Source organism: Pseudomonas gorinensis (assembly GCF_042015035.1).
Classification (GTDB): Bacteria; Pseudomonadota; Gammaproteobacteria; order Pseudomonadales; family Pseudomonadaceae; genus Aquipseudomonas; species Aquipseudomonas gorinensis.
Window position 1 is genome coordinate 5,153,404 of the sequence record NZ_CP167125.1, and the last position, 57,671, is coordinate 5,211,074.

The window sequence follows — 57,671 nt, forward strand, 5'->3', positions numbered from 1 at the left end:
CGCGCAGGCCGCCAGGTTGGCCGCAGAAGTTGATTGCACCAGTATCCACACGACGGCGGGCAGGACCGGGATGAAAGCAAACCAGCGAAAACGCGGATGACCGGTAGGGGAAATGCGGCTGGCTTGACGCTGGGTCATGAGTTCGATCCTTGAACGTTGTTGCGGATATAAACGACATAGGGTTTATCTGCCCAGTACAGAACAACTTTAGACACCTTATGTGCCTTCCGTCTGATTTATGACCAACGGATGAACGTCCACGGTGTTCAGTCCCGCTGAAGCCGCGCCTTTCGAATCGCTGCCGTTAACGTCCGCTCATGACGTTGAGAAGCCTCGGGGGCTGGCTACGCCGCGCTCTTGCGCCATTGCCCCCCAACCGGCGGTGATAGAGGACCGCCCTTGACCGTCTTCACCCAAGCCTCAAGGTTTGAACCCCCTCATCAATTTGAACAGATGTCCGGGCCAGATCCATCGTGCGGTGGGCTGGTCGCGGGTGTCTGCGAGGGCGTCGAAGGCATTGCGATTGGGCGCCGTATCCACAGGGGCATTCAGGGTAGAGGGCGGCGACGCTTGATCGTCAGGGGCTTTGGCTGGCTTGCTCATCAGGCCGGTGACCGGGTCGATGCTATAGCCAGCCGCCTTGCCTTTTTCGGTCAGGCCCCATACGCCATTAACGATACCCGAGAGTGCTTCGGAGGGCGGCAGCCTTATGGACTTGTCCGTGGTGCGAACAATGTGATCCTCGATCCGGACTCGCGTGTAGGTGGCGAACTCGCTGCCCAGCGGCGGTTGCTGATCGCCCTCGCTGGAGAACTTGTTCACCATCTTCTCCAGGAACGGTATCCCCCCGATGTTCATGAACGCTCCATGGTCTGGATGCAGGATGTATCGCAAAAAACCCTGGTCGATACGGGTACTGTTGATCGCCGAACCATTGAGGACGCGTGAGGCGATTGCAGCATCTTCCGGCTTGAAATCGAAAGTCACTCGATACCGCTCCGCGTCATAGCCGGTGTTGCCCCCCAAGAGCTGGCGGCCATCGCTGAAGTGACGATAAATACCGAATGTCATGGCCAATGCATCGACATAAACCAGATCCACTCCCTGCTCCTGCGCATAAGCATACATATCCGCGAACAAGGCACGATCCTCGCGGTTAAGGAAAAGGTTAGAGTTCAGGGTGCCATTGAGGTAGGTAAACGGTGGCTTGGCGACCGGTGGCTCGGTGTTGCTACCAAACAAGCGCGAAATCATGAGGTCACGGTGGGAATTGGACTTGGCCGGCGCCGGAGGCTCCATCGATCGCAGCTCTTCCCATGCGGCACGTCGCTCATTGAGGGTGAAAGGCCCGCCGTCGTCGTGGGCAATCAGCTGGAGTTGATCGCGTGTGAGGCCCTTGAACGGGTTGGTATCAGAACCGTTGACGAAGCCGGTCGCTTGTCGAGCCCGTGCCAGGAGATCCGGGTTATCGGTAGAGGGGACCTGCGCGTCGTGCTGCGCTTGGTTGACGAGGTACTGATCGCCGGTAATCGAGTCGAGCAGGCTGGTATCGTTTTGGCCGATGCGGGTTTCGGCACGCGTTGCGGCTTCACTCAATTGCTGAGCCAGGATTGAGACTGAGCTGAAGGTGCCACTATCGGTTGCTGAACCATAGGTATCGGGTTTGACTTCATCGCCTGGCGACACCGAAGAGCGAGGCGTGGCGTTGACTGAGCTGTTTGCCACGGGGTTGTAAGCCGACGATGCGGCAGGATTGATAATGACCATGAGCATTCACCTTGGCTTGGGAAAACAGCAACGGTGCGATGAAAAGTCTATTGTCAAAACTGGAAAGCAACCCGCAGCCAAATAGGCTGCGAGTACTTTTTGTTTTATTAATATCGATATCGGAATGTCACTGAGTCGGTGCCGGCAGGATTTACATAACGTGGTGTACCGCCAAATACACGATGGTAGATGACGACTCGTGAGCCATGACCGAAAGCCTGAGCATTAAAGTCTGACAATGTCCCGGATGAATTTGGATAGATTTCCCTACAGTCCTCTTGAGAGCTGAACGGCCGGGAGTAACACAGCTGTACCACTTCTCTAATGCCCTGAGGATAATAAGTTGTATTCCATTGAATCTCTAACAACTGTTTGGGATCAATGAGTGTACCTTGGGGAATATCCGCAGCCAAAACATTGAAACTCGCAAGCCCGACGCCTGGCTGGGTGTCAGAGTTAGATAAAACAAGAACGGGGTTGGGCGCTGCTGTTTTAGTAATAGCGTTTTCTGCCGCAAAAGCAGTCCCATGAGTAGACGTTACAAAAACCGCTAACAAAGCGAGCAACGTTCGTCTTTGAGTAATACCGCGCGCCCATACAATCGTGCCTTTCATAATCATCACCCTAGAGTCAGTTATTAACATGTCAGGTTCAAATCAATCCAGCTGTAAGCATCACGCCCCTACCATTGCACGATTTAATAACCGTAGAAAGCCAAGCACTTCCTAAAAACACGAAGGACAGCACTGTCATACATGAAAGTAGGAATTCGTAAGTAACTTCCTAGTCCCGCCAGCATTACCGCTCGGAAGCCCCTTAACCCATCTTCCAGCGAATGGCCGTTCAAATCACCTGAATGATGAACCGGTTATTTCTTGTCTTTCTGACTGACAAACCCAAAGAGGGAGTGCCCTGCGCTCATTCGTCGCATCTTTGCGTCCTCCCCTCCAGCCCTCACCGAACCCGCCGATAACCCTACTAACCGCATGCCTATGACCTGCGCCCCTCCACCCGTTCGAGCCAGCCCTATGAACCCACTTTCCCTTCTAAAAAAAGCCCGGGCCGATCGTCAAGGCACCGCCACCCTCACCTGCACCGCCAATGAATTGGAGTCTTCATTGGCCACCCTGCGCATCACACCCACCCTGATCACCGGTTTCATCTCCCCCCACCTGGACATCGACCAGGTCGCCGCCAAGCTCAAGCGTCGCTTTCCGCAAACCGCCATCAGCCTGTGCACCACCTCCGGTGAGTTGTGCAACGCCGCCGATTCGCTGTATTGCGCGACCGGCGAGCGCTGGGACCGGATGGTGTTGCAGCTGTTTGATGACAGTGTGATTGCCTCTGCCGAGGTGGTGATGGTGCCGTTGGAGTGTGAGGACATTCGCAGCGGCGGCAAGCGCTTGGGGATGCAGGAGCGGATCGCCAAGTTGGTGGCCAATATCAAGCGGGTGCAGGTGCACACCTCGATCGATCACCGCGACACCTTGGCCTACGTGGTGTTCGATGGGTTGTCGGCGTCGGAATCGTTTTTCATGGAGGCGCTGTATGAGTCCGGGCGTTTTCCATGCTTGTTCGTAGGCGGGTCGGCTGGGGGTAAGTCGGATTTCCAGAAAACGCTGATCCACGATGGCCAGCGCAGTTATCAGAACCATGCACAGATTGTGTTCCTCAAGACCGCGGCCCATGTGCGCTTTGGCGTGTTTAAAAGCCAAAACTTCAAGGCCGCGGATTTGACCTTCAGTGTGCTGACCGCCTCGGTGGAAGACCGCACGATTGACCAGGTGATCGACAGCAGCGGCAATATCAAGAGCATGGTGCAGGCGCTGTGTGACGCGTTCAATTGCGCCCCCCAGGCACTGGAGTCGAAGCTGGCGGATTACTCGTTCGCGATTCGGGTGGGCAGTGAGTTGTTTGTGCGCTCCATCGCACGCATCGACTATGAACAGCAGATCGTGCAGCTGTTTTGCGACGTGGCGCCGGGCGAAGAGCTGGTGATGGTGCGGCGTACGCCATTGCGTGAGGCCACACGCCTGGACTACGAGCAGTTTTTGCGTGGCAAGGGCGGCCAGCCGGTGGCGGGGATTTTGAATGACTGCATTTTGCGCCGACTGAATAACGGCGCCGAGCTGGGCAGCATGGCCGGCATTTTTGGGGATGTGCCGTTGGCGGGGTTTTCGACCTTCGGGGAGATTCTGGGCTTGAACCTGAATCAGACGCTGACGGCGATTTTCTTCTTTCGGGTGGCCAAGGGTGCGAGTTTCAGTGATGAGTACGTGGACAATTTCATCGCCCATTACGGCGAGTTCAAGGCATTTTTCCTGCGGCGTCAGGTGAAGAAGCTGGCGGGGTTGAACCATGTGGTGGTCAAGCAGATTGCGGCGTTCAAGAACAATGATTTCACCGACACCCTGAATACCCGAGGCCTGGACCGCAATATCCTGCCAGTCTTCGAAGGCCTGGCCGACTTGGGCCTGGTGTTGGCCCAGGCCGAGCGCCAGCAGGAGGACATCGCTTCGCAGCTCAAGCACTACTCCGGTGAGTTACACGCCTCGATGGATGAACTGGTGGGCACGATTGGCCAGCAGAACACGGTGTCTGCCCAGGCCGGGGCCACGGTGGAGGGCCTGTCCAGCCAGGCGGATGTCGCGGTGCAGGGCGCGCGCACGCTGGCGGGGTCGAGTTTGCGTATCCAGTCGATTGTGCAGGTGATCCAGCAGATCGCCGGGCAGACCAACCTGCTGGCGCTCAACGCCGCGATTGAAGCGGCGCGCGCGGGCGACCTGGGCCGGGGCTTTGCGGTGGTGGCGGACGAGGTGCGCAAGCTGGCGGAAATCACGCGTAAGAATGCAGCGGAAATCGGTGTGGATATTGACCTGTTGTCGAGTGAGATCCAGCGCGTGGCCCAGCAGATTGAAGACCAGTCCACCGGGGTGGGCGCGTTGCGGGAGATGCTGGATGTGCTGGAGGCGTCGAGCCGTGCGACGGAGGGTACGGCGCAACGGACCAAGACCATTGCGGATACGTTGACGGGGCTGACCCATGCCTAGGGTATAGGGCGACGACCGCCGCATCAGGGGTTGATAGCTCTCATCACCGTGAACAGATAACCGGGTCCGGTCACCCCCATAGGCGCCCGATTGCGGCTGGTGGCGAGGGCCTCCAGGAGGGTGCGATGGGGGGCTTTGTCGACGGGGACAGGCGAGGTGGAGCCGTGTGGCGCTGGATTGTCTGCAGCGGCAGTCGCCCGTTGCAACTTGCCGGTGGCCTTGTCTAACGTGTAGCCGGCGGCTTTGCCTTCTTCGGTGAGGCTCCAGGTACCGTTGACGCTAGCGGCGAGTACCTTGGAGGGCGGTAGTTTTATGTTCTTATTCGTGGTGATCACAATATTGTCGTTGATCTTGACGGTTTTTAAAGTGGCGAACTCATTGCCCAGCGAGGGCAGTGAAGCCCCTTCGCCAGAGAATTTGATGACCATCTGTTCAAGGAACGGCATACCACCTGTATTTGAGAGTGCTCCGTAATCCGGATTCAGGATATGCCGCAAATAGCCTGGGTCGAGGCGGGTGCTGTTGATCGCCGAACCTTTCAGGATACGTGAGGCAATTGCAGCATCTTCTTCCTTGAAGTTGTAAGTCACTCGATACCCGTCCGAATCGTAGCCATTGTTGCCGCTCAAGAGCTGGCGCCCATCGCTCAAATGACGGTAGTGGCCAAGTGACCAAGCCAGGCGATCGACATAGCCCAGATCCGCACCTTCCGCCTGCGCATAAGCATACATATCCGAGATCAAGGCACGATCATCGCGATTGAGGAATTCAAAAGCGCTTTGAGTGGTGTTCTCAAAGGTCGCCGGAGGCTGGGCAACCGACGGCTCACGGTGGCCGAACAAGCGGGAGATCATCAGGTCACGGCCATTGATGCCTGCCGACCTGGGGCTACTCGCCACTGGGGGAGCGACAGTTTGCATCTCCTGCAACGCGGCACGTCGCTCATGGGTGGTAAAGGCGCCGCCCTCGTCGTGGGCGATCAAGCTCAATTGATCGCGCGCAAGGCCTTTGAAGGGGTTGCTGTCGACCCCATTGACGAAGGCGGTTGCTTGACGGGCGCGAGCCAGCAATTCTGGGGTGGCGGTCTTTGGAAGCTCTGCGTCGTGCTGCGTTTTGTTGGCGAGGTAGGTGTCGCCCGTAATCGAGTCGAGTGGGTGGGGGGTGTTTTGACCGCGACGGGCTTCAGCGCGCGTGGCGGCTTCGCTTAATTGATGGGCGAGCGTCGATACGGTGCTGTTGGTAACGCGACTGCTTGTAGCCAAGGATGCATCAGTCTTGTGTTGCGTTGGCGGGCTAACAACATTCACCGGACTGCCTGTCAGGCGACCATGAGCTATCGAAGCATAAGAAGTCAGGTTAATCATAAAATCTCACCCCGTAGAGGCGGCTGTAACTTGCCTACATTCAAAATGTTCAATTGTCAGCACAGAAGGCCGCAGTAAAAGTGCCCCCTGAGCGGGCTCCTGACTAGTCTCTATATCGAAAGGTCACTGAATCAACGCCGGCAGGACGAGCATAGGGAGGGACTCCTCCTAGTACCGTATGACCGATGGTGACACGCGAACCATGGTTGAACGCCTCACCATTAAAGTCTGATAGTGTTCCGGAAGAGTTCGGGTTAATAGCAACACAGTTCTTTTCAGAACTGTAGGGGCGGTAGTAGCACAACTCGACCGACTCGCTAATACTCTGAGGATAGTAGGTCGTCTTCCAGTCGACCCCTAATAATTGTTTAGGATAGGGTAGCGTACCATTGGGGAAATCTGAGGTAGCCAAGTTAAAAAATGCTAATCCGACACCCGCATTATTCGATATCACAAGAACGGGGTCCGGCGTTTGGGTTTTAGTAATAGATCGATCTATCGCGTAGGCTGCGTTATCTAAAACCAGTACGCAAACAGCCAACACAGCAAGCAGGGCTCGTCTTGCATTCATGCAAGACGCCAACAACAAAAACACCGTTGAGCGTTTCATAGTGATCACCATAGCGTCAGGAATTACTCTCTCGGCTTGCTAACAAGCCAGCAGTAGGAACGACGCCCCTAACATGCACGATTTATTATCCCGGGTAAGCCAGCCGCTTCCTAAAAACACTAAGGACCGCTCCGTCATACTTAACAGTAGGATGACGTCAGCCACGTCCTAATCCCGCGTGCACACTATTCAAACCAAGTGGTTAAAGTCATGATGCGCGCCTCACTTCAAGGACGATAAAAACAGTGAAAACCACCTTCGCCGCCCTGCTCCTGACCTGCCTGGCCACACCCGCATTCGCTGACGCCCCCCTCATCGGCTTCAAGAGCACCACCCTGCCCGACGCCCACCACGCTCGCCCATTGGAACTGGCGGTCTGGTACCCCGCCAACACCACCGCCACGCCAACGCTGATCGCCGACTCCGTCGTCTTCATCGGCGCCCTCGCCGTGCCCGACGCACCACCGGCCAGCGGCGAACATCCCCTGGTTGTGCTCTCCCATGGTTACGGCGGTAATTGGGGTAAACAGGTGTGGCTGGCCAGTGCTTTGGCGCACCAGGGTTATATCGTGGCGGCGGTCAACCATCCCGGCACTACCAGCAAAGACCGCAGCCCCCAGGCCGCCGCAGCGTTATGGCAGCGCCCGGCCGACCTGAGCCGTGCCATCGACGCAGTCCTGGCGCAACCGAAGCAATTTGGCGCGGTGGCGAAAAACCAGATTGCCGCGGCAGGCCACTCCCTCGGCGGCTGGACCGTACTGGAGATCGCCGGCGCGCGTTTCGACCCCGACCTGTTCAGCCGCGACTGCGGCGCCCACCCCAAGCTGGGCGGTTGCATCGGCTACCAGGAGATGAACCCCGCCGGGACACCTGACGGGAAGGCGCGACTGGCCGCTGACTTGAGCGATAAACGCGTCACCGCCATAGTGTCATTGGACCTGGGCCTGTCACGCGGCATGACCGACGCGAGCCTGGCGGCGCTGCGGGTGCCGGTTTTGGTGATTGCAGGCGGGGTACCGTCGGAGGATATGCCTGCCGAACTGGAGTCTGCCGACCTGGCCAAGCGCCTGCCAACCGCCTCGACGCGCTACGTGGCGATCAGCGACGCCAACCATTTCAGCTTTATGTCGATCTGCAAGCCGGGGGCGGTCGCATTGATCGAAGAGCGTTCGCCAGGCGACGGCATGATTTGTCGAGATGGTGAGGGCGCACGACCACGGGCGCAGATTCAAAAACAGGTGACAGCGCTGATCAGCGACTTTCTGGCGCAGACGTTTCAGCGTTAAACAAATCCCCCCTGGACAGACGGCGGCCAGCCAATCAGTCAGGCTACATGGGCGGACCTGGGCAATCCCGCTCAACAGCCTCGCATCGATAACACTGATGATTACTATCGAACCGCTCGCCTATGGGGTGGCCAAACCCGATTCCTATAATCGCCTCCCAATTCTTCCCCTTCGCCTGGCCTCAGGCGACATCCCCCTTGGAACCCAGCATCATGCCAAGCGCCCTCCAGGCCCCCAGCGGCCGTCCCGAACATAATCAACAAAGCGTCAAACAGCAGTGGCTGGCGATTCTCTCGGTCGCGGTGGGCGCCTTCGCCCTGGTGACCAGTGAGTTCCTGCCGGTGGGCGTACTCAACGACGTCGCCGCCGACCTCGGTATCAGTGCCGGCCACGCCGGGCTGATGGTGACCCTGCCGGGCATCATGGCCGCCCTCGCCGCGCCGTTTCTGTCGGTGAGCATTGGCGCGATGGACCGTCGCTACCTGCTGATCGGCCTGACGTTGATCATGATCATCGCCAACTCGGTCGTGGCCTTTGCCAGTGACTTCAACCTGCTGCTGTTCGGCCGTGTCTTGCTGGGCATCAGCATCGGCGGGTTCTGGGCCACGGCCATTGCCCTCAGTGGGCGCCTGGCGCCCAAGGGTGTGGATGTCGCGAAGGCCACCTCGATCATCATGATGGGCGTGACCCTGGCCACCGTGCTCGGCGTGCCCGTCGGCACCTGGCTCAGCGGCCTGATGGGCTGGCGCATGACGTTCCTGGTCACCGCGCTGCTGGGTGTGCCGGTGCTGCTGGCGCAGGTGTTCCTGCTGCCTCGGCTCACCCCGGAGAAGGCCATTCGCATCAGCGACCTGCCGGCGTTGTTTATCAACCCACAGGCGCGGGTCGGGTTGATCGCGGTGCTGTTGATCGGCTTGGCGCACTTTGCGGCCTACACCTATGTCGCGCCGTTCTTCAAATACAGCTCCGGCTTCGACGGGCCGACGATCGGCTCGCTGTTGCTGCTCTTCGGCGTGGCCGGGGTGTTCGGTAATATCTTTGCCGGTTTCGCCGCCAACCGCAGCGTGCGTCACACCCTGTTGCTGGTCGCGCTGATGATCGGCACCAGCACCGCCCTGTTCCCTCACTTCGCCATCGGGATGACCGGCGCAGCGATGCTGATCGGGCTGTGGGGCTTCGCCTTCGGCGCCTTCCCGGCCTGTGCCAGTATCTGGATGTTTGTGGTGGCGCCCAAGGATGTCGAACGCGGCATGCCGCTGTTCGTCGCCTTGTTCCAGGTAATCATTGCCTTGGGCTCGTTCTTTGGCGGACGGATCGTCGACCAACTGGGCAGCTCGGTGCTGTTGAGCCTGGCCACGGCCCTGGTGGGCTGCGGTTTTGTGACGGTGCTGGTGCTGGGGCGTAATGTCAGCAATAGCTTGGCGGCGCAGCCTGGCTAGGCCTGCCCTGCAACCCGAGACCTTCGCAATAAATGCCCGCCATCGCGCCAACCGCGACGCCGGTTGCTCCCACGCCGCCACGTGCCTGTCAGCCGGCATGTCGCGCCCATGCACGATAGTGCAGGTTTTTTCGGCATGGGAGCGCGGCGACGTTGGCCTTGACGGCAGCCAGTCACGTGGCCGGTATGGCGAGGGTATAGGGCTTGATCGTGGGCATCTGCGTTAAGTTTCCGTATTCCATCGCCTTGCGTGATACTGGACCGGCCCCACATCCGAAGTCTTCCCGTAATCGCAGGTCGAGCGGCTCAAAGGATCATGGATAAACCTAAAGACGCCTCTTTTGCCTATCAGTCGGTGTACCGCTACCTCGTCGAATGGATCGAAGCCAGCCCTTCCCAAGGCGAACGCAAACTGCCGTCCCTGCGCCATTTGGCCCAACGCCTGGGCGTGTCGGTGTCGACAACCAAGTACGCTTACTCGCTGCTTGAGGATCAAGAACGGATCTACGCCAAACCCAAGTCCGGTTACTTCACCCGGTGGATACCGGCGCCTTTATCGACTGAACACTCGCCCAACCTGCTCGACCAGGTGTTCGCCAACGCGCGCCAGCCCGGCATGTTGGCCCTGAGCAGCGACGCCCCGGCGATGCTGCTGTCGCTGGAAAACCCTTTACTGATGATAGAGCGCGAAATAGCCCGCCAGTACCCGCGCTCACTCACGCCGCTGTACCTGCCATTCGGCGAGCCCGAGTTGCGCACGGCGTTGGCCGAGCGTTACACCTGCTCCACAGCCCCTTACTGGCAGGCCGAACAGGTGTATATCGGTTCAGACCTGCACACTGTGCTGGACGTGTCACTCAGCGCCCTCGAACTGCGAGGTACGGTGGCGCTGGTGGAGTCGCCGTGTTCGTGGGCGATCCTGCGCCAGTTGCAGGCGGCGAATATCCGCGTGATCGAAGTGCCCCTCGGAGCAGACGGGCGCTTCAACATGCCGGCCTTCCATGAATTGCTCAAACAGGAGCCGATTCGCCTGGCAGTGCTGTCATCGACGGTCAACATACCCCAGGGTGGCGTGGTACCGGCGCAAGACAAGCAGCAGGTCTGCCGCTGGCTGGCAGAGCGGGATATCTGGTTGTTCGAGAATGACACCTACGGCGACCTGTATTTCGAACCTCGGCCCGCGCGCTATCGCGACTATGCCGACCCGCAAAGACTGGTGGTGTTTTCAACCTTCGACAAGGTGATCGGCTCGGAAGCGCCCTACGGTTATGTACTGTGTCGCGGGCAGGCGCCGCACTTGCAGCGGCTGTTTATGGAGCGCGGGTTTCGCCTCTCGCCGATCCGCCAGAAGGCGATCGCCAAACTGCTTACCTCCAAGCGTCTCGACCAGCACTTGGTGATGCTGCGGGCGGCGTTGCTGGAGCGCATGACGCGCATGAAAGCCCTGCTGGAAGCGCTCGGCGAATGGCAAGTGGTCGAGCCGAGTGGGGGTGCGAGTTTCTGGTTGCAGACCCGTCGCACGGTCGACATGCGCTGGGTATTCGAGCACCTGCTGGCCCAGCGCATCGTCATCGCTCCTGGAGAACTATTCAGCCAGCAAGGTACCTGGAAGCAGTCTCTGCGCCTGAGCTACACCCTCGACTGGAGCAAGGATATCGCCCAGGCTGTGAGGCAGCTGGCCCAGGCAATTCGTCAAAGCCCGTAACAGTGCCGAGCTTCTGGGAAGCGACCGTGGCGCACGTCTTCGGCAAACCGCTCGCACGCATCACGAATCACCGCGCTGACATCCGCATACTGTTTGACAAAACGCGGCAGGTGCTCGCCGCCCAGTCCCAGCACGTCTTCGGTGACCAGTACCTGGCCGTCGCAGGCGGGCGAAGCGCCGATGCCAATGGTGGGCATGGCCGAGTCCAAGGTGATCTGGCGTGCCACGCCTTCGGCCACCCCTTCCAGCAACAGGCTGAAGGCGCCCGCCTGCAGGCTGGCACGGGCATCGTTGCTGACCACTGCTGCGGTCTGGGCCGTGAGGCCCTGGGCCTTGAACCCACCCATCACGTTGACGAACTGTGGCATCAGCCCCACGTGGGCCATCACCGGAATACCGCGTGCCACCAAGAACTCAACCGTGCCTGCCAGCGCTTGGTTGGCCTCCAGCTTCACAGCATCGCAGCCGGTACGCGCCAGTACCTGGGCGCAATTGCGAAAGGCCTGTTCGTTGGATTCCTGATAACTGCCAAATGGCATATCGGCGATGACACACGCCAACCGCGTGCTGTCGACCACGGCGCGGGTGTGGCCGATGATTTCTTCGAGCTGCATGCTCAAGGTCGAAGCCCGGCCATAGCCGACCATGGCCGTGGAGTCACCGACCAGGATGAAATCCACGAGCGGGTCGATCAGCTTGGCGATGGAACTGGTGTACGCCGTGAGGGAGACGATTTTCTGCCGGCCTTTCATGGCGACCAGTTGGGGCACGGTCAATCGTTTGGTACGGGTGTGGAGGCTCATCTTTTCTTCCCTATGCCGTTCAATACTCGGGGGATTGCAGGGCCCGATTATTGGCGAAAGGAAAGGCGATTCAATGCACAGATCGGCGTGAAAAAGCGACCCAGGGAACGGCCGCGGTTTTTAAGCTGGTATCATCCCGAGCCTGTACCAACCGGGTAAGACGACATGAACCGCCAGAAAAAACTGCAGCAGCTATTCAAGGCCAAGGCGAAAAAGGCCAGTGCCAAATTGGCGCCGAAAAGCAAAGACAGATACATCAGCAAAGCAGAGCGGGAAAAGCTGGCGGCTGAAGCCGCTCAGGCGCCAGACATTTCCCCTGAACGTTGACTCAGCAACCGCTCAACGCCACCTGCGGCCGCTCACCGGCAAAGAAAAACGGCCGCAAGCGCACACCCACGCTATTGCCGATAAACGCCGCCACCAGCCAAACCCAGCCATGCAGGCTGCCCGAGGCGATACCGCTGAAGTACGCGCCGATATTGCAGCCGTAGGCCAGGCGTGAGCCGTAGCCGAGCAACAGGCCACCGATCACCGCCGCTACCAGTGAGCGTGCCGGGATGTTCAGGCTGGGAGCGAAACGCCCGGCCAGGCCGGCCGCCAGCAGCGCACCGAGGACGATGCCGATGTCCATGACGCTGGTGATGTCTTCCCACACTGGCGCGGCCAGGGCCTTGGCGTTGCCAGGCATTTGCCAGAACGCCCAACTGGCCACATCCACCCCCAGCCCGCTCGCCGCCTTGGCCCCCCACAACGCGAACGCCGACGTAATGCCCCACGGCCGCCCGGCCAGGGCCAACGTTGCGTAGTTGAGCAGCGCCAGGCCAATCGCGCCCCAGACCAGCGGCCACGGCCCGCGCAGGAAGCGGCGCAGCCCTGGGTGTTCGCTGGTCACGCCCGCTTCAAGCTGACCATGACGGGCTTTTTCCAGCCGCACAGTCACCACCGCGATGAGCGCAAATACCGCCAGGCTCATGAGCAAGGCCGGCACCACGCCGAAGCTTTTGACGATGGACGTCGCGGGGAACGCAGGCAGCGCAAACCACCAGTCCACATGGTGCGTAGCTATCAACGAACCGCAAATGAAGAAGAACAACGTCACCAACATGCGCGCATTGCCGCCGCCCACGGTGAACAGAGTGCCCGACGCACAACCGCCGCCCAGTTGCATGCCAATGCCGAAGATAAATGCGCCAAACACCACCGACACCCCGACCGGCGCCACCAGCCCGACCACCGGTTGCCCGAACAACGTGCCTGCCCCCAATGCCGGGAAGAACAGCAGCACCGCCACCGCCAACATCACCATCTGCGCGCGCAGGCCGGCGCCACGCCGATCATTGATAAATACGCGCCAGGCCGAGGTGAAGCCGAACGCCGCGTGATAGAGGGTCAAGCCCAGCGCCGCGCCGACCACCAGCAACAGCATCTGGCGCACGCCGACGGTGTTTTGCAGGAACACGGCGCCCACCAGCAGGATGATAAACGCCACCAGGGGCGCAAGCGGTTTGCGCGCAGGGGTCAGGGAAAGAGAGGTGCTCATGGGGATCTCGGTTCGGGTGAAGTTGGACGATTGCGAGGGGGCGAGTATAAACCCAGGGGCGGCTTATCTTTGGAGTATTCATGAGTTTGCTCGGAACCTTCCGCTCCCTGCGCAGCGTCAACTACCGCATCTGGGCGGCGGGTGCACTGGTCTCCAATATCGGCACCTGGATGCAGCGCACCGCCCAGGACTGGCTGGTACTGACCCAGCTCACCCCGCATAACGCGGCCGCCGTCGGCATCGTCATGTCGTTGCAGTTCGGGCCGCAGTTGCTCTTGCTGCCCTGGACCGGCTTCGCCGCCGACCACTATGACCAACGCAAGTTACTGATCGTCACCCAGGCGGTCATGGGCATGCTGGCGCTGACGCTGGGGGTGTTCACCATCACCGGTTTTGTCGAGCTGTGGCATGTGTATGTGTTCGCGTTTTTGTCCGGTTGCGCCTCGGCTTTCGATGCACCGGTGCGACAGATCTTCGTCGCGGAGCTGGTGGGTGAGAAGGATTTGTCCAATGCGATCGCGCTCAATTCCACCTCGTTCAATATGGCGCGCCTGATCGGCCCGGCCGTAGCGGGCTTGACCATCGCATCGGTAGGCACCGGATGGGCGTTCCTGCTCAATGGCACGAGCTTTTTTGCGGTGCTGGCTTCGCTGTTTTTCCTGCGGGTGTCCGGCCAGCCGGTGAAGGTGCGAGCGCTGCGCTCCAAGGGCAGCCTGACCGAAGGGCTGCGCTATGTGTGGGCGCGACCGGACTTAAAGGCGATCCTGCTGATGCTGTTCCTGATCGGCACCTTTGGCATGAACTTCCCGATTTTCATCTCGACCATGGCAGTCAGCGTGTTCCATGCCGATGCCCGCGCCTACGGCCTGCTGAGCTCAACCCTGGCCATCGGCACGATCGCCGGCGCCCTGCTCGCCGCCGGCCGCGAACGCCCGCAGTTCAAGTCGCTGCTCACGGGTGCAGCAGTGTTCGGCGCGGGCTGCACGCTGGCAGCCCTGGCTCCGAACTACTGGTTGTTTGCCGTGGCGCTGGTGATTATCGGCGTGGGTGCGATGACCTTCAGCAACACCACCAACAGCCTGATGCAGCTGAGCACCGACCCCGCCATGCGCGGCCGCGTGATCGCCCTGCGCGTGGGCGTCGCCCTGGGCGGCACGCCGATTGGGGCGCCCATCGTCGGTTGGGTCGCCGACCACCTGGGCCCGCGCTGGGCGCTGGGGGTGGGCGCGTTATCCGGTGTGCTGGCGGTGGGCGTGGCGCTGTATACCCTAAGGCGCCAGTTGCACCGGCCGAAGTAGCGTTGCAACAGCCTTCTTGTATAGGGGGGTGGGGTATGCAATGATCCGCCGCATTATAGGTAGGGGGGGTATGCCGTGGGTCATCTAGCCGCAAACAAAGACAGCCTGATCAAACGCGTCAAACGCATCGCCGGGCAGATTCAGGCGCTGGAAAAAGCGCTGGAGTCAGACGCCGACTGCGCCAAGACACTGCACCTGGTGGCCGCCACGCGCGGTGCTATCAACGGTTTGATGGAAGAGATCATCGAGGACCACGCCAGGGCGCATGTGGCTGACCCGTCACTGAGTACAGAGGCGCGCAACCAGGGCGTCGAAGAATTGCTTGAAGCCATTCGGCGCTACTCCAAATGACCCTCACGAATAGCCAGGCACACGAGCATGTCTTCCTGGGGGCTGCCCACGACGAGAACGCCCGGCGCACGCTGTGGGTGGTGATACTGACCGTGGTGATGATGGTGGCGGAAATTGCCGCTGGCGCCCTGACCGGTTCCATGGCCCTGCTGGCCGACGGTTTTCATATGGCCACCCATGCGGGCGCATTGGGCATTGCGGCGGCGGCCTATGCCTACGCCAAGCGCCATGCGAACAGCCCTCGCTACAGCTTTGGCACCGGCAAAGTGGGTGACCTGGGCGGCTTCGCCTCGGCGCTGATCCTGGCGCTGGTCGCCCTGGGCATCGGTATCGAATCGTTCATGCGCCTGCTCCAGCCGACCGAAGTGCAATTTGGTACGGCGACCCTGATTGCTATCGTCGGGCTGGTGGTCAATATCGTCAGTGCGTTGCTGTTGGGCCATGGGCATAGCCACGGCCATGACCATGACCATGACCATGACCATGATCACGACCATCACCACCACGGCCACGATAACAACCTCAGGTCAGCCTACATCCACGTGCTTGCCGATGCGTTGACCTCCGTGCTGGCGATCGCCGCATTGCTGGCGGGTCGGTACCTGGGTTGGGTATGGCTGGACCCGGTGATGGGCATCGTCGGCGCCATCGTGATTGCGCGCTGGGCCTGGAGCCTGATGGGCGTGACCGCCGGCGTGTTGCTGGACCAGACCGACGAACACGTCGCCGCCGAGATCCGCGAGCGGGTGGAGCAACCCGGCGATGCAACGATTACCGACCTGCACGTCTGGCAGGTCGGGCCCGGTGTGCATGCGGCCATCGTCAGCGTGGTCGGCCAACCGACAGCGGATGCCGAGAGCATTCGCCTGCGCCTCAAGCCGGTCCATGAAGTGAGCCACCTCACGGTTGAATTTCGTGCCGCGTAGCGGCGCCCCTTGACGGTATCCCCAGGTGAAATCTTGGCTAAAGAAATCGAAAACCCGTGTGTCTCGACCTGCCAGTTGAGTGGCGAGTTGTGCGTCAGCTGCGGGCGGACCAAGGACGACATCCGTAAATGGAAACGGATGAAACGCCCCGAGAAAATGGCCGCCGTACAGCGAGCGACAGCGCGCTTGAAGGCGTTGAAAAAAGGCAAGTAACGCTGGGCGTATCGCTCAACCCAGCATCACGTACGCCCCACCGAACCCGTCACCGGCAGGTTGCCGAGTAATTTGAGCCCGGTACTCTTCACGAAGGTGTCGTAGTCCATCGGTTTCTGGATACGGGTTTCGGCATTGGGCAACACGTAGGCCCAGGCGCGTTTGCTTGAGGCGTCGTACACCAACTTGAACAGGCGCGTCGGCACCCAGACCTTGTTGTCGCCGATGGTGCTGTAGCCCGCATCGAACAGCGGCCCGGTGAACACATACACATCGCCGCCCGCGCGCTTGGCAAACTTGCGCACATCCGCTTCGACCTTGCTCCAGATCTTGCGGTTGTTGGTAGGGTCTTGCGGCACCATGTTCGACAGCGCGAAAGACTGTGCCATGGCATGGGCATTCGGCGCGTCGGCGGCTGGGGATTGGTGGCCACGGTCCATCGCCGGGTGCTGGCTGCGGTAGTCGCTCAACTCGGCGCGCCCACCTTTGGGAATGCGTGGGTCGGGGTAGAACTGGTTGGTGCGCTCCTCGCCTTTGGCGTCGATCAACTGGGCGGCATTCAGGCGCTCGACCACCACCAGCGGGGTCTTGCTGGTTTGCGAATAGAGCACCGCGAAGTGGTCGGAACAGAGGGCCATTGGCCTCATGCTGGCTGGCACCGTGGCCGTGTTGATCGGTGTCGCGGCGGGGAAGAGTTCGGCGCAACCGTCAAACGAGATACGTTGCTGCGTGGACGTGTAGGGGTTTGCCGGGCCGCGAGCGTCTACGGCGGTAGAGACTAAAACGAGGGCTGCCAGCCCGACTGCAATGTTGCGTAGGTACATGCTTTAGATCTTAAGGTGAGGGTAAACGGATGAGCGCGAATGATCGCGCGGGGCGTATGGACCCTGATAAATCCGTTTGGTGCCGCAGGCTTACCGATCTTGTCGCGCTCCGCTCCCCTATCGCGCTCACCCGAAGGTTCAGTGAGACACTATTGCAACGCCGGACCGTCGCCCAGGCTTGAAGCCGTGGTCACGCGCGCCCCACGCGATCCCCAGCGCCACGCCGATCAACACCAGCATCGCCCACGGAAATGCCCCCACGCCCCAGCGATCGAGTAATACGCCACCCACCACACCGCTGGCGGCAATGGCGCTGTTCCACGCCACGACGTTCAGCGACAACGCCACATCGGCGCCATCGCCCGCCGCGTCGGCCAGAGCCGTTTGCAGCAAAGTGGCGGCACCGCCGAAGCTCAGGCCCCACACGGCGACGCCAAGGTAGATCACTTCAGGCACGTTGCCCAATACGCCAAACACCAGCGCAATCGCGGCAAACACCACCAGGCTGACCAACACCGTCTGGCGCAATAACGGCTCGACCAGCTTGGCCGTCAGCCAGATCCCCACCAATGCCGCAATGCCGAATACCAGCAACACCAGGTCCACCCGCGCGGCCAAGCCTGCACGCGCCACGAACGGGGCGATGTAGGTATAGAGAACGTTGTGGGCGAGCATCCAGCTGATCACCACCGCCAGTACCGGCCTGACCCCTGGCGTGGTGAGGACCTTGCGCAACGGCAGGCGTTGGTGCGCGGGCTGTGGCCCATAGTCCGGGACTTTCACCAGCACCCAAGCGATCAACACCAGGGTCAGTACCGACATCAGGCCAAAGGTGGTACGCCAGCCGACCAGGCCGCCAAGCCAGGTGCCCAGCGGTACACCCAGTGACAGCGCAATCGGGGTACCCACCATCGCCAGCGCCAGCGCCCTCCCCTGTTGATGGGGCGCGACCATGCGCCGGGCGTAACCGGCCAGCAGGCTCCAGGCCAACCCCGCGGCGACCCCGGCGAAGAAACGCGCCACCAGCGTCACACCGTAATGGGACGACAATGCCGTGATGGAATTGAATAGCAGGAAGCCGACGATAGTCAGCAGCAGCACATTGCGGCGGCGCCAACCACGGGTGGCTATGGTCATGGGGATCACCGCCAGCACCGAGCCCAGCGCATAGGCGGTGACCATCTGCCCGGCCATGGACGGGGAAATCCCCAGGCCATCGCCGATCAATGGCAACAGCCCGGCCGGCAGGGTTTCGGTGACGATGCAGATAAAACCGGTCATGGCCAGCGCGAGCAAGGCGCCGATAGGCAGGCGTTCAGAAGACGCGGATACGCAGAGTGAGGGGGTCACGGGAAACTCCTTGAGGCAATTTAGATACTGATCGATACAAATGTTGCGGGCAGCTGGCGCACGTTGTCAACGACTTATGTATCGACTAGTATTTATCTGGTCCGCCAAGGGAGTTTTATGAAATGGCACAAATGGGCCGTCCCCGCACCTTCGACCGTGACCACGCCGTGGAACAGGCCATGCACCTGTTCTGGCAGCATGGCTACGACGCCACGTCCCTCGCCCAGCTCAAGGCCGGCCTGGGCGGCGGTATCTCCGCACCGAGTTTTTATGCCGCATTCGGCTCCAAGGAAGCGCTGTTCGATGAGTGCGTGCAGCGCTATCTGGCAACCTACGCTCAAGTGACCGAATGCCTATGGGATGAAAGCCTGCTGCCGCGCAAAGCCATCGAGACCGCGTTGCGCCAATCCGCGCGCATGCAGTGTGAAGACGGGCATCCCAAGGGCTGCATGGTGGCATTGGGCGTGATGAGCGCACCAAGCCCGGAGAATGCGCGGGTGGCGGATGCATTGACCCAGTCCCGTATGAGAACGCGGGCAGGGATCGTGGCGTGTGTCGAACGTGGAATAAGCTCAGGGCAACTGCCGGATACGATTGCCGCGGTGTCGATGGCGGCGGTGTTTGACAGTTTCTTGCAGGGCATTTCGATATTGGCGCGGGACAACGTGCCCCACGCAACCATCGATGCCGCCATCAGCCACATCCTGCTGACGTGGGACATTGCCGCCGCTACCGCACCGCCCATCCGTGCGACCGCTGCACAGCAGCCCTAGCCCATCCGGAAGCGCTTGCTACAACTCAGGGCGTTGAGGCGTTCATCAAGAGAGCGCTTTGCGTCCTATGGTCAATGTGCGTTCGCAGCCAGGCTGAGCGCGTGGATCTTGTCGACGATCTGCCGTGAAGCCTTGCGGATTGCCTTCGTCGTGTTGCCGGCGATATGGGGTGTCAGTTGGGCGTTGCGAATGCCAGCCAGCGGCGAGTTGAAGCGGTCTTTTTCCTGGGCGAAGGTATCGATGGCGACCGCTTTTATATGCCTGGGAAATGCCGTCATGAAGCTTGCCAACTGGGCTTCGTCGACAATGTCACCACGAGCGGTGTTGATCAGTATCGAACCTTGGCGCATCTGCCTGAACTCGGTAAGGCCGAACAGGCCTCGGGTGAGCGGTGTCAGCGGTACGTGGATCGAGACCACATCGGCCTCCCCCAACAATTGCTCGAGGGTTTCTCGTCGCTCAAGCCCAAGGCTGCGCGCGACCTGCTCCGTAAAGCGTTCTGAACCGGTGGCGATGACCCGGATCCCCAGCGATCCGGCCTTGCGCGCGACCTCTTGAGCAATGCTGCCAGTGCCGACCACGCCTAACGTGAGTTCGCAGAACTCAAGGCTGGGCGCCAAAGTGCCCTTGGACCAGCGACCACTGTGCGTCTCGGCGTTGTAGTGATCCAGGTCCCTGGATAAAAACAATGTCTGGGCCACCACGTATTCGGCCACAGCTACCGCGTTGGAGGCCGGCGTGTTCAGTATCGTCACGCCACACCGTTCAGCCTCTTGCCGGTCGATATGGTTAACGCCTGAACCGGCCTGGGCGATGGCGCGCAGTGGCGTTGGCAGGGTCGGTGATGCAGCGGCGCGGATCAGTTTGCTCTCAATGGGAATATTCAGGCGCGTCTTGAACACGCTATACCCCCCGGCCTCAGTCACGGCGTCGATGAAAGCTTGCCTGTCGTGGCCATTGATCTCGGTGTATCGGATGCGCTCGCCGTAGTGCTTGCGGATACTGTTTTTATCCGTGAAATAGTAGAGATTCAGGGTGACGACCAAGCCCAACTCAAGGAATCGGTCGACTTCCTCGAATAGCAACGGCGGGCCGGGTGCATCCAGTATCAGGGTGGTGAATGCCATGCATTTTGGTCTTCTTGGCTGATAGAGGCTGGGTTCATGCGCCTTCAAGTATGAAGTTGAACTGACTACATCCAGGCTTGAATTAATCATGACCCTGTTTTTCGACAAAGGACCCTTTTGGAATAAAAAGCGCAGCGTGTGCACTGACGCTAAAACAACAACCGCGAAAAATCACAGCACCTCTGCGCCATCCGCGCCACGTCCTGGTTCAAGCCGAATTGGCGGTCCACCCGGTGCAATGCCACGTACTGGATACTCGGCAACTCCGGCTGCGTGACCAACGCGCGTAATGCGCCGTGCTCGATCAGATGGGACAAACAGGCCTTGGGCAAATAACTCACGCCGATCCCCGACAACGCCAAGCCCACCTGCACCAGCAGGTTATGGCTGGTGAGGGTCCGCGGCATCTGCACGTTGTGCGCGGCCAGCCAACGCTCGTAGATTAAGCCGGTGCCCGACTGCGAACCCTGGGTCAGAACGGTGTAATCGGCCAGCACTTCCAGGCTTACAGGGTCGGGCTGGGGGATCAGGCCTGGCGCGCAGATCCAGGCGTTTTCTACGCATTGCAGCGCCGTGCTGTGAAAGCGCGGGTCGCTGTAGACGTCCGGCACGATGACCAAGTCGAGTTGGTCGCTTTCCAGCTTGCGAAACAGTTCGCTGCTCAGTTCCACTGACGGCTCGATCTGCACCTTGGGGTAGGCCTGACGCAGCGCATCCACCAGCGCCGGCAGCCAGGTCAATGCGGTGAGTTCGGTGACGCCGAGGCGAAAACGGCGCACCAGCACTTCGCGGGCGCTGACCCGTTCGAGCAGTTGGTCGCGGCTGTTGAGCAGGTCGCGGGCGTAGTCAAGCAGCTCACCGCCCTTCTCCGTCAGCCGGGCGTTGCGCTTGCTGCGGTCAAAAATCTCGACGTCAAAGGTGTCTTCCAACTCCTGGATGCGCTTGGAGATGGCCGACTGAGACATGTTCAGCTTGTTCGCCGCCGCTTCAAAGCTGCCGAGTTCGGCAATCCAGTACAGCGCATCGATTTGCTTGAAGGTGATCATCGCGGCCAATTCATGAGAAAAAGCGATGCTATCACATCATAAAATATCGCTAAAACTCTTCGATCATCACTCCTAAGATCCAGCCATAGCCCATCGCTATCTAACAATTCTGGAGATTTGCCATGTCCTTGCCCGGTTCACGCATCCTTCCCAACGCGCCCATGGCCCCGGCCGAACTGGTCGAGGCGTTTGGCCATGTCGTCACGCCGCATATCAGCGACAACCTAGGCCGTCATATCGGCGCCCGTGGCCTGACGCGCTACAACCGCAGCGGCAAGCTGGTGGGCACGGCGATCACGGTCAAGACCCGTCCCGGCGACAACCTGCTGATCTACAAGGCCATGAGCATGCTGCAACCGGGCCATGTGCTGGTGGTGGACGGCCAGGGCGACACCAATAACGCGGTGATCGGTGAACTGGTCAAGCTCTACGCCCAGCAGCGTGGTTGCGTGGGGTTTGTGATTGACGGCGCGATTCGCGATGTCGCCAGCTTCGAGGACACCCCGTGCTACGCCCGCGCCGTGGTGCACACCGGCCCGTACAAGACCGGCCCCGGCGAAGTGAACGTGCCGGTGTCTATCGGCGGCATGGTGATCAACCCCGGCGACCTGCTGGTGGGTGATGAAGACGGCCTGGTCGCGTTCTCCCAGGCCGACGCCGCCGAAGTACTGCGCCGCGCCGCGCAACATGCCGAGCACGAAGAAGCGGTCAAAGCAGAAATTGCCAGCGGTGCAGTGCGCCAGAGCTGGATCGACAAGGCCCTCAACAATGCCGGCCTGGTATGAAGGAGTCCGAAATGAGCACTGCATTTTTGTCGGACCGTGTCCTGGGCATTGCGCCCTCCCCCAGCATTGCCGCCAACGCCCTGGTCACCGAGTTGCGCGCCCAGGGCCGCGACATCGTTAACTTCACCGTGGGCGAGCCGGACTTCGACACCCCGGCGCATATTCTTGAGGCCGCCAGCTTGGCGATGCACAGCGGTGATACCCATTACACCGCCACCACCGGCACCCTTGCCCTGCGCCAGGCCATCTGCCTGAAACTGCAGCGAGATAATGATGTGGTGTATGGCCTGGACGAAGTCGTCGCCGGTTGCGGCGGCAAGCACATCATTTATCACGCGTTGGCCGCCACCTTGAATCGCGGCGATGAAGTCATCGTGCACACGCCGTATTGGGTCTCATACCCGGACATCGCACGGCTCAACGATGCCACACCGGTGATCATCCCGGGCGATGAAAGCCTGGGTTTCAAGCTGTCGCCCGCCGCGCTCGAACAGGCGATCACCCCACACACCAAATGGGCGATCCTCAACAGCCCGAACAACCCCAGCGGCGCGGTGTACAGCGAAGCCGAGCTGCTGGCCCTGGCGCAGGTTTTGCGTCGTCATCCCCATGTGCTGGTCATGGCCGATGAGATCTACGAACACTTCGTCTACGGCGACGCCCGGCATGTGCCGTTGACACGCCTGGCGCCAGATCTCAAGCCACGCACGCTGATCGTCAACGGCGCGTCCAAGGGCTATGCGATGACCGGTTGGCGCCTGGGCTTTGGTGCGGGGCCGGCCTGGTTGATCGCGGCCATCGCCAAGTTGCTGTCACAGACCACCACCTGCCCCAGCTCGTTGAGCCAGGCGGCAGCGGTGGCCGCGTTTGCGGGTGATCAAGCACCTATCGCCGGCATGCGCGAGGAATACCAGCAACGCCGCGCGCGCATTCTGGCGCTGCTTGAGGGCATCCCCGAATTGAGCATTACACCACCGGATGGCGCGTTTTATGTATTCGCCAACGTCAGCGGCCTGATGGGCAAGCTCACCCCCCAAGGCGATCGCCTCGACAGCGACACCCAACTGGTGGACTACCTATTGCGCGACTACGGCCTGGCCACCGTCAGCGGCGCGGCCTACGGCATGTCGCCGTATGTGCGCCTGTCGTTCGCAAGCTCGCTGGACGTGATCGAAGAAGGGTGCCGTCGCCTCAAAGACGCATGCAACGACCTGCGCTGACGGCCACCCGTAACACCCGGCGACCAGCGGACGGCCGCCTTTTGACTGCCTAGAACAACAACTTAAAAATCATTGATCTCAAATGAGGCACTCCCATGCACACGCCCCGCATCGCGCTGGTCTGGCAAATCATGATCGGCTTGCTCGCCGGTATCGCCATTGGTGCCCTGCTGCACCGCTTTCCCGAATCCCGGCCGTGGCTGGTGGACAATGTCCTGCAACCGGCAGGCGATATCTTTATCAAGCTGATGAAAATGATCGTGGTGCCCATCGTGTTTTCCTGCATGGTGGTGGGCATTGCCGGGCACGGTGACGGCAAATCCCTGGGCCGTATCGGGGTCAAATCCCTGAGCTATTTTTTCTGCATCACCACCCTGGCGATCATCATCGGCCTGGTCATGGGCAACCTGCTCAAGCCCGGCGCTGGCACTGAACTGTCCAGCCTGCACGCGGCGAATATCACCCTGCCCACCAGCAACGGCGCGGGTCATAGCCTGGGGCAGATCATCGTCGGCATCATCCCCGACAACGTGGTCAACGCCATGGCCCAGGGCAGCCTGTTGTCGGTGCTGTTTTTTGCGGTGATGTTCGGCCTGGGCGTGGCGCGCTTGCCCGCCGAGCGCAAAGACCCGGTCATCGCGCTGTTGCGTGGCGTCAGCGACGCGATGTTCAAGGTCACCTCGATGATCATGGCCTACTCGCCCATCGGCGTGTTCGGCATGATCGCCGTGACGGTGGCCAACTTCGGTTTCAGCTCGTTGCTGCCGCTGGCCAAGCTGATCATGGTCAGCTATGTGGCCATCGCGTTCTTTGTGCTGGTGGTGCTCAACCTGGTGGCGCGCGTTTGCGGGATCAACCTGTTCGCGCTGATGCGCCATATCAAGGATGAACTGGTACTGGCCTTCTCCACCGCCAGTTCGGCGGCGGTGATGCCGCAATTGATGAAGAAACTCGAAACCTACGGCGTACCGCCTTCACTGGTGAGCTTTGTGGTACCGGTGGGTTACTCGTTCAACCTCGACGGCGCTTCACTGTTCCTCGGCATCGGTACCCTGTTCGTCGCGCAGTTGTACGGCATTGATTTGAGCCTGGGCGATCAGGCCTTGCTGGTGGTGACCATGGTGCTCACCTCCAAGGGGGCGGCCGGGGTACCGGGGTTCATGTTCGTGATTCTCTCGGCCACCCTGGCCAGTGCCGGTTTGCCGTTGGAAGGCATCGCGTTTATCGCCGGGGTATACCGCTTGATGGAGATGCCGACCACGGCGCTGAATGTGCTGGGCAATGCGTTGGCGCCGTTGGTGATTGCCAAGTGGGAGGGGCGTGAGGTGCGGGCTGGGCAGCAGCAGAAAGCGCAAAATGTGCAGATGGAATGAAGCGACTGCTGTGCTTCTGTGGTAAGCGGGCCTGTTGTGGCGAGCGGGCTTGCCCCGCGTTGGGCTGCGAAGCAGCGCCAATAAAGGCACTGAGATTTTCCGATTAGAACTCATAGGCTGATTTTGGGGCCGCTTCGCGTCCCAACGGGAGCAAGGTCCCTCGCCCCAGGTACAGGGTTCGCCCTTGACTGACTGGCATCGGGGCAAGTCCGCTCATACAAAAGCGCCACATTTTGACCTCGCCACATCGAATAAAAGCGCTCCGAAGAGCGCCTTTATTCATTCCAGCCTTACTGCTCGCTGATGGATTTCACCTCAGCCTTGGCAGCACCGCCAATCGCAATGCGCTTAGGCTTGGCTTCCTCGGGCACGATCCTGAGCAGATCGATGCTCAGCAAACCATTGGCGAGCTGTGCGCCCTGCACTTCAATATGGTCAACCAGCCGGAACGACAGGCGGAACGCGCGCTGGGCGATGCCTTGGTGCAGGTAAGTGATGCCCTCATCGTGTTCCCGCTTGCCGCCGGCGACGGTCAACACGCCTTTCTCCACCTGAATATCCAGGTCGTCCTCCACCAAGCCTGCCGCCGCGATCACGATCCGATAATGATCGTCACCGTGCTTTTCGACGTTGTGTGGCGGATAGGTGGTACCGGCCTCGCTGCGAAGCGCCGATTCGAACAGGTCGTTGAAACGGTCAAAGCCCACGGAATGACGGAACAGTGGGGCCAAGGAAAGAGTAGTAGCCATTGCAAAATCTCCTGAGTTTTCTCCAAGTGATTTGATACGCGACCCGCATTCGGCATCGCGTAATCCCTAGGTAGGTTCAGGCGGAAAAAATTCAAGCGTCACCCCAAAAAAATTTTTTGCGCGTTTTTTGGCTGCTGGCACGCCGGGTGTTCGTCAAATTCAAGGCGAAAAAAAGCCTGCATCTCTGCAGGCTTTTTCCTATCTGGCTTCACGACCTGGACTCGAACCAGGGACCGAGTGATTGACAGTCATTTGCTGGCTGTTAGGCGCGTCGGGGCCACGACGAAATGTGGCGCAGAGATAGGGTTGCTGCATAGCGTGGGTCGCATGAATGCGTCACGCCAGGAAAGTTAGTCGGGTTGGGTGGGCTTGTCAAAGCTGGAGAAGTCAATAAATTGTAGGAAAAGGCGACACTCTTAGTCAGAGACAGTTTAGTCCTCAATGATCGCCTTTCATCAATACGCTTATATAAAGTTGCTCCACTTATTGAGAAACGACACTCAACTCTAAATTTAGTAAAAATAAATTATGCGGCTTCGCTTATTAATACTTACTGGCATAATTTTCGCCTTTCCAAAACTTCTGTTACTTTGATTAACCAGCCAGCACCCCAGACAGCTGTTTAAGAATATTCCTTTCTATCCATCTTACCGCGCTGGGATTTACGGCCTCTACACGCCTTGAGCAAATACAGCACCCAAACCCTCACCGCCACTAGAACGGCATAGGCTAAAGCACCTTTAACCAAACCAAAAACATCAACTCCCCCTCCCAATTGCCACTCTTAAAATAATGTACAACAACGGCGAAAAACGCCCCTAAAAACCCTAAAAAAACAAATAATCCCACACAATAGAGTATTAGAAGCAAAAACAGTTTACCTTGGACTTTCGCCAGTCATTACTTGCCTCCCAATGCGTTAATTTGTCCATTCACCACCTTCGGCAGAAAAGATCCGGAGGTATTGCCGACAGTCTCAGCCGCCCCACCTATTATCGGTATCAATTGCCCCGCAACCAACTTTCCGCTTTTGAATCCCACCACACCACCGACAGCGGTTACCCAGAGTGGGTATGTTGCATCTTCTCTTTTAATATAACTCCTCACCGCTTAAGCTAGTGCCCAATGTAACCCCCAAGACTTCTGTCTTGGGTCGCTATTCCAACGCCCGTGCAACGGATAAATCGACATAATCCATAAGTTTTCCCGCCATCAGTTGATAGTTGAAATTCGCTCCACCGGAAATTTATCCCCCCACAGCCACGTCGGTAAGTCCAACAACGGGGCTTCAACGGCTACCAGCGGAACTCCAGCCATCATTGACAAAGCTTGTATCAATGCGTTTGCAGGCGTCCATCCGTCATAGCCAGCCCCACCTTTTTCCCCAAGCCTTGCTCATAGACACACCACACTAACGTCTAAAGATGATTGATTTCGCGAAGTCCGCATACTTATAAAACCAACTCAACGCAAACAAAATCGAGAATGGCATTCCCAACCATACAAATACCACATCAAACCCCACCTCAAACCCTGCGGAAATAAACAGGACCGGCAACAACGCCAACAAGCATCCTAGGGACAACATGACGACCAAAACACCCGCCCCCATTATCGCCGAGGAAATGAACTTACTTACCGTCACCCTTAGCCTCCTCGTAAAAGCCGTAGCCCTTATAGCCAACTCCGCCGACATATATACCTAGCGCAGTACCAAATGGCGTTTTCGTGCCTAACTGCATACGTTACCTACACACCAGTCTGGACGAACACTACCCGAAGTGCCGTAAGGAACTTCTTGTCCATTTTTATAACTGACTTGTGGGCGAGCTCCAGCACCAAGATCAGCGCCGACATCAATTTCAGATTTTTGGGGTGTGGGACGAACAGGTGTCCCAGTAGAGGCAAGATCATCTACCTTTCCAGCAGCGCCACCAGTTGCTTTTGCACCAACTAATCAACCATGTTTCTCAGAAAACTAATACCAAACTCATCACGAATCACATACAAGCTTTCGTACTGAAAAGAAAGAACAAATTTAAAATCCGTCTCTATCGACAGCTTCGTAAGGAAAGACTTAATATCCTCAGAACTCTCCAGCAAATATTTTATAGGACAATGAAACGCTCCACTCATACCTGCTTTCCAATCAACATCAACCCCTTCAGCAGCAACGTCCTCAGGAGTACTAAAGCAACGAAATACAAAATAAACACCTGAATATTTAAAGTTACCTGTTAGATAACCACTTTCAATTGCGTGCTCAGCCCCCATCACTGAGAGCACTGAAGCAATTTCTTCAAAGGAAACTCCAACTTCAATCTCAAGATTCATTGTAATTGTCACTTCGCAGCCCCTATCACCCTAAATTCCCCGCCCTTCATCAAATAAAGCTTTTTCAAACCTTCGACAGGATTCGAGCGCAGTGCACTTTCTATCTGATCAAAGGTCAATGGAGAGTCAGCCAAATTCACAACAATATTGCTAGCCTGAGTCTCAACTTTACCGGTTATTGTTTTCAGCACTGAAATTGGGCTATTGGTGATTGGCGAGAAAACATCAGCTAGTTCACCATTAATCCGCAAATCAGGGTTGGCTCCTTTTTTCCCAGAATTTGCCAACTGCTCAACATCATATCCAGCTTGAGCAAGCCCCTTCGAAGCTTCATTTTGACGCTCAATTGATCGAATCATGTCCGGACTTGCATTTTTTGGTGGCAGCTCAGGCTCTCCCTTCAAAGAACCTATCTTTGCCAATCCACTGGTTCCAGCCTCAGCGTCTGTTATAGCACTCGTCGCATTCAGATTACTCGCTGGCCCTCCTTTTGCACCAACATGCGACTAAAACCGATAGAGTTAACGCCTATCCTTTTCCGGCAACCAGCCCTCTTCAATTCTCTGGACCAATAGAGTGTCGTTCCATGTTCCACGTATAGGAAACTTCCGCTGCTCTTCTGTAATTTCGCCAACTTTCCATTCTTTCTCCCCGTTCCAAAACCACCAAGCATCGACACGCCCAGTTGAAGGGTCCACTACTCCAGCACGGAAAGTTGGGGTCTCCTTAGAGTGCGTTGGAACAGTACAACTATTAGCTTTTTGGATAATTCCTTGCTTCAGAGCTGCCGAGGCAGGAAAAAAAATCCAGAAATTTGTTTTTTCCTCTACCAAGACATCCAAATCTGGTTCGTCATGATACGTACCTGGCAAGACACGGATTAAAGAACCCATAGGAGGGATTTTTTTCACAAACTGGAAATATGCTTTTCCACTCGTAGTTGCGATGGCAAATACATCTCCAATTTTGATCATTATTTAAACCCTGGATATCCAATTGATTTCAAAAGAGCGGCACCTCTAGCGAGAGACTCCGCATAAATCGGATTAGCTGTGGAGATACTGTTGATCTTATTGATCAATGAGCCGCCATCTTTACCTAAGTCGTTGTATTCGATCAACACTTGCTCAACTGCCCTTGCATCACTGCGAGATATATTCTGAAGACCTGGTATTGCATCAATTTCAATGCCTTTCTGGGATAAGTGTGCCGCTGACCGCGCCTCAAGATTATCGGTAATACCAACATACTGTACAGTGCCGTCTTCAGCCGTCGAAGAATATACAGCGGTCTTACCTGGATCAGGTACTACATCTTTTGCGCCGAAGGACTAACCTAGCTTATCAAAATCTCTCTTAGCTCCTCGACAAATCGGTCCCCCCCTTCACTTTGCGACTCCAAACTAATCATCACGGGAAAGTCTTCGTAAACCAATCGCAGGGACTGACCTTTTATAATCACGCCCCAAACTCTAGTATCAACAGAATCATTTTTACTAATGATACTGCCAGAGAACAGCTTAATGAACTCCTCCGCATAGTTAGGGAAACCTTCCCAGCCCACATCAGAAATCAGCTCCGCATACAACCTTCCAGATTTCATACGGCCAAGAGCATAAACGTTATCATCAATAAATCTCTTCATTGAAAAAGGTCTCCACCGCCAGCCCGAGTAGAACTTTCAATTATCTGATCAAAAGTTTTACCTTTTTTAACTAGATCATCAAATGCGGGTCCAATCTTGTTGCCATATCGCTCCAAGTTTCTTGCATCAATGACATCAAGCATTTCCGGAGGTGTATACTCCCTGTACTTCATTTTCAGCTCGTTTCTTGCGCCATATGCATACTTTGCAACGTCTTCTGCGCTTGCACCGCTAGCACGCATCTTGTCCACAGCCCCTTGTAAGTCGTAAACATCTTTAACATAGTTTTGCCGGACAGGCGGGAGATACCCGAAGTCTCCGTCAGCTTTAGATATAGCGTTATCCCAAGCAGGAGTCCCTTTTGCACCTTCCGCCGCAGCACCACCAACAGCAGCCTTCAGCCCCACTATATTCAGAAGCGCTTGCGCAAACCAACCAATTCTCTCTCCAGTAGTCGCTTTGGCCTCTGTAACCGGGTTAGTGACACCAAATGCCATCGAAAGCTGGCATCCAATGCCAATTAGGCCCATCCCACCGCAGCCTTCACTGAAAGAATCATCAGCAAACTGCTTAAGCGACGCTTTCAGGTCGCTCGCCATTTTCTCCTGATTCGCTCGTCCTTCCAATGCCTGTTCGACGGTCGCCGGCTTCAGATACCACTCGTTACCGTCAGCGGTTTTCACAAATTGATCTGTAACTACACAGAACGAGGTATAGGACGTCTTGCACATGACGATGTCGCCAGGTTTGTGATCCAGCTTGGAGTCCCAGGTCGCATCACTTGCCAAGCTGATGGTTTCGTCTTTAAGTATGCTTTGGGCCTTCTTGAACAAAGCCTCAATATCAGCCTTCAGTTTTGTGCATTCATCTGACGAAACTCCCACGCACGACGAGTTGTACTCCTTTCGCATTATCTCCAGGGAGGCGTCTTCGATCGGGTTCAGATGGTTGTTCTCGACCGCGTTTTTAGCGGTCCCTGCAGCGGCAATCGCGTTGTTCAAGCCTCCAGCGGCCAGCCCACCCGCCAGTCCTCCAGCCAATGTTGATAGAGCCGATATCGTCTGCTTTTCCGACTCGGTTAATTGATCAACAGGTTTATTCGGATACAACTGTTTGGCGATGTATTCACCAATACCTGCTCCCGCAGCGCCCGCCAACGCCGAGTTACCTTGAGCTTTGGCTAGTACCGCTCCCCACACCGCATGTGCCATCAGGTTCGCGACGTCGTCGTCCCCGGTAGCCTTCTTGATTCTTTCAGCCACATAGGGCGCAGCGGCGCCAGCCAACGCACCACCAATGTTCCCACCCAGGATTCCCTGGACAACAGCGCTGACCGCCTGAGACGCTTTCTTGAAGCTGCTACCGACGCCATAGTTCTGACTGACCTGTTGATCGATCTGATCGGGAGTCGGATTGGCGGTGCCCTTCTCCAGTAGCTGCTGACGTGCCGCCTTCGACTCATCACTGTTCGGATCCTTGGCGGCCTTCATCTTGGCCGTGGCAATTGCATCCGAGATGCCATTGACCAACTCCACAGAGCTACGAATCAGCTCCATGCGCTCTTCAATCGCCTTTTTGTCAGGGCGATCCAGTTTTTCGTTGGCATTGGCGGTGTCACGGTTCAAGCCAACCAGGTCGTTAGCTCCTTCGGCGTTACGTACAATGATCGTGCCTTCGCTGACCGCACTTCGGGTCTTGCTACTGTCCGACTCATTGAGCGACATGCCGAACAGGCCGCCCAAGGAAGCCGCCGATCCACCCGCCCCTCCATAACTGGCGGAACCGCTGACGCTGGCAGACGAACTCTCGATGTCGCTCTTGTTCTTGATGTCGCTGGTTATCAATCGGTCGGTGCTGAGCAGGTTTTTGTCGGCCGTCGCATCACTGGCAATCACTGCCCCTTTAAGCGTGGTGTTGGCGCCGACAACAATGTTGTAACCACCATTGCCCGCAAACAGACCGCTCTGGTCCGTAACAGCCTGGTAGTTACTTTTCATGTTGCCGGCGGAAAGGCTGGCCGATGCCGTCACCGGAGCGCCATAACAGATCGGCGGAATGCAGATACTGGCGCCCACACCCGCACTGCCCTGCTTGTTCTTTTCGGTTTCGGAGTCCTGGCGCGAAGTGATATTCAGGTTGCCCTGGACTAGTGCATCAATCTTGTTGGCTCGCACCTGCGCGCCATCAAGGGTGGTGTCTTTGCCACTGTGCAACGTCAGTGCACCGCTATCCAGCGTGGTATTGACCTGAGTGACCGAACTACCATTACCCATGCCCTTGGCGATCTGAGCACCCAGGTCGATGGTAAAACCATTCTGCTGACCAATATTGAAGCTGGCGCCTATGGCCGTTCTGTTGTTGGAGTTCTTGTTTGCCCAGTCAGCGGTGTTCTGCGCACTTTCCAGAATGATGTCGTTCTTGGCGATCAGTGCAGTCTCGGCCGCCTTCAGGCTACTGCCGATGACATGGATATCACCTACCGTGCCCAGTGCCTTTCCCGTGGCTTCGATAGCAAGGGCCTGGCCTACGTTGAGCGAGCTCTGCTTGGCCGTCTGGCTTTCATATTCGCTAGTACTTTTACTGTGGGTCAGCGCTGTTTCAGTACCGATTTTTATTAATGAGCCATTGCTGGAACCGCCTTTGTTGTTGGCGTAGTCCTTGATGCCCTCGGAAACCGAATCACTCATACCGTTCAGGTTGTAAGCAGCCAGCGCGGCCTGCGCCAGCTTCACAGCCTTGAGTTTGGGGTCATCGGCGTTGTTCGCCGCCTTGATGGCGCCACGGATGGAGTTGAAGGTATCCACGACAGCGCCGCCAACCACTCGGCCCACTGCCAGGCTGCTGGACTTGTCGGTACTGCTCTGGCTGGCGCTTTCCATGCCAGCGGCAATGTTGACGTTGGCCCCCGTCAGGTTCATGTTTTTGGTACTGACCAGATCGCTGGCGATTACGCTCAGCTCACGCCCTGCAGTGAGCACAACATTGCCCTGGCTCGAACCGACGGTGCTGCCGGTCAATGTGGTCTGAGCGGACTGACCGGTATGGTTCTGGCTGCTGATGGACAGATGCTGATTGCCGGTGATGTCATCAATGCCCAGGTTGTTGGCCGTCAGCACACCGGTCAGGTCTCGATTTTTCTGCTTGTGCATTTCACTGTGAGTGAACGTGTTTTGCGCCGCATCAATCACCAGGTCACGACCGGCCTGCACCTTCAGGTCCTGGGTACTGACCAGTCCGGAGCCTCTCACCGTGACATCATGCAGAGCCGCCACATCCACGGTGTTACCCGAGATAATGCTGCCCCTTGCCATGGTCTGCGTCTCAGAAACCGCATCCTGAACCTTGCTCGACTTCAACCCACCCCAGCTGCTTTTGCTCTTGCTGCTTTCATGCCGAGCACTATTGGAATCGGTGACCGCAACAATCTGCACATCATGACCGGCGACTAGCTTGGCTGCGCCCTTGTCGGCGGCGACCTCACTGCCCTTGACGATGAGATCATTACCCGCAACCAGCGTGCTGTTCATCCCACTGGTGACCGAGCTGGCCATATTGGTGGTACTGGCGATCTCATCCAGTCGACTCTTTTTACCCGACGAGCTTTTCTTGACCTTACTGTAGAAGCTGTAGTCTTCATTGGCCGCCGCTTGCAACGTCAGGTTGGCGCCCGCACTCAGGTAGGCCTCATTCCCTGCACTGACCTTGCTGGCTATCAACCCCAAGTCCTTGCCAGCTGCCAGCACCACATTGCCACCCGCCGAAACACTGGTCGCGACTTGCTGGGTGTGATCCTCCTGACTCGTCACCTTCTTGGTCTTACCATACGAATGCTGCTCATCCGCCGCCGAAGCCAGGGTCAGATCACCCACCGCACTCATGCTCACATCGCGCGTGGCAGCAAGCCGACTGGCAATCGCGGTGACATCGCGGCCAGCGCTGACTTTCAAGTCCTGCCCGGCATCGACGGTCGAGCCGTATTGGGTAATGCCCTGACTCGTATACAAACCACGCACGCCGCTGGTGACTTGTTCAGCAGAGACAAGGTTGACGTCACGTCCGGCACTGATCGTGGTGTCCTTGCCGCTTTTGAGCACGCCACCGGCGTTGTTGACGTCTCGCCCGGCGTTGACGGTCAGGCTGTTGGCGGCTTCGATGCGGGCGGCGTTATCGACGAAGTCAGTGCGTTCGGTTCGGTAGCTGCTGCCGCTTTCGTGGGTGGTGACCGTACGTTCGTTGATCACGTCGCGGCCGGCCGTCAGTGAGACGTCGCGGCCGGCGATGACACCGCCTGCCTTGTTGATCAGGTTGTTGCCGGCCAGCAGATCGAGACGATTGCCCGCTTCGACCAGACCGCTGTTCACCAGGTCGTTGCCAGCCGTCGCCGACAGGTTGTTGGAAGCTTTCAACGTGCCGGCGTTGCTCAGGTCCTTACCAGCGATCAGGGTTACGTCGCTGCCTTGGATAAGGGCGCCGTTGGCGGCCAGGCGATTGTTGGCGTTGGCCAGGTACAACACCGGCACCAGCACTTGCTCGCCGTTCACCTCGGCGTTTTCCATCCAGACAATGTCGTGGGTCAGTGCCGCGACCTGTTCGGAGGTCAGGGAGACGCCCAATTGCAGGTTCAATTCCTGTTTGCTGGCGACGGCGTTGTTCATCAGGTACTTGAACATGCCCTCGTCGGAGGTCTGGCCATCGATGAAGCGTTGGCCGGTTCGGGCGACTACGGCTTGCTGAATCAAGTTCTGTTCGTAGAAACCGTCACCCAGGCGCTTGGCGCTTTGGTCCGGGTTGTAACCGAGGTTGGACAACAGGTAGTCCGAGCTCATGAACTGCTTGAGGTCGGTGAGTACCGGGTTGGTTTCGATCAGGTATTTATGGGGGGTGGACTGACCGCTGCTGGCGGGCAAGCCCTGGACACGATTAATGGTAAATGCCGTGGACCGGCCTGGCAGTGCAGAACCCTCAGCGCTGGCAGCCGGTGGGCTGACGTTAATCGCGCTGGCTCCCACGTTGACGTTTGACGCCTGATGACCTGCCGCAGTCAAATCTACGCCGCTGGCCGAAGCCTGAGCGTCGTTGCCCAGTTGAATGTTCGGGGGCTGGACGCTGGGCAGCACTTGCTGACGCTGGGTCGGGTTGACGCTGGCGCTGCCCATGGTCCAGCTTTGCGGGCCACTGGCCACTGGAGTACTGCTGCCTTGACCACTCAGGCGGAACAAACCGTTCTGCCCGGTGGGCAGTGCGAAACCCGGTAAGGTCAGTGGATTCACCTGCTGCTGGGCGAGGTTCGGTGGCAGCTGTTGATTGACTGTAACTCGCGTCGAAAACGCCCCCGCGCCGCTGGCGCCGGCACTGCCAGTGGTGGTTTTCGCACCCGCACCTACATAGGTGAAACCGGGCCGCGCCACACGGTTGTCGATACCGTCCTGGGCCTTTATGTTCACCGCGCCTGCCGCCTGAATCACGGCAGCGTAGGTCTGGTCACCCGTACTGATCTTGGTGACCCGGCGCAACACCGTGCGCTCTTGCTCGGTCATGCCGATAAACGAGGACATGGCGCCAACCAGGCCGCTCAGGTCTTTGGGGTTGTAGCCCGCGCCGCCAATGGCATAGCGGTTGTTGAACGCCGCCGCAGCGTCGTACCACATACCGGCATTGCGGGTGCGCTCGGACACGAACAGCCGCCAGGTTTCGGTTTCGCCGGTTTCAACGCCGCTGTTGGTCAGGTTGTTGGCGGTAATGTTGAGGTTGCCGGCAGCACCGATGGTGCTGCTTGCATTGAGTACATCACCGCCTGCGATATTGAGGTTTTTCCCAGCGGTGATGCTGGAACCGGCGCTGGCAGCGGTCACCTCGAGTTTTTCGCGTTGGTCGATCTGCCACAGGTGGTTTTGCTTGCCGCTGCAGTCACCCGCATAGTTCGGGCTTTCTATGCACGGATACTCCGTGATGGAGGCGGTGTAAATGCCACCGGCACTGGTGGTCAGCACGGCACGCACGTTCTGAAGCGTGCTGGCGGCCAAGCTCAGGTTGCCATCGCTCTGGATGCTCGACGAGCTGTTGATCACGCTGGTTGCCAGACCGCCCTGCCCGTCGCGGTCGATGCTCAGGTTGCCCAGGCTGTAGATATCGGCGTAGCTGTTGTTCAGTGTGTCGAGGCGCAGGCTCATGTCGGCGCCGCTGAAGATCAGGCCGTGGTCGTTGACCAGCGCGCCAGTGGTCACGGTCAGCCCTTGACCGCTGCCCAGCGTGCCCTGGTTGTTGATGCCCCCGGCGTTGACGATCAGGTTGGTCGCCGAGGTCAGGCGACCGACGTTGTTCAGCTGGCCGCCGACTGACACCGTAGTGTCTCCGCCGCCGGCGATGCTCGAAGGGGCGTTCAAGCTCACTTGCCCGGCACTCAGCCCGAGTGTCCCAAGGCTACTGAGCCGGCCATTGCCTGCGTATGTGCCACCGAGGTTCAGGTTCAGCGCACCGTCACTGGCGATCAGGCCATCGTTGGTCCAATTGCCGCCGCTACCGACGAGGCTGGTGGACGCCAACAGCTGGCCACTGGCGGTCTGGGTGAAGTTATTGACGTTGACGTTCAGGCGCGCGGCCTGGATGACGTTGCTGTTGCTCCAGCTGTCGGCGTTAAGCGTCAGGCCGCCGCGAGTGACGATCGAGCCGCCGGCGCCCGTGACGTTGGCGGTAGAGATGTCGAACGTGCCGTCGCCCACATGCAGCAAGCTGCCGCCATCATTGAGAAAGCTTCCTGCCGCCAGGCTCAGGTTGGTGTTGGCGCTTTCCAGGGTGCCATTGCGGTTGTCAAACAGCCCGCCAATCTGGAAGTCGGTATTACCGCTGCCGCCCAGAACACGCAGTTGGCCGGTCTGGTTATCGAGGCTCGCGGCCTTGATTGCCAGGGTGCTGTCGCTTTCGATGATGCCCAGCCGGTTGTTCAGTGCGCCACTGAGGTTGAGGTCGATCTGCTGACCGGCAATCTGGCCATCGTTGTCGCCGCTGTTGTCAAAATCGTTGCCGGTGACGTTGATCTTGCCTTTGGCGTACAGGCCACCGTTACGGTTGTCGAAGTTGCCGGTGGTGATGATCGCGTCACCGCTTTGCGCCGACACTCGCCCGCCGTAGTTATCGATGCCACCCAAGGCGGTCAGGTTCAAGCGCTGTGCCTGGGTCACGCCACCCTGACGGTTATTGTTCAGGTCATAGCCATTTTTCAGCACGCCGGTGAGCTGAGCAGTGAAGGCCGATTGCAGGCTGGAGAGCACGCCGCCGCGGTTATCGACATTGCCGGCGGAGACGCTCAGGTCGCCGGTCTTGGCGATGATCCGGCCACTCTGGTTATTGATATCCGCGCCTGTGGTAAGGGTCAGCGCCCCCTGACTTTGCAGCGTGCCTTTGCCATTGCTGAGGCTGCCGGCCTGGACTTGCAGGTCACCGCCCTGGCTGTAGATCAGGCCGTCGGCGTCGTTCTGCACCACGCCCGGTGTAGTGATCGTCAGCAGATCGTTAGCCGCAACGGTGCCCCGATTACGGTTGTCCAGGCCGCCAGTGAGCAGCGTCATCAAGCCTTGGCTGGCGAGCTGGCCGCCCTGGTTATCGATTTGCGTGGAGCGCTGAACCAGCAGCGGGCCGACGCTGGCCAGTTTGCCATTGGTGTTGGTCAGCACGCCGAGCAAGTCGAGGGTCACTGCCGCGTTGCCGACCAGATTGCCACCGGTGTTATCCAGCGCGGTGCCGGTGAAGCTAAGGCCCTGCTGGGCGTTGACGGTACCGCCGGCATTCCCCAGCATCATCGCCTGAATCACCAACGCCGCATCGCTGTCGATCAAACCGCCTTGGGCGTTTGTCAGCAGACCGCTGAGGGTCAGGGTCTGGGCGCCGCCACTGGAGATCACACCACCGTTGCTGTTATCCAGGTCCACGGCGTTGAGACTGAGGTTTTTGCGGCTGACGATTGCGCCTTCGCCGCTATTGAGTACCGCACCGCTGACCGCAACGGAAACATCGCCATCGCGGCTCGACAGCGTACCTTTGTTGCGGTTATCCAGGTGGTTGCTGGTCAGGCTCAGGCCCTGCCAGCCGGACAGCAAGCCACCGAGGTTTTCCACGGCGTCGGCATTCACTGTCAGCACGTTGCTGCTGATCAGCTTCCCACCCGTGTTGTCGAGTGCCCGCGTGCTGAGGTCGAGGCTTTGCGTGCTGGAGATTTCGCCGTTGCGGTTACTCAGGTCGCGTAAGTGCTGAATGCTCAACACGCCGGCGGTGGTGATCAGGCCGCCGCTGTTGTCCAGGTCTGCTGTGGCCGCACCAAAATCGATGGCAATTGCGCTGCCCAACAGTGAACCGCTCTGGTTATTGATACCGCGGCTGTTAATGGTCAGGCCGTTGGTGGCGTTGATCAGGCCCTTATTCTGGTTATTCAGAAGGCCGTCGAGGTTCACGTCCAGATTGGCACGACTGGTCAGCGTGCCGCCGCTGTTGTCCAGGCTGCCGGCCTTGACGTCGAGTGTGGCGGCAGCTATCAGCCCTTTGAGGTTGGCCAGCGCCTGATCGACGCGCAGGGTCAGGGCCTGATTGCTCAGCAACTTGCCATTGCTGTTGTTCAGGCTGCGAGCCGTCACGTTGAACGCTTGGACACTGGAGATTTCACCGCCATCGTTGTTGATGTCGGTGAGATTCTTGAGCATCAGCAACGGCGCGCTGATCAACCCGTTCTGGTTATTCAGTTGACCCCGGTTCACGTCCAGCGTCAGGGCGGTGTTGCTGAACAGTTGACCGCCCTGTTGATCCAGGCCAGTGACGTTTGCGGTCAGGGCGCCGGAACTGGCAATTCGACCGCTGTCCTGGTTGGTCAGTTGGGTAGCCGTCAGGTCCAGCGTGTCGCCACTGTTCAGCCGCCCGTTGTGGCTGTTATCCAGCACACCGGTGTTCACGCGCACCGCACCTTTGCTGCTGATGCTGCCTTTGTTGCTGTTATCGAGGCTGGCACTGTTGAGCACGAGGCCGGCATCGGTAACGATCACACCGCCTTGGTTCAGCACGACGCCTGTGGTGGTCAGCGTCAGCGGTCCTGCCGCAGACAGGCTGCCGAGGGTATTGCTCAGGCTGGCTGCGGTCACGTCCAACCGGCCTTCAGCACTCAACAGGCCTTGGCTGTTGGTCAGATCGCCGGAGAGTCCGGCCTTGAGGTTTTTCTGGCTCAACAGCGAGCCGCCGCTGTTGTCGAGATCCTGCCCGATCAACGTCAGGTCAGTCTTGCCCGACAAAAGGCCTTTGGCGCGGTTGATGACATGATCGACTGTCAGCGCCAGCGCGCCCTGCGCAACTACCTGACCGCCATCGCTGTTGTCCAGGCTGTCAGCGCTGATCTGCATATCCCCGTCTGCAATCAGGGTGCCGCCCTGGTTGACGACCTGACCGCCTACCGTTACCCCGAGGGTGCCGCGGCTGCTGATCAGACCACCCGTGTTGTCCAGACGGGCGCTCTGCAGGTCCAGGGTCTGGGCGGAAATCAGGCCCTTGACGCTGGTCAGCCATTGTTCGAGGCGCAGGGTCAGGCCCTGATTGCTGATCAACTTGCCGTTGCCGTTATCGAGGTTACGAGCGTCCAGCGCGAATGCCTGGGCACTGGAGATTTCACCGCCCTGATTGTTGATGTCCTTGAGGTTTTTCAGCATCAGCAACGGCGCGTTGATCAAGCCGTTCTGGTTGTTCAACTGCCCCTGATTCAGGTCCAGGCTCAGGGAGGTTTTGCTGAACAGTTGACCGCCCTGCTGATCAAAACCGGTGACGCTGGCGGTCAACGCCTTGTCGCTGGCAATCCGGCTAGCAACACCGTTGCTCACCTGAGTGGCGCTCAGGTCAAGGGTGTCGCCGCTGATCAATTGCCCGGCCTGGGTATTGTCGAACACACCGGTTGTCACAACCGTCGCATTCTTACCGCTGATCTGGCCTTTTCGGCTGTTGTCGAGGATGGCGCTATTGAGGGTCAGGGTGCCGTCGGTACTGATCGAGCCGCCCTGATTTTTCAACACGCCCTTGGTGGTCAGCGCCAGCGCGCCGGCACTCGACAAGTTACCACCAGTGCTGTCGAGACTGCCTGCATTGACCGCCAGGGTTCCTTCACTGCTGATCAGACCGGCGACGTTGCTCAGGGCATTATCGAGGCGAATATCCAGACCTTGCTGAGTGACAAGGTTGCCACCGCTGTTGTCCAGGCTCTGTCCGAAAACCGTGGTCGCGCCCTTGCTGAACAGTTGGCCTTTGGTCTGGTTGATGATCTGTGCCACGCGCAGGGCCAGATCGGTACCGGCGAGGATCTTGCCGTTATCACTGTTGTTCAGTTGCGAGCCTTGCAGGCTGACATCGACGGCGCTGGAGATTTCCCCGCCACGGTTGTCCACTGCATCGACGTTGAGTTGCAGCGCTTTTGTGGCGCCTACCAGACCACCGCCACGGTTATCCAGTACCTTGCCGTTCAGGGTCAACGCGCCCTGAGCGACCAGTTCGCCCCCCTGGTTGGCGAACTGCGCAACATTGGCGATCAGATTGGTTTGGCTGGCAATGCGACCGCCGCCGTTATCGGTACTGGCGGCGTCCAGACGCATCGGCCCGACTGCGCTCAACAAGCCACCGCGGTTGTCCAGTTGAGTGCCCGTGAAATTGATCGCCGCCTGACTGTTGAGCAGCCCTTTTTGGCGGTTATCGAGTTGCCCGACATTCAGTTGCAGGTCATTGGTGGCACGTACGTTACCGGTGCGGTTGTCCAGCGAGTCGCTGCGCAGCGTCAGTCGGTCCTTGCCGGACAGGCTGCCATTACGGTTATCGAGGCTGCCAGTCTGCAGGTCGACCGCGCCTTTGGCGCTGAGGTCACCGTTCTGGTTATCGAACAGGCCCGCAATGCGGGCGGTCAAGCCGCCATCGCTGACAAGGCTGCCGTTATGGCTGTTGTCCAGGCTGGCGGCAGTGATGCTCACACGCTGACCGGACCCCAACACCCCGTTCTGGTTGTTCAGGGCGCCGATCAAGCCGATATTCAGCGCAACGTCACCGGTCACCTGACCATCGCTGTTATCCAGCGAGGAGGCATTCACCGTGGTGTTCCCGGCGCTGGAAAGCTCGCCGTTGTGGTTGTTCAAGTGCCCGACATTGGCCGTCAAGTCACCGCTGCTGGTGATCACGCCCAGGGTATTGAACACCTCATCGGCCGTAACCTTCAGCGCGCTGACACTCAGCACACGCCCGTTGTTCTGATTGTCCAGAGTCTTGGCATTGAGGGTGGTGGTTTGTCCGCTGAGCGTGCCACCCTGGTTGGTCAGGGTCTGCGTTGCGTTAACAACCAGGTCACGACTGGCGATGATGTTCTTGCCAGTGTTGTTGACGCTCTGTGCACTGATGCTGACATCGCCCGTGGCATTACGGGTGTTATCGGCATTGACCCCGCTTTCGATGATGCCGTTATTGCGCAACTGGCCGCCGCTGGTGAGCGTGATGCGGTCCTTGGCGACAAGGTTGTTCTGACTGGTCAGGTCACCTTGGGTTTTCACGTCCAGGGTAGTGCCGGCGTAGACCGGCCCCTTGGCTTGCAGGTTGTCGGCCTTGATGTTGACCGCGCCGGCCGCCGCCGTATCAACCAGGCTAAGGTTGCCGCTGGCATCCAATTGCATATCGCCGCTGCTGGCGACCATCTTGCCGTCGAGTTTCACCCCGACACCGGCTTCACTGCTGACCAGCTTGATCGCACCGGCATACATGCCGCCCAGGGCCGAGGAGTCGATGGCCAGTTGCGGTTTGCTCGCCGGATCGGCGGCGCGGGCAGTCGCCTTGAGGGTTTTCGCGTCGACGTCATTGGCACCGGCAATGATCGTCAGGTTCTTGGCCTGGATCTCAGCGTTGATCTTGGCCGAGCGGGTGATGATTTCGAACTGGTCGACGTTGCTGGCATTCAGGCCGGCACCTTCAATGGCGACGCTGCCCTGGTCGACTTGGTAGCGAGTGATCTGGCCGTTTTCGATGACGGCCTTGCCGGTGGTCAGCGTGGCCTGTGGGGTGTTGATGAAGCCACAGCCGTCGCAGGTGACACCGTACGGGTTGGCAACGATCACGTGGGCCGATTGCCCCGCCACTTCCGTGTAGCCACGCAACTGGCTGGGGCTGCCGCCGTTGACCTCGTTGAGGATCACGCTGGCTGCTGTGCCGTTGAGGTTCTGGTTGCCGAGGATGATCCCGCCCAACTGGGTCGACTGGGTCCGACCGGTCGCGTTGTTGAGGATCACGCCCTGCTGGCCGACGTTGTAATCCTGGAATTGGTTATGCGACAGCCCGTTGCCATTGGGCGCCGCGATATTGACGATAGGCACGCCATTGCCCGCCTGACCGAGCGTCGTCCCCGGCGCGCTGACCACAATCCCGTCCGCCTGGGCCAGCAACGGTTGCCAGAACATCGCGTTGGCCAGCACCAACGCCAAGCCACGCTTGGGCAACCCCAGGAAGTTGGAACGACTTTTCAAGGCCGCAGAAGGTTGGCGCGCGAGGAAGGCGAACTGGCGAACGTCCATGTGTTTTCTCGATGCCCGAGGGGCAGTAAAAATTTAAAGAAAGAAATCCAGGCGGAAATAGATCGGCGCTTCACGTTCAGTGATCGGCCCCGGGCGTTCCAAAGAGTGTGCAAAGGTCACCGTGGCGGCGACGTTCTGGCCGCGCGCGAACAAGTCCACGGAGTTGCTGGTCATGCGCCCGTGCTGTTCGGCGTTGTAGCGGCCATGGCTGATCACGCCCTGGTCGTAGCCGAGGCTGGTGCCGTATTCGCTGAACACCGGCTGCATCCAGGCCCAGGTCACCGGGCGGCTCCAGCGCAGGTCGTTGCGCCAGTAGCCGCCGCTGTCGCCGGACAGGCTTTGATCCTTGTAGCCACGAATCGACGACTGCCCGCCCAGGCTCATGCGTTGCGGGCTGAACAGCACGTCTTCGCTGCGCTGGCCGGTCATCAGGCTGCTGAAACTGAACGACTCGCCCCACAGCTTGAACGGGTACAGGTAGCTCAGGGTCGCGGTGTATTTGCGATAGCGCGCATCGGCCTGGCCGGGGCGTGGGTTGTGGTTGGCCTGGGCGTCGAAGGCGCCGATGCCGTCCTGCATGCCCAGGTCGATGTTGAGGAACGAACCACCAATGCGTCGACCGTGGTTGATGCCAAACTGGGCTTCGCTGAGGCGGTTGCTGCTCAGGGCGAGTTTGCTGTCTTCGATGAAATTGTTGGTGCGCAGGTAGGCCACACCGGTGCTCAGGGAGGTTTTGCTCAGGGCGTCGCGGTGGATCACCCGCTCCAGGCGCAGTTGGTGGTTTTGGCTGTCGCCCGATTGCTTGAAGTTGAAGCCGCTGGCCTGGGCCAGCGAGCGGTATTCGCTTTCGCTGTAGGTGTAATTGAGGTTCCACCAGCCGAACGGCAGGCTGTAGTTGAGCATCGAGTTGCGCGAGGTTTTCTGGTGATCGCTGATCGCATCGTGGCCGCCGCGCAGCGAGAGCTGGTCGGCCAGGCCCAGCGGATTGTCCCAATCGAGGCTGGCACCCCACTGCTGTTCACCGGTGCTGCGTTGGCCGCCATTGTGGCGTGACAGGCCGACGCGCCAGGGTTTCTGCGGGGTGTTTTTGACCAGCACTTCGCTGCCGCCCACTTCCTTGCCGGGGGCCAATTCCATCTGCGTCTGGTTCGATGGCAGGCGGTTCAGTTGGTCGACCATCTGCTCGATCTCGCGCAGGTTGAGCAGAGCGCCTGGTTTGCCTGGGAAGCTCATAAACAGCTGGCGATCAGTGATACCGCTGCCCTCGGCGCCCTTCATGCCTTCCAGGCGCCCTTCCACCACCTGCACTTTGAGATTGCCGCTGGAGAGGTTCTGTTGCGGCAGGTAGGCACGACTGGTGACCAGACCTTTGGCCAGGTAGTAGTCGGTGATGACCTTGAGCAGATCATTGAGCTGCGGTACGCCGAGGCACTGGCCGATATAGGGCTTGAGCAGGCGATCACGCTCGCCTTCGGACAGCGCGTCGGCGCCGATGAGTTCGATGGTGTTGATGGCGAAGCAGCGGGTGTCCGCCGGTGCCGTCGGTTTGGCAGGCGCGGCGGCTTTGCCGGGCAGGTCCTTGAGTTCTTCGAGGCGGCGCTGTTGCTCTTCGAGCAGGCGATCCTGACGATCACGGATCAGATCAGTGACGCCCGGCGTATCCTGCGGGGTCGCGCCTTGAGCCGTCCCGGCGAAACCCAGGCAAAAAAAAGCGGACAGCAGACTGAGCCTGGTCCGGGGTACCGAACGCCACATTGCTAGATCCCTCTACATGGCACTATGCCATCAATTTGCGGCGATCTTATGGTGGCGTTTTATTGGCGTCAATTAAATGTATAACTTTGTTCAGCTGTGACACATGATCAGTTTCAGCCTGAAAAATTAAGCTGTTTAACATCATGTACTTAAGCAAAAAATCACAGAATCCCACTCAAAGGCTTCATGCGGCACGGTCGGCACCAGTAGCAGCACTTGAACACCTGCGCCCTGTAGGGCAGTCAGCATATCGGGGGGGGGGATGGGGAAGTAGCCATTTGTGCCCCAAGCAAGGCCATCTCCAACACAATGGAGCGTGCTCCTTGGGTATCGATCAAAATCAGATCAAAGTCCTGCTCGAAAGCCGGCAACAGGTTCTTGAGACGAAGGCACCCGTCAGCAGCATGGAACAACAAATTTCCCAGCTGATTGAACGGATCACTGGAATGGATCAATGAACAGGGTACGAATCCCTGCGTCGGCGCAGAACGCACCTAGATTGGCGCCCACCGTGGTCTTACCCCGTCCGCCTTTGGTTGAAACGACTGCTGCGACTTTCATGGTACTGACCTCTGAATCATAGGATCAGAGACGGCGTCATGCTGGTCACGCTGTGCGCTTTGATCACCTCGGAGAAATCCAAGGCAAAAAAAAGCCTGCATCGCTGCAGGCTTTCTCTATCTGGCTCCACGACCTGGACTCGAACCAGGGACCCAATGATTAACAGTCATTTGCTCTACCAACTGAGCTATCGCGGAATGCGCCGTATGTTACTGATTGAAAAGGAGAAGTCAAGCATTACGTAGCATTTGGCCGGTTTCATTCGGATGACCGGTGACGTCCTACTGCGTCGGGCTGGCCATTTCCTTGGCCAAATCCAGCCAGGCGCGTGCCGCCGGTGGCAGGTGGGCACTGGCGCGCCAAGCCAGGGCGATGTGCCAGTCGGTGTGGGGCTCGTCCAGGGGGATCAAGGCGATGCCGGCGTGTTGGTGCTTGTGCGCCAGCATGCGGGGCAGGAACGCGACGCCCAGGCCGGCCGCTACCAGGTCGACGATAAAGTCGATCTGGCCACTGCGGGCGGTGACTCGGGGCGTTACGCCCTTGCGCTCGCAGGCAGCCATGATCAATGCGTTCAGGGCGAAGCCGGCTTCGAACAGGATGAAGGGTGAATCCGCCAGGTCGGTGAAATCGATGCGAGTGCGCTGGGCCAGTGAGTGGCCCATGGGCAGTACCGCCATCAGTGGTTCATGACGCACGGGCTGGTAATCGAACCCCTCGTCCACCGGCAGCAGCAGGGCCGCCAGGTCGACCTCACCGGCTTCCAGGCATTCGCGCAGTGTCTTGCTGCCGTGCTCGGTCAGTTCGATATCGATGTCTGGATAGCGACTGCGATAGGTGGTGAACATCGCCGCGAACAGCACGCCACATCCTACCGGCGGCAGGCCGATGCGCAGCACACCGCGCTTGAGGCCGCGCAAGTCGTTGATCTCGGCAACGAGGTCATGGTGCTCGGCAAGCAGCACCAGGGCACGGCGGTAGGCAATTTCGCCGGCGGCGGTGAGTTCGTTCCGGTGGCCAAGGCGATTGAGCAATGGCGCGCCGAGTTCCTCCTCCAGGGTCTTGACCGCCTTGCTCACCGTGGATTGGGTCAGGGACACCACATCGGCCGCTTGGGAGAACCCTCCCTGGCGCACCACTTCGACAAAGGCACGCAATGTGCGCAGGTTCATCAGCATTCCTTTAGCGACTGGGTAGTAGTGATAAAAGTTGTTTTTATCATGCCAGATGTTTGCTTATCGTGGCGCCACCTTGCCCGTGGAGTCACCCTAAATGATCATCTCGTCTGCTGCCGATTACCGCGCAGCCGCCAAGCGCAAGCTGCCGCGCTTTCTGTTCGACTATATCGATGGTGGCGCCTACGCCGAGCACACAATGCGCGCCAACGGCTCGGACCTGGCCGAGATCGGCCTGCGCCAGCGCATCTTGCGCAACGTTGATAACTTGAGTTTGAAGACCCGCGTCTTCGGCCAGGAACTGGCTATGCCCGTCATCCTCAGCCCAGTGGGCCTGACCGGTATGTACGCGCGACGCGGAGAAGTGCAGGCCGCCAAGGCAGCGGCGAACAAAGGCATCCCGTTTTGCTTATCGACGGTGTCGGTGTGTTCGATTGAAGAAGTGGCCTCCCAGAGCCCGCAAGCGATCTGGTTCCAGCTCTATGTGCTCAAGGATCGCGGTTTTATGCGCAATGCCCTGGAACGGGCACAGGCCGCCGGCGTGACAACTCTGGTGTTCACCGTCGACATGCCCACCCCAGGCGCACGCTACCGCGATGCGCACTCGGGCATGTCCGGGCCGTATGCATCGACGCGGCGGATGTTGCAGGCCGTGACCAAACCGCAATGGGCATTGGATGTCGGCTTGCTCGGCCGCCCTCACGATCTGGGCAATATCTCCAAGTACCTGGGCAAACCCACCACCCTGGAAGATTACGTGGGCTGGCTGGCGAACAATTTCGACCCCTCGATCAGTTGGAAAGACCTGGAGTGGATTCGCGAATTCTGGAAAGGCCCGATGATCATCAAGGGCATCCTCGACCCGCAGGACGCCAAGGATGCGGTGAGTTTCGGCGCCGATGGCATCGTGGTGTCCAACCATGGCGGGCGTCAGCTGGACGGTGTGCTGTCCACCACCAAGGCGTTGCCACCGATTGCCCAGGCAGTGGGCGATGACCTGACGGTGCTGGTGGACTCCGGCATTCGCTCCGGGCTCGACGTGGTGCGCATGCTCGCCCTGGGGGCCAAGGCTTGCCTGCTGGGACGCTCGACGGCGTATGCGCTGGCCGCCGAGGGCCAGTCTGGCGTGGAGAACCTGCTGGATATCTTCGCCAAGGAGATGCGCGTGGCCATGACGCTGACGGGCGTCACCGCGATCGACCAGATTGACCCCACCACGCTGGTTCAGCCTGCCAAATAACCGGCGTCATACGGCAATGGCTGTTTTACGTGTTAAAAACAGCCATTGATTTATAAGGAGTTTAATTAAGTTAAACGAAGTGGCATGAATCTCGCTCTAACCCTTCCCACGCAGGTTAAGCGATGACAAGACGTGCGGCAGTGCCCAAGGGTTATAACCCATGACAAAGCGGTCTAAACTGTTTCCAATGTTTTACGGAACTGAAGGAACAGTAAGACGCTTGGCACTCGCCACTCTCATCGAGCCTGTAAGACAGCTAAGTGCTTAGAGGCCGATTGCTTATGAAAACACCCACCCAGACCCACGCAATCGACTTCGACACGGCCAAATTGCAACGCCTGGGCTTTGGCCAGCCAACCTCTCTGCCGCGCCGCCCCACCACCACTGTCCAGCTTCGCCAGCAACTGGGTCAGCAATTGCAGATCAGCCTGGAACCGGAGCGTATCCTCGGCCTGTTCTTTCGCGAGATCCAGCGTCTGGTACCCCTTGATGCCCTGCTGTACCGCCACCAGGCCAGTGATCTGCGCCTGGAGTTTGGTCATCGCGGCCATCATTCGGTCAGTTATGCCCTCAGTCACGAAGGCGAGCACTTGGGTGAACTGGTGTTCCGCCGCAACCAACGCCTGGTGGAAGAAGAGCTGAGCCAACTCGAATCCCTGCTGGCCACCCTGCTCTACCCGATGCGCAACGCCCTGCTCTACCGCGCCGCCACCCGCAGTGCGCTACGCGACCCGCTGACCCAGACCGGTAACCGCGTCGCCATGGACCAGACCCTGCAACGGGAAATCGATATGGCGCGGCGGCACCTGAACCCGTTGTCGTTGCTGATGCTGGACATCGATCACTTCAAACAGATCAACGACACCCATGGGCATGCGGCCGGCGATAACGTGCTGCGCGCGGTCGCCGCAGCGATCAAGGCCCAGTTGCGTAACGTGGACATGGTGTTTCGGTTTGGCGGGGAAGAGTTTCTGATCCTGCTGTCCAACACCGGCCGGGATGCCGCGGCGATGGTTGGCGAGCGTCTGCGCCAGGCGACGCAGGCCCAGGACTACTGGGCGGATGACCTACGCATCGAATTGACGGTGAGCCTGGGCTGCTCGACCTTGTTGGCGGGTGAGTCTGCCGACAGCCTGTTGCGCCGGGCCGACAATGCGCTGTACGTGGCCAAGCGCGAAGGCCGTAACCGCTTGGCAATGGCGGGGTAATGACCCCGCCATCACGCTGACCTTATGCTTCGCTGGCCACGCGAACCGGGCGTTCACGCACCGCCATGACCGCAGGTTTGTCTTTCTCCAGGCGCATGCAGCTTTCCAGGAACAGGTACATGTAGTCGTAGCTCTTGCACACGGCCTGGCGCAGCTCTGCCTGCAGCGCCTTGGTCGGGTTCATCCCGGCCAGGGTGCAGATGATTTCCAGCGCTTCCCACGGGTGGGCGTCATCGTACTGGGCGTGCATCTTCAGCCATTTCATCGCGCGCTTGCGGTCTTCCTCGGGGAAGGCGGCAGCGTAGACGCCGGTGGAACATACCACCGCGGACCACTCCCCGGTCGCCCCCTCGATTGCGTAGTTGGTCGCGGCAATCGCCACGATCAGCGAATCGGCCGAACTGGTGTGCCAGCACCAATGGCTCAGTGCATGCAACTCCGGCGGTACGTTCTGCGCTTGCAACTCTTCGAGGCTGACGCCATGGGCGCGGGCCCAATGCACCCAATAGTCGGCGTGGTTCAGTTCCACGCGAATGTTGCGCATCAGCCACCGCCGCGCCATGTCCTCTCCAGGATGACGGGCAAACTTGGTTTTGGTGAGGTTCTGTGCCATGTACAAGGCAAACTGTTCAACCACTGGCCAGCCACCAATAAGGTAATGGCGCATGGTCTTGGCGCTGAGCGTGTTATCACGCATGCGCTGGTACAGTTCGTGCTCGACAACTCGGCGCTTGCTCTCGCTACAGTCCTGGATCAGTCGTTGTGCCCAGGCGGGGTAACTTGAGGCTTCCATAAGCGGGCCGGTTCGGTTGAAGGTGTCGATCACTGTAAGGCTCCTTTTTAAGTGTGATTGTACAGACCAGCAAATGTTTCAGCGGAATGTGCCGGGCGCCTTGAATAACAGGGGCTGCGGCCGCACAGGTCGACACTGCAAGCTATCAGGGGTAAACAACTGCGGGCGTTCAATCACGTAGCCCTGAGCGTAATCCACACCAATCTCGAGTAACGCCTGTTCAATGAGCGGTGTTTCAACAAACTCGGCAATTGTGCGCTTACCCATGACGTGGCCGATGTGATTGATCACTTCGACCATGGCGCGGTTAATCGGGTCGTCCAGCATATCCTTTACGAAACTTCCATCGATCTTCAGGAAGTCTACAGGTAAATGTTTCAGATAAGCGAATGAGGACATTCCGGCACAAAAGTCGTCGAGTGAAAAATGGCAACCTAACGCTTTGAGTTCATTAATAAAGCGAATTGCACTACCCAAATTGGCAATAGCGCTGGTCTCAGTTATTTCAAAACAAATCATTTCCGCAGGAATGCTGTAAGCCGCGAATTTGTCACGTAGAAACCCTAGGGAAACTCTGAAAAAGACTTTCTGATTTGGCAAAATACCGCGACCCCACCCACCGAGTTTCCCGATGAAGCAGATGACCTTCGCCGACGCCGAGTACGCTGGCAAGCGCAAGCAAACCCGCAAGGAGTTGTTCCTGATCGAGATGGATCGGGTGGTGCCGTGGAAGGGCTTGATTGCTTTGATCGAGCCACATTATCCGAAAGGTGAAGGTGGCCGTCCGGCCTACCCGTTGATGGCGATGCTGCGTGTGCATCTGCTGCAGAACTGGTTCGGCTACAGCGATCCAGCGATGGAGGAAGCGCTGTACGAAACCACGATCCTGCGCCAGTTTGCCGGGCTGAACCTGGAGCGCATCCCCGACGAAACCACCATTCTCAACTTCCGCCGCTTGCTGGAGAAACACGAGCTGGCGGCCGGCATCCTCGCTGTCATCAATGGCTATCTGGGCGACCGCGGCCTGTCGCTGCGCCAGGGCACCATCGTCGATGCAACGCTGATCAATGCGCCCAGTTCGACCAAGAACAAGGACGGCAAGCGCGACCCGGAAATGCACCAGACCAAGAAGGGAAACCAGTATTATTTTGGCATGAAGGCCCACATCGGCGCCGATGACGAATCGGGTCTGGTGCACAGCGTAGTGGGCACGGCGGCCAATGTGGCGGATGTCACCCAGGTGGACAAATTGCTGCATGGCGACGAAAACGTGGTCTGCGCCGATGCAGGCTACACCGGTGTCGAAAAGCGGCCCGAGCATGAAGGACGTGAAGTTATCTGGCAGGTGGCGGCACGCCGCAGCACCTACAAAAAACTCGATAAGCGCAGCGTGCTGTACAAAGCCAAGCGCAAGATTGAAAAGGCCAAGGCTCAGGTGCGCGCCAAGGTCGAGCATCCGTTCCGGGTAATCAAGCGCCAGTTCGGTTACACCAAGGTGCGCTTTCGCGGCTTGGCCAAAAACACGGCGCAACTGGTGACACTGTTCGCTCTGTCGAACCTGTGGATGGCGCGCCGACATTTACTGACGAATGCAGGAGAGGTGCGCCTGTAATGCGGGAAATGGCCACCGGAGTGGGGTCCGGGTGGCGAAAACGTAAGAAATACTCGTCGAATTGATTGTTTTTTGATCATTTGGCGAGTTTAAAAGTTGCGCTAGGTGGTATGCCGGGGAAATACATGGCTACTTCAGACCATCCCTAGGAAATCGTCATCGCCAATGGTTATTCCCGACAGATTAATCGCACACATGGCCATGGGCTGGCCCGGACGCTCATGCATGCAGCGGGCGATGATCTTGAACACGTTCTCAACCACCCAGCGATCCAGCGAGGTCATCAGGCCGTAACGTTCGGCTGCCGGGATAAAGCTGTCCGGCAGAATGATCCGACCGGCCTCATCATGCAGGCGCAGGAGGACTTCGATATGTCCGTTACCGGGGTCGGTATGGCCCAAGGCTGCGATTTCCTGGGCATACAGGCAGAAACGGTTTTCTTCCAGGGCCATGTGCAGGCGCTGCACCCAGGCCATCTCGCCGAAACGCAAGGACAGCTCAGAGTCATCGGCATGGTAGACCTGCACGCGGTTGCGGCCCTTTTCCTTGGCCATGTAGCACGCCATATCGGCGGCCCGCAGCGATGTCTCCAAGGTGGTCGGCGCGTGTGAGAGGTGCACCAGGCCAATGCTGACCGTGGTCATGAACGGCCGCCCCTTCCACACAAAATGCAGGCTTTGCACGGTATGGCGCAGGCTTTCGGCGATTTTTTCCGCCACCGGCGCCGGGCAGTTCTCCAGCAAAATACCGAACTCATCGCCGCCCAGTCGCGCCAGCGTGTCACCCTCCCGCAGGTCCGATTGCAACAAGGCGCAGATGTGGCGCAGCAGTTCGTCGCCTGCCGCATGCCCGCAGGTATCGTTGACCAGCTTGAACTGGTCCAGGTCGAGGAACATCAAGGCGTGGCGCCCACTTTGCTGGCGCGCGGCCTGTTGCAACACCTGCTCCAGGCGGAATTCGAATTCGCGGCGGTTGGCCAGGCCGGTCAGGGCATCGTGGGTGGCTTGCCACGACAGATTGGCAATGTACTGGCGCTCCTGAGTCATGTCGTGCAGCACCAGCACCGCCCCGCTGACCTTGCCGGCGCTACGGATCGGCGCGCCCACCAGGGTCACCGAGACCGTGCTGCCGTCCAGGCGCTGAATGGTTTTGGAGTGTTCACTGCCACCGCTGAGCTGGCCTTTGGTGATGTGCTCGATCAGGGTAAATCCATCGGGCTGGGCATCTTCATCCAGCAAATTGAACAGCGAAGCCAGGGGCAGGCCCTGGGCCTGGGACGATTTCCAGTGGGTCAGCGCCTCGGCCGCCGGGTTCATGTAGGCAATGGCGCCATTGACATCAGTGGTGATCACCCCGTCCCCGATCGATTCCAGAGTGATCTGCGCCCGCTCCTTTTCCAATTCCAGGGCATCGGCGAACGCATGACGCTGGCGCAGTAACTTATGGGTGCGCAGCAAAGCCAGGGCGATCAGGCCCAGGGCCGTGGCCAGGTTGGTAATCATCAACAGCCGCAGGATAAATCGCGAACCTTCGCCCAGGGCATCACTGAACGCCTTGGCCGCCGGCGTCACGCCGTCGTTGATGGCAAAGATCTGGGCTTTCCATTGCCGCACAGCGTCGCCGCTGACCTGGTGGGTGGTGATTGCGCGGTGCATCGTCTGGGCCAGGTCATCCAGTTGCACCAGGTAGCCATCCCCCACGGTCCACAACTCGATGGCTTTTTCCAGGTAACTGAAATGGCGAAAGTTGAGGTACAACCAGATCAGGCTGGAGACGTCATCCGGATGGTTGCCCCCCTTGAGGATCCCCAGGCGTGCGGCGGAGAGATCGGGTATGGGCCGGTCCAGGGCGATACGCAGCTCATGCCCGCCCTGGGGCACGGCGATGGCCTGCTGGTATTTGAGGAAGGTGGCTTCGTCACGATTGTCGGCGTACAGGGTCAGGTAGTAGATGGCGTCCTTCTGGCCTTTTGACCACAGGCTTTCGCCGGCCACATAACCACGCACGGCCGAGAGTACGTAGAGACTGACACTGCCCAACAATGCCTGGAACAGCACGACGGCGATAAATGGCCAGACAATGCCCAACAACCGTGGCGTTCCGAGAGTCCGCTTTTGCTTCATGAAGTCCCTTGCACATGCACAGCTGAAAACGCACGCGAACATCCGCTCCTGATAGCACAGCGTAGGCTAAATCAACGCACTTGTTGCAGGTGCCCGTAAAGTTTGGCGTACAGGCCGCCGTCGGCGATCAGTTGCTGATGGTCGCCATCTTCGGCGATATGCCCACCATCGAACACCAACACCCGGTCTGCCTGCTTCACTGCTGACAACCGGTGGGCAATGATCAGTGTAGTACGGCCACTGAGAAACCGCGCCAACGCCTGGTGCAGGTTGTACTCGGTGGCGGCGTCCAGGGCGGAGGTGGCTTCATCCAGGATCACCACTTTCGGCTCGGCCAACACCATGCGCGCAATCGCCAGGCGTTGCCGCTGCCCGCCGGAGAAGCGCACGCCTGAGCGACCGACGATACTATCCAAACCCATGGGCAGCGCCTTGACGGTCGCATCCAACTGGGCGATTTCAAGGGCCTGCCAGCACGCCTGGTCCGTACGGCTGCGCCCCATCGTCAAGTTGGCCCGCACGGTATCGTTGAACAGCGCCGGGTGTTGCAACACCACCGCGACGTTCTCGCGAATGGTCTCCAGGCCGATTTCCTGCTGGGTGGCGCCGCCAAAACGAATGCTGCCAGCTTGCGGCGTGTAGAGCCCCAGCAGCAGTTGCACCAGGGTACTTTTGCCGCCGCCACTGGCGCCGACGATTGCCACCTTCTCCCCCGGCTCGATGGTCAGGTTCAATTGATCGAGCACCCGTTCTTCGCCATACCCGAACGTGAGGCCGCGCACTTCAAGGCCGACCGTCTCGCGCCCGGCAAACGGGTCCTGGCCGCCGGCATATTGCGGCTCATCGGCGCGTGCCAGCAGTTCGTTGATCCGCGTCAGCGCCCCGCCCGCCGCGTAGTAGGCGTATTGCAGGTTCAATAACTGCTCCACCGGGCCGATCATGAACCACAGGTAGCTGAATACCGCGAGCATCTGGCCGATGGAGAGGTCGGAGAACAGCACCGTCAGCATCGCTGCCGCACGGAAGATGTCGATGCCGAATTGGAACAGCAAGCCACTGGCGCGGCTGGAGGCGTCGGTTTTCCACTGGGAGTGGATGGCGTAGTCCCGCACTTCCTGGGCACGCTGGCCGAGGCGCCCGAGGAAAAAGCCCTGGCGGTTACCGGCACGCACTTCCTGAATGGCATCGAGGGTTTCGGTCAGCGCCTGGGTAAAGCGCGAGGTGCTGTCGTTTTCCAGTTTCTTCAGGTGTTTGACGCGCTTGCCCAGCTGCACCGTGGCGTAGATCACCAGCGGGTTGAACAACAGGATCAGCAGCGCCAGTTGCCAATGCATCCACACCAGGATGGCCGACGTGCCCACCAGGGTGAGCATCGCCACCAGGAAACGGCTGAGGGTTTCACCGACGAACTTGTCCAGCGTATCCAGGTCGGTGACCAGGTGCGTGGTGACCGTGCCGCTGCCCAGGCTTTCGTATTCCCCCAGGGAAATACGCTTGAGCCGTTCGATCAGGCGCACGCGGATGCGGTAGACGATGTCCTTGGCCAGCCGGGCAAACAAACGCGCCTGCACCACGTTGAATACCAGCGCACCACAGCGCAGGGCCAAGGTCACCAGCAGCATCAAGCCGATATACCCAGCGGCCTTTTGCCAACCCAGGGGCAACGCGTGGTTCATCACCTTGAGCGCAGCATCGCCGTGGCCCAACAGCACTTCGTCGACCAACAGCGGCAACAGCAGCGGAATAGGCACGCTGCACAGGGTCGCCAGGACGGCGACACCGTTGGCGATCCACAGGGATTTCTTGTGACGCAGGGCCAGGCGGCGGATCTCCGCCCAGGTCAAGCGGTCGACACGAGGGGTGGGCGTTAGGTCGGGCTGATCATGCACAGGCAGCTCGCTCCAGCCATCGGGCGAGCAGAGGCGACAGCTCGGAGAGCGGCTGGTAGCCATTGGTCAGCAACGCCAACTGGCCATTGCGCTCGGCCAGCAGCGTCGGGAAACCGGCGATCCCCAGGTCCTGTACCCAGGTGAAATCGGCGGCGGTAGCGGCATGCTGCTCGGCGCGGTCAAAAGCGCCGGCAAACTCGATACGCGGGATACCGGCCTCCTCGGCCAGTTCCACCAGCACACTGGCGAGGGTCACATCGCGCCCCTCGACATAAAATGCATGCTGGATCAGGCCCAGCAGCTTCCACGCGCAATCCGGCGCCAGGCTGCGCGCAGTGACAATTGCACGGCACGCCGGCTCCGTGTCGTAGACAAAACCGTCGGGCAGCGCGCCTTCGAACGTGAACGTCTGCCCGGTGGCGTCGGTGACCGCCTGCCAGTGTTCCAGGATATAGCGCCGGGTCGTCGGCTCCAGCGCCGCGCCGCTGCCGGTGCGCAAGCCGCCCACCACCAGGTGCAGCTCCACGCCGGCCGCCTGGGCCTGCTCAACCAGCGCCTGCGCCACCGGGGCAAAGCCCCAGCACCAGGAACACATAGGATCCATTACATAGAGCAGGCGCGCGGACATGGCTCAGGCCTCGGAAGGAGTTTGCTTGTAGTTGAAGCCGATCGGGTGCGGCATATTGCGGGCCTTGGCCAACTCAATCTGCTTTTGCCGGTCGATCGCGCTGCGACGGGTTTTCTCCGGCAGCTTATCCCAGCAATGTGGGCAACTGATGCCCGCCACATAGTGCTCGGATGCGCGGTCTTGCACGCTCACCGGTGTGCGGCAGGCATGACATTGATCGTAGTCGCCTTCGCTCAAGTCGTGGCGCACGGTGACGCGATTGTCGAACACAAAGCAGTCGCCCTGCCATTTGGTCTCTGCCTGCGGCACCTCTTCGAGGTACTTCAGGATGCCGCCCTTGAGGTGGTAGACCTCATCGAAGCCTTCGCTGAGCATGTAGCTCGAGGCCTTTTCGCAACGAATGCCGCCGGTGCAGAACATGGCGACCTTCTTGTGCTTGGCCGGGTCGAAGTTGGCTTTGATATAGTCGGGAAATTCGCGAAAACTGGTGGTTTTCGGGTCGATCGCGCCTTCAAAAGTGCCGATGGACACTTCGTAGTCGTTACGGGTGTCGATCAACAACACTTCGGGGTCGCTGATCAGCGCGTTCCAGTCCTGCGGATCGACGTAGGTGCCGACCTTCTTGTTCGGGTCGACGCCTTCGACGCCCAGGGTCACGATCTCTTTCTTGAGCTTGACCTTGGTGCGGTAGAACGGCTGCTCGTCGCAGTACGACTCTTTGTGGTCGATGTCGTCCATGCGCGGGTCGTTCTTGAGCCAGGCCATCAGGCCGTCAATGCCTTCGCGGCTGCCGGAAACGGTACCGTTGATGCCTTCTTCGGCGATCAGCAAGGTGCCTTTGATGCCATTGTCGACCATCGCCTGCAGCAGGGGCTCGCGCAGCGCAACGTAATCTTCGAGGGTGACGAACTTATACAGTGCCGCCACGACAATCGGTTGAGTCATGGGTGTTCTCTCCAGGTGGCTACCCTCGTAAGGGGTGAACCGGATGCAAAAAAAACGCGCCGGCTAAGCGGCGCGTTGCGGATTCTAGCAAATGCGAGGTGTCAGAGACACCCGGTCATCAGCCATGGCCGCCGGCGCAGGTCGGCGAGGCCGGGGCTGCGTCGATTTTCGCCCACTCTGCGGGCGTGTAGGTATGCAGCGCCAGCGCATGAAACTCGCTCATCAGGTCACCCAGGGTGGCGTAGACCTTCTGGTGGCGCTTGACGCGGTTGAGCCCCTCGAACTGCTGGCTGACCAGCACGGCCTTGAAGTGGGTCTGCAACCCACGGCTGTGCATATGGCTTTCGTCCAGCACGCTCAAGTGCTCCGGGGCCAGGGCGGCAAGTGCCGTTTCGATACGCTGTTGCATGGTCATTCCTGCTTACTTCTTCTTGGCCGGTGCGGCGGCTTTAGGCGTCAGCTCGTTGGTCATGTCTTCCAACAGCTTGTTCACCACCGGCACGGCGCTTTCCAGTTTGGCCTGGGTCATCTGGGCCGATTGCTGGGTCAGCTGCGGCATTTTCTCCAGGACTTTCTTGCCCAGTGGCGACTGGTAGAACGCAACCAGGTCCTTGAGCTCGGATTCGCTGAAGTTGCTGGTGTAGAGCTTGACCATGTCCGGCTTCAGTTTCGGCCAGCCGATGGCTTGGTCCAGGGCAGCATTGGCCTTGGCCTGGTAGCTGTCCAGTACGGACTGTTTGGCGGCAGGCGCCTTGGTCTGTTCGAAACGCTGGGCGAACATTTGCTGCACTTGCATGTACACCGGGGTCCCCAGCTTGTCAGCGTGGGCCAGGGTAAGGAAGGCTTCGGCACTGGCGTTGTGGCTGGCGGTATCGGCAAAAACCTGGCCGCTGGCGCAAACCAGAGCAACCGCGGTACAGATGGCACGAAGACGAGTCATCGAGTTTCCTTTTCTAGCAGGCGAGGTAAGACCCCAAGGGCGCCCATTCTGCGCCTAAAAAACGCCCCGGCTCAACCCCGAGCCTTAGCGGGCGCGGATTGCCGTGAATGAATCCGATGAAAAGTCTTTTAGGGAACCCCCCGGGCCGATCACAGCCTAAACTGCGCAAACGAACCTGAAGGAGTGTGCCCGATGAGCCGTATCGAAACCGACAGCCTGGGAGAAGTCCAAGTCCCGGATGACGCTTACTGGGGCGCCCAGACCCAACGTTCGCTGGTGAACTTCGCTATCGGCGAACAGCGCATGCCCCTGGCGGTCCTGCACGCCCTGGCCTTGATCAAGAAGGCCGCTGCCCGGGTCAACGACCGCAATGGCGACCTGCCCGCCGATATCGCCCGCTTGATCGAACAAGCCGCCGACGAAGTACTGGCCGGCCAACATGACGACCAATTCCCCTTGGTGGTGTGGCAAACCGGCAGCGGCACCCAAAGCAACATGAACGCCAACGAAGTGATCGCCGGCCGCGCCAACGAGCTGTCGGGCAAGACCCGTGGCGGCAAGAGCCCCGTACACCCCAACGATCACGTCAACCGCTCCCAGAGTTCCAACGACTGCTTCCCCACCGCCATGAGCATCGCGGCGGTTCAGGCGGTCAACCAGCAATTGCTG

42 protein-coding genes, 1 tRNA gene and 3 pseudogenes (2 of these 46 only partly in view) are annotated in these 57,671 nt (G+C 59.1%); 17 read left to right on the top strand and 29 right to left on the bottom strand.

The features are described from left to right. From AB7933_RS23335 to AB7933_RS23345, 3 genes are all read right to left on the bottom strand, one after another. Positions 1-138, bottom strand: the 5' portion of a protein-coding gene (locus tag AB7933_RS23335; protein ID WP_024076567.1) for a methyl-accepting chemotaxis protein. The gene continues 1,077 nt to the left of window position 1, outside the view; the window shows 138 of its 1,215 coding nt (coding positions 1-138); its start codon is at positions 136-138; its stop codon lies off the left edge, out of view. 282 nt (positions 139-420) lie between these two features. Then, on the bottom strand, positions 421-1,767 hold the full coding sequence (locus AB7933_RS23340) for a hypothetical protein (RefSeq protein ID WP_051448903.1): 1,347 nt from the start codon (positions 1,765-1,767) through the stop codon (positions 421-423). Positions 1,768-1,874: 107 nt separating this feature from the next. After that, positions 1,875-2,381, bottom strand: coding sequence for a hypothetical protein (locus tag AB7933_RS23345; protein ID WP_143036974.1), 507 nt, complete (start codon positions 2,379-2,381; stop codon positions 1,875-1,877). Between the two features lie 414 nt (positions 2,382-2,795). On the opposite strand from AB7933_RS23345, the gene AB7933_RS23350 reads away from it, so the two are divergent. Then, the gene (locus AB7933_RS23350; RefSeq protein ID WP_024076569.1) at positions 2,796-4,817 is read left to right on the top strand and encodes a methyl-accepting chemotaxis protein; all 2,022 of its coding nucleotides are present in this window, start codon (positions 2,796-2,798) and stop codon (positions 4,815-4,817) included. Positions 4,818-4,840: 23 nt separating this feature from the next. Here AB7933_RS23350 and AB7933_RS23355 read toward each other — a convergent pair whose 3' ends face one another. After that, positions 4,841-6,181, bottom strand: a complete 1,341-nt coding sequence (locus AB7933_RS23355; RefSeq protein WP_024076570.1) for a hypothetical protein — start codon at positions 6,179-6,181, stop codon at positions 4,841-4,843. Between the two features lie 103 nt (positions 6,182-6,284). After that, positions 6,285-6,791 (bottom strand): hypothetical protein, encoded by a 507-nt coding sequence (locus AB7933_RS23360; protein ID WP_143036973.1) that lies wholly within the window; start codon positions 6,789-6,791, stop codon positions 6,285-6,287. Positions 6,792-7,036: 245 nt separating this feature from the next. Here AB7933_RS23360 and AB7933_RS23365 point away from each other — a divergent pair, with 245 nt between their 5' ends. The 3 genes from AB7933_RS23365 (at position 7,037) to AB7933_RS23375 (ending at position 11,220) form a co-directional block, all read left to right on the top strand. Continuing rightward, on the top strand, positions 7,037-8,077 hold the full coding sequence (locus tag AB7933_RS23365) for an alpha/beta hydrolase family protein (RefSeq protein WP_024076572.1): 1,041 nt from the start codon (positions 7,037-7,039) through the stop codon (positions 8,075-8,077). A gap of 212 nt (positions 8,078-8,289) precedes the next feature. Next, positions 8,290-9,516, top strand: coding sequence for an MFS transporter (locus AB7933_RS23370; RefSeq protein ID WP_024076573.1), 1,227 nt, complete (start codon positions 8,290-8,292; stop codon positions 9,514-9,516). Between the two features lie 315 nt (positions 9,517-9,831). Continuing rightward, positions 9,832-11,220, top strand: coding sequence for a PLP-dependent aminotransferase family protein (locus AB7933_RS23375; RefSeq protein ID WP_024076574.1), 1,389 nt, complete (start codon positions 9,832-9,834; stop codon positions 11,218-11,220). Here AB7933_RS23375 and panB read toward each other — a convergent pair. Then, on the bottom strand, positions 11,208-12,023 hold the full coding sequence (gene panB / locus AB7933_RS23380; RefSeq protein WP_024076575.1) for a 3-methyl-2-oxobutanoate hydroxymethyltransferase: 816 nt from the start codon (positions 12,021-12,023) through the stop codon (positions 11,208-11,210). The genes AB7933_RS23375 and panB overlap by 13 nt on opposite strands. A 165-nt stretch (positions 12,024-12,188) precedes the next feature. Between panB and AB7933_RS23385 the strand changes: the two genes are divergently transcribed. Further along, a complete protein-coding gene (locus AB7933_RS23385) occupies positions 12,189-12,350 on the top strand; it encodes a DUF2986 domain-containing protein (RefSeq protein WP_024076576.1) in 162 nt (53 codons plus the stop codon). Position 12,351: 1 nt separating this feature from the next. Here AB7933_RS23385 and AB7933_RS23390 read toward each other — a convergent pair whose 3' ends face one another. Continuing rightward, positions 12,352-13,563, bottom strand: a complete 1,212-nt coding sequence (locus tag AB7933_RS23390) for a YeeE/YedE family protein (protein ID WP_024076577.1) — start codon at positions 13,561-13,563, stop codon at positions 12,352-12,354. Positions 13,564-13,643: 80 nt separating this feature from the next. Here AB7933_RS23390 and AB7933_RS23395 point away from each other — a divergent pair, with 80 nt between their 5' ends. The 4 genes from AB7933_RS23395 (at position 13,644) to AB7933_RS23410 (ending at position 16,351) form a co-directional block, all read left to right on the top strand. Continuing rightward, positions 13,644-14,861, top strand: a complete 1,218-nt coding sequence (locus AB7933_RS23395; protein ID WP_024076578.1) for an MFS transporter — start codon at positions 13,644-13,646, stop codon at positions 14,859-14,861. A 75-nt stretch (positions 14,862-14,936) separates the two neighbouring features. Then, positions 14,937-15,212: a metal/formaldehyde-sensitive transcriptional repressor gene (locus AB7933_RS23400; protein ID WP_024076579.1), complete on the top strand. Its 276-nt coding sequence runs from the start codon at positions 14,937-14,939 to the stop codon at positions 15,210-15,212. Beyond that, positions 15,209-16,138 carry a CDF family Co(II)/Ni(II) efflux transporter DmeF gene (dmeF, locus tag AB7933_RS23405; RefSeq protein ID WP_024076580.1) on the top strand — a complete coding sequence of 310 codons (930 nt, stop codon included), beginning with the start codon at positions 15,209-15,211 and terminating at the stop codon, positions 16,136-16,138. Before AB7933_RS23400 ends, dmeF begins: the two co-directional genes overlap by 4 nt. Before the next feature lie 33 nt (positions 16,139-16,171). After that, positions 16,172-16,351, top strand: a complete 180-nt coding sequence (locus AB7933_RS23410) for a DUF1289 domain-containing protein (RefSeq protein ID WP_024076581.1) — start codon at positions 16,172-16,174, stop codon at positions 16,349-16,351. A gap of 26 nt (positions 16,352-16,377) precedes the next feature. Here AB7933_RS23410 and AB7933_RS23415 read toward each other — a convergent pair whose 3' ends face one another. Together AB7933_RS23415 and AB7933_RS23420 are read right to left on the bottom strand one after the other, a co-directional pair. Continuing rightward, a complete protein-coding gene (locus AB7933_RS23415; RefSeq protein ID WP_024076582.1) occupies positions 16,378-17,175 on the bottom strand; it encodes a DNA/RNA non-specific endonuclease in 798 nt (265 codons plus the stop codon). Between the two features lie 138 nt (positions 17,176-17,313). Continuing rightward, positions 17,314-18,525 (bottom strand): MFS transporter, encoded by a 1,212-nt coding sequence (locus AB7933_RS23420; RefSeq protein WP_024076583.1) that lies wholly within the window; start codon positions 18,523-18,525, stop codon positions 17,314-17,316. A gap of 122 nt (positions 18,526-18,647) precedes the next feature. Between AB7933_RS23420 and AB7933_RS23425 the strand changes: the two genes are divergently transcribed. Continuing rightward, positions 18,648-19,298: a TetR/AcrR family transcriptional regulator gene (locus AB7933_RS23425; RefSeq protein ID WP_024076584.1), complete on the top strand. Its 651-nt coding sequence runs from the start codon at positions 18,648-18,650 to the stop codon at positions 19,296-19,298. 71 nt (positions 19,299-19,369) lie between these two features. On the opposite strand, the gene AB7933_RS23430 is transcribed toward AB7933_RS23425, so the two are convergent. Next, entirely contained in the window at positions 19,370-20,425 is a 1,056-nt protein-coding gene (locus AB7933_RS23430) for an NAD(P)-dependent oxidoreductase (RefSeq protein ID WP_024076585.1), read from the bottom strand. Positions 20,426-20,574: 149 nt separating this feature from the next. Continuing rightward, positions 20,575-21,471 carry a LysR family transcriptional regulator gene (locus tag AB7933_RS23435; RefSeq protein ID WP_024076586.1) on the bottom strand — a complete coding sequence of 299 codons (897 nt, stop codon included), beginning with the start codon at positions 21,469-21,471 and terminating at the stop codon, positions 20,575-20,577. Between the two features lie 122 nt (positions 21,472-21,593). Between AB7933_RS23435 and AB7933_RS23440 the strand changes: the two genes are divergently transcribed. From AB7933_RS23440 to AB7933_RS23450, 3 genes are all read left to right on the top strand, one after another. Beyond that, positions 21,594-22,256, top strand: a complete 663-nt coding sequence (locus AB7933_RS23440; protein ID WP_024076587.1) for an RraA family protein — start codon at positions 21,594-21,596, stop codon at positions 22,254-22,256. Positions 22,257-22,267: 11 nt separating this feature from the next. After that, the gene (locus AB7933_RS23445; protein WP_024076588.1) at positions 22,268-23,476 is read left to right on the top strand and encodes a pyridoxal phosphate-dependent aminotransferase; all 1,209 of its coding nucleotides are present in this window, start codon (positions 22,268-22,270) and stop codon (positions 23,474-23,476) included. A 95-nt stretch (positions 23,477-23,571) separates the two neighbouring features. Then, complete coding sequence (locus AB7933_RS23450) at positions 23,572-24,849, top strand: cation:dicarboxylate symporter family transporter (RefSeq protein ID WP_024076589.1); 1,278 nt, start codon at positions 23,572-23,574, stop codon at positions 24,847-24,849. Between the two features lie 290 nt (positions 24,850-25,139). Here the strand turns inward: AB7933_RS23450 and AB7933_RS23455 are convergent, their stop codons facing one another. The 10 genes and pseudogenes from AB7933_RS23455 to AB7933_RS23500 form a co-directional block, all read right to left on the bottom strand. After that, positions 25,140-25,598, bottom strand: a complete 459-nt coding sequence (locus AB7933_RS23455) for an Hsp20 family protein (protein WP_024076590.1) — start codon at positions 25,596-25,598, stop codon at positions 25,140-25,142. A gap of 1,953 nt (positions 25,599-27,551) precedes the next feature. Next, a complete protein-coding gene (locus AB7933_RS23460) occupies positions 27,552-27,932 on the bottom strand; it encodes a hypothetical protein (RefSeq protein WP_143036972.1) in 381 nt (126 codons plus the stop codon). 8 nt (positions 27,933-27,940) lie between these two features. Then, positions 27,941-28,354 carry a hypothetical protein gene (locus AB7933_RS23465; protein ID WP_143036971.1) on the bottom strand — a complete coding sequence of 138 codons (414 nt, stop codon included), beginning with the start codon at positions 28,352-28,354 and terminating at the stop codon, positions 27,941-27,943. Positions 28,355-28,453: 99 nt separating this feature from the next. Then, positions 28,454-28,906 carry a hypothetical protein gene (locus tag AB7933_RS23470; protein ID WP_024076595.1) on the bottom strand — a complete coding sequence of 151 codons (453 nt, stop codon included), beginning with the start codon at positions 28,904-28,906 and terminating at the stop codon, positions 28,454-28,456. A 361-nt stretch (positions 28,907-29,267) separates the two neighbouring features. Continuing rightward, positions 29,268-29,576, bottom strand: coding sequence for a DUF3630 family protein (locus tag AB7933_RS23475; protein ID WP_024076596.1), 309 nt, complete (start codon positions 29,574-29,576; stop codon positions 29,268-29,270). After that, positions 29,573-42,136 (bottom strand): hemagglutinin repeat-containing protein, encoded by a 12,564-nt coding sequence (locus AB7933_RS23480; protein ID WP_024076597.1) that lies wholly within the window; start codon positions 42,134-42,136, stop codon positions 29,573-29,575. The genes AB7933_RS23475 and AB7933_RS23480 overlap by 4 nt, the downstream gene beginning before the upstream one ends. A gap of 33 nt (positions 42,137-42,169) precedes the next feature. After that, positions 42,170-43,891, bottom strand: coding sequence for a ShlB/FhaC/HecB family hemolysin secretion/activation protein (locus AB7933_RS23485; RefSeq protein WP_024076598.1), 1,722 nt, complete (start codon positions 43,889-43,891; stop codon positions 42,170-42,172). A 254-nt stretch (positions 43,892-44,145) separates the two neighbouring features. Further along, a pseudogene (locus tag AB7933_RS23490) lies at positions 44,146-44,452 on the bottom strand (ParA family protein); the annotation flags it as partial. 121 nt (positions 44,453-44,573) lie between these two features. Beyond that, a tRNA-Asn gene (locus AB7933_RS23495) sits at positions 44,574-44,649 on the bottom strand. Between the two features lie 84 nt (positions 44,650-44,733). Continuing rightward, complete coding sequence (locus tag AB7933_RS23500; RefSeq protein ID WP_024076600.1) at positions 44,734-45,621, bottom strand: LysR family transcriptional regulator; 888 nt, start codon at positions 45,619-45,621, stop codon at positions 44,734-44,736. A 100-nt stretch (positions 45,622-45,721) separates the two neighbouring features. Here AB7933_RS23500 and lldD point away from each other — a divergent pair, with 100 nt between their 5' ends. Beyond that, the gene (lldD, locus tag AB7933_RS23505) at positions 45,722-46,864 is read left to right on the top strand and encodes an FMN-dependent L-lactate dehydrogenase LldD (protein WP_024076601.1); all 1,143 of its coding nucleotides are present in this window, start codon (positions 45,722-45,724) and stop codon (positions 46,862-46,864) included. A 281-nt stretch (positions 46,865-47,145) separates the two neighbouring features. Next, on the top strand, positions 47,146-48,072 hold the full coding sequence (locus tag AB7933_RS23510) for a GGDEF domain-containing protein (RefSeq protein WP_041160986.1): 927 nt from the start codon (positions 47,146-47,148) through the stop codon (positions 48,070-48,072). A 22-nt stretch (positions 48,073-48,094) separates the two neighbouring features. On the opposite strand, the gene AB7933_RS23515 is transcribed toward AB7933_RS23510, so the two are convergent. Together AB7933_RS23515 and AB7933_RS23520 are read right to left on the bottom strand one after the other, a co-directional pair. Continuing rightward, the gene (locus AB7933_RS23515; protein WP_205896045.1) at positions 48,095-48,865 is read right to left on the bottom strand and encodes a TenA family transcriptional regulator; all 771 of its coding nucleotides are present in this window, start codon (positions 48,863-48,865) and stop codon (positions 48,095-48,097) included. A gap of 78 nt (positions 48,866-48,943) precedes the next feature. Continuing rightward, positions 48,944-49,432 (bottom strand): annotated as a pseudogene (locus AB7933_RS23520) (EAL domain-containing protein); the annotation flags it as partial. A gap of 64 nt (positions 49,433-49,496) precedes the next feature. Between AB7933_RS23520 and AB7933_RS23525 the strand changes: the two are divergent. Then, on the top strand, positions 49,497-50,477 hold the full coding sequence (locus tag AB7933_RS23525) for an IS5-like element IS1384 family transposase (RefSeq protein WP_010466230.1): 981 nt from the start codon (positions 49,497-49,499) through the stop codon (positions 50,475-50,477). A gap of 146 nt (positions 50,478-50,623) precedes the next feature. On the opposite strand, the pseudogene AB7933_RS23530 reads toward AB7933_RS23525, so the two are convergent. The 6 genes and pseudogenes from AB7933_RS23530 to AB7933_RS23555 form a co-directional block, all read right to left on the bottom strand. Beyond that, positions 50,624-52,600: pseudogene (locus AB7933_RS23530) on the bottom strand (diguanylate cyclase domain-containing protein); the annotation flags it as partial. Positions 52,601-52,671: 71 nt separating this feature from the next. Beyond that, on the bottom strand, positions 52,672-54,489 hold the full coding sequence (locus AB7933_RS23535; protein ID WP_024076605.1) for an ABC transporter ATP-binding protein: 1,818 nt from the start codon (positions 54,487-54,489) through the stop codon (positions 52,672-52,674). Continuing rightward, positions 54,482-55,117: a DsbA family protein gene (locus AB7933_RS23540; protein ID WP_024076606.1), complete on the bottom strand. Its 636-nt coding sequence runs from the start codon at positions 55,115-55,117 to the stop codon at positions 54,482-54,484. The genes AB7933_RS23535 and AB7933_RS23540 overlap by 8 nt, the downstream gene beginning before the upstream one ends. 3 nt (positions 55,118-55,120) lie before the next feature. Further along, complete coding sequence (locus AB7933_RS23545; protein WP_024076607.1) at positions 55,121-56,062, bottom strand: rhodanese-related sulfurtransferase; 942 nt, start codon at positions 56,060-56,062, stop codon at positions 55,121-55,123. A 118-nt stretch (positions 56,063-56,180) separates the two neighbouring features. Then, the gene (locus AB7933_RS23550; RefSeq protein WP_024076608.1) at positions 56,181-56,477 is read right to left on the bottom strand and encodes a BolA family protein; all 297 of its coding nucleotides are present in this window, start codon (positions 56,475-56,477) and stop codon (positions 56,181-56,183) included. Between the two features lie 6 nt (positions 56,478-56,483). Further along, positions 56,484-57,002 (bottom strand): DUF2059 domain-containing protein, encoded by a 519-nt coding sequence (locus AB7933_RS23555; protein WP_010567461.1) that lies wholly within the window; start codon positions 57,000-57,002, stop codon positions 56,484-56,486. A gap of 192 nt (positions 57,003-57,194) precedes the next feature. Between AB7933_RS23555 and AB7933_RS23560 the strand changes: the two genes are divergently transcribed. Further along, positions 57,195-57,671, top strand: partial view of a class II fumarate hydratase gene (locus AB7933_RS23560; protein ID WP_041160987.1) — the 5' portion only. 906 nt of this gene lie beyond the right edge of the window; only the first 477 of its 1,383 coding nucleotides appear in the window; its start codon is at positions 57,195-57,197; its stop codon lies beyond the right edge, outside the window.

Coding starts and splice junctions, on each gene's coding strand:
- lldD (WP_024076601.1), top strand. CDS start 45,722: ATGATCATCTCGTCTGCTGCCGATTACCGCGCAGCCGCCAAGCGCAAG.
- AB7933_RS23475 (WP_024076596.1), bottom strand. CDS start 29,576: ATGAAGAGATTTATTGATGATAACGTTTATGCTCTTGGCCGTATGAAA.
- AB7933_RS23500 (WP_024076600.1), bottom strand. CDS start 45,621: ATGAACCTGCGCACATTGCGTGCCTTTGTCGAAGTGGTGCGCCAGGGA.
- AB7933_RS23525 (WP_010466230.1), top strand. CDS start 49,497: ATGAAGCAGATGACCTTCGCCGACGCCGAGTACGCTGGCAAGCGCAAG.
- AB7933_RS23415 (WP_024076582.1), bottom strand. CDS start 17,175: ATGTACCTACGCAACATTGCAGTCGGGCTGGCAGCCCTCGTTTTAGTC.
- AB7933_RS23375 (WP_024076574.1), top strand. CDS start 9,832: ATGGATAAACCTAAAGACGCCTCTTTTGCCTATCAGTCGGTGTACCGC.
- AB7933_RS23385 (WP_024076576.1), top strand. CDS start 12,189: ATGAACCGCCAGAAAAAACTGCAGCAGCTATTCAAGGCCAAGGCGAAA.
- AB7933_RS23540 (WP_024076606.1), bottom strand. CDS start 55,117: ATGTCCGCGCGCCTGCTCTATGTAATGGATCCTATGTGTTCCTGGTGC.
- AB7933_RS23485 (WP_024076598.1), bottom strand. CDS start 43,891: ATGTGGCGTTCGGTACCCCGGACCAGGCTCAGTCTGCTGTCCGCTTTT.
- dmeF (WP_024076580.1), top strand. CDS start 15,209: ATGACCCTCACGAATAGCCAGGCACACGAGCATGTCTTCCTGGGGGCT.
- AB7933_RS23430 (WP_024076585.1), bottom strand. CDS start 20,425: ATGGCATTCACCACCCTGATACTGGATGCACCCGGCCCGCCGTTGCTA.
- AB7933_RS23435 (WP_024076586.1), bottom strand. CDS start 21,471: ATGATCACCTTCAAGCAAATCGATGCGCTGTACTGGATTGCCGAACTC.
- AB7933_RS23450 (WP_024076589.1), top strand. CDS start 23,572: ATGCACACGCCCCGCATCGCGCTGGTCTGGCAAATCATGATCGGCTTG.
- AB7933_RS23395 (WP_024076578.1), top strand. CDS start 13,644: ATGAGTTTGCTCGGAACCTTCCGCTCCCTGCGCAGCGTCAACTACCGC.
- AB7933_RS23480 (WP_024076597.1), bottom strand. CDS start 42,136: ATGGACGTTCGCCAGTTCGCCTTCCTCGCGCGCCAACCTTCTGCGGCC.
- AB7933_RS23370 (WP_024076573.1), top strand. CDS start 8,290: ATGCCAAGCGCCCTCCAGGCCCCCAGCGGCCGTCCCGAACATAATCAA.
- AB7933_RS23340 (WP_051448903.1), bottom strand. CDS start 1,767: ATGGTCATTATCAATCCTGCCGCATCGTCGGCTTACAACCCCGTGGCA.
- AB7933_RS23350 (WP_024076569.1), top strand. CDS start 2,796: ATGAACCCACTTTCCCTTCTAAAAAAAGCCCGGGCCGATCGTCAAGGC.
- AB7933_RS23445 (WP_024076588.1), top strand. CDS start 22,268: ATGAGCACTGCATTTTTGTCGGACCGTGTCCTGGGCATTGCGCCCTCC.
- AB7933_RS23515 (WP_205896045.1), bottom strand. CDS start 48,865: ATGGAAGCCTCAAGTTACCCCGCCTGGGCACAACGACTGATCCAGGAC.
- AB7933_RS23355 (WP_024076570.1), bottom strand. CDS start 6,181: ATGATTAACCTGACTTCTTATGCTTCGATAGCTCATGGTCGCCTGACA.
- AB7933_RS23390 (WP_024076577.1), bottom strand. CDS start 13,563: ATGAGCACCTCTCTTTCCCTGACCCCTGCGCGCAAACCGCTTGCGCCC.
- AB7933_RS23425 (WP_024076584.1), top strand. CDS start 18,648: ATGGCACAAATGGGCCGTCCCCGCACCTTCGACCGTGACCACGCCGTG.
- AB7933_RS23555 (WP_010567461.1), bottom strand. CDS start 57,002: ATGACTCGTCTTCGTGCCATCTGTACCGCGGTTGCTCTGGTTTGCGCC.
- AB7933_RS23460 (WP_143036972.1), bottom strand. CDS start 27,932: ATGAATCTTGAGATTGAAGTTGGAGTTTCCTTTGAAGAAATTGCTTCA.
- AB7933_RS23545 (WP_024076607.1), bottom strand. CDS start 56,062: ATGACTCAACCGATTGTCGTGGCGGCACTGTATAAGTTCGTCACCCTC.
- AB7933_RS23510 (WP_041160986.1), top strand. CDS start 47,146: ATGAAAACACCCACCCAGACCCACGCAATCGACTTCGACACGGCCAAA.
- AB7933_RS23470 (WP_024076595.1), bottom strand. CDS start 28,906: ATGATCAAAATTGGAGATGTATTTGCCATCGCAACTACGAGTGGAAAA.
- panB (WP_024076575.1), bottom strand. CDS start 12,023: ATGAGCCTCCACACCCGTACCAAACGATTGACCGTGCCCCAACTGGTC.
- AB7933_RS23550 (WP_024076608.1), bottom strand. CDS start 56,477: ATGACCATGCAACAGCGTATCGAAACGGCACTTGCCGCCCTGGCCCCG.
- AB7933_RS23360 (WP_143036973.1), bottom strand. CDS start 6,791: ATGAAACGCTCAACGGTGTTTTTGTTGTTGGCGTCTTGCATGAATGCA.
- AB7933_RS23345 (WP_143036974.1), bottom strand. CDS start 2,381: ATGAAAGGCACGATTGTATGGGCGCGCGGTATTACTCAAAGACGAACG.
- AB7933_RS23455 (WP_024076590.1), bottom strand. CDS start 25,598: ATGGCTACTACTCTTTCCTTGGCCCCACTGTTCCGTCATTCCGTGGGC.
- AB7933_RS23440 (WP_024076587.1), top strand. CDS start 21,594: ATGTCCTTGCCCGGTTCACGCATCCTTCCCAACGCGCCCATGGCCCCG.